This window comes from Paenibacillus anaericanus, assembly GCF_003994475.1.
Classification (GTDB): domain Bacteria; phylum Bacillota; class Bacilli; order Paenibacillales; family Paenibacillaceae; genus Fontibacillus; species Fontibacillus anaericanus.
This window is the reverse complement of sequence record NZ_RZNY01000023.1, coordinates 1-57,671: the sequence shown is the minus strand read 5'-3', so window position 1 is coordinate 57,671 and position 57,671 is coordinate 1. Positions and strand designations below refer to the sequence as shown.

Below are 57,671 nucleotides of genomic sequence, written 5' to 3'. Positions count from 1 at the left end.
TCCTCCAAAACTCCACTGGCACGCTGGTTCTTGTCAAGCACTGATTTCAGGTATGAGCCGATTTTAATAAATAGAACATATAGCGTAAGTAAACAAAAACACTATGGGAATTTCATTTCCCATAGTGTTTTTGTATCTAACGGAACCAGTGGCCCTTATTTTGAGTTTCGAGGATCGCATAACATTCTAACGGAACTGAAAGACCTTATTTCTCCAAATGATGCTCTAATGCATGAATCATGATGAAATAACGTCTGCTGGTTCCGTTAGAATTCAGAACTGTGTAATAAACCGCAAATAAGGTCGCTGAGTTCCGTTACAGCGTTACAGCCATTCGCATTCGTAATCCCCTTCGATTCATGGGTTGATTCATGGGTCGATTCATGGTCAAGCGCTAATCTAGATTTTACGCCTTATTATATACGTACAATCTTGTCCAGAATAAACGTTTCTACTACTTTCGCCACTCCGTCTTCCATATTCGTATCGGTTACGTAGTTAGCAATTGCTTTAATATCATCAGGCGCGTTGCCCATTGCTACACCAAGTCCAGCAAACTCTATCATCGCAAGGTCATTGTAGCTGTCGCCAATCGCAATAACCTCTTCTTGCTGAATATTTAATTTCTGAATGAGATGATGCAAACTCGTTCCTTTGTCTACACCCACTTCAGTAAACTCTAAGAAAAATGGTTTCGAACGCATAACATTGAGTTTGCCTTCTAGTTGTTGTTGAAGTTTCTTCTCCAAGATGACCAGTCTTTCAGGTGCTTCTACCATCAATACTTTTACAACTGGTTCTTGAATGGCCTGAACAAAATGCTCTTCTTCTATAATCGGCATCCCCGTAATTTCAGCTTCGATATCGGTATACTTATTATTAGCTGGCGTTACGATATCGTCCCCAACATAGGTGTGAATCCCCACTTCTTCTTGTTTACTAATATGGTATAGCTCATGTACCGTCTCGGGAGATAATGTACTGCTGAACAATTCTTCACCTGTTGCACAGTTAGTAATCTTGGCCCCGTTAAAAGATAGAATGAAGCTACCGTATTTCTCAAGCTCCAGTTCCTTAGCAATATGCGTCATGGCAAATGTAGGCCGACCTGAGGCAAGTACGACTTTAACTCCTGCTTCTTGTGCATCCATTAATGACTGCTTGGTACGTGGTGAGATCGAATGATCATCCATTAGCAACGTATCATCCAAATCAAGTACGATCATTTTATATTTTGTCATATTCATTCCCCTTAGTTTCCTGCTACCATCATTCTCTCTAAATCTAGTGGTTCTATATAGTTACCATCTTTATAAGCTCTCATATTTCCACCGGAAATCTCGTCGATCAGAACAATTTGCTTGTCTTTGTCCACTCGACCGAACTCCAATTTAATATCATACAGTTCAATACCTTTTAGGCTCAGCTCTGTTTTGATAACATCACTAATTTGCTTCGTAAGTTGTTTTAATGTTTCGTATTCGTCTGCCGAGAGTATGCCCAACATATCGAGTGCATCCTTGCTGATTGGCGGATCTAAGCGATCATCATCTTTGAGTGTAACTTCAACAAAACCATCTAAAGGCTGACCCTCTTGTGCATATAAACCATAGCGGCGTAGAAAGCTTCCTACAGCTCGATAGCGACAAATAACTTCAAGTCCCTTGCCAAACACAGTCGCGGGCTTGACCGTCATCGTTGCCTCATCGATATTAGCATCTATATAATGTGTCGGAATTCCTGCTTCTTTTAGTTTTTCAAAAAAGAACTTTGTTAAGCGAAGCCCCGCCTGACCTGCACCTTCCATTACTAACCCAACGGTATTGGCTCCAGGATCGAACACTCCATTTTCCCCAGTGACATCATCTTTAAATTTCAGTAAATAATTGCCGTTATCTAGTGCGAATACATCCTTCGTTTTGCCTGTATACGTTAGTTTCATATTAGATCCTCTCCAAATCAGAATGAATGCCAAGCATACAAAAAAAAGACACAAACCTGCTTAGTATATTAGGAATTGTCGAGATTCCAATAACGCTCAGAAGGGATGCTTCCTATATGATAGAACAAAACTACCTATTTGTTAACCACTCTTAGTAAGCAAACCTGCAATATGACTAGTGATTTGTGCAGGGGTATCTTTAGGTCCGAATCGTTTCACGACCTTACCTTGCTGATCGATCAGAAATTTCGTGAAATTCCATTTGATAGATTTAGTGCCTAGTACTCCAGGAGCCTCATTCGTAAGCCATTGAAATAATGGGTGAGCATCCTTCCCCTTCACATCTACCTTAGAAAAAAGCGGAAAGTTCACTCCGAAATTTAACTCACAGGCAGCAGCAACCTCTTCATTCGTTCCTGGTTCCTGGTTAGCAAACTGTCCACAGGGAAAGCCCAGTACAGCAAAGCCCTCATCTTTATACGTATCGTACAAATCTTGAAGACCCTTAAACTGAGGAGCGAAGCCGCACTTCGTTGCCGTATTCACGATCAACAGTACCTTCCCTCGGTATGACTCCAGCGTTTGAACTTCACCCTTAATGGTCTTCACTTCAATATCGTACAGTGTCATAAACAGCCTCCGCTCGTGGAATTTAATTTCATTTCATTCTCTCATTGTAAACTACATAGCAAGAAAAAGGACCGTCCAACTTCGGAAGGTCCTCAATTTTGATTCAACTAATAATCTATTTCTTGTCGCTCTCCGCAAATACAATCATCGCATCACACATAAACTGCGCCAGTCCCTCGCCGAATTGATCGATGTTCTTCGTGAATCGCTCATCATCGACATACATTTGACCTAGTCCCTTGAATGCCTCCAAGGAGTAGTTACCTATCTGATTCAGGAAATCATACCATTCCTTAATAGCTGCTTGTGCCTCCTCAGATTGAGGTGAGGTACCCCGAAGATGCGCAAGTTTCCTATAGATTTCATTCATCCCTTCGGATAATGCTGCTTGACCGGACTTTGGCATTTTACCGATCTTCTCATTGGACTGGTCAACGGCTGCATCTCCCCAGCGCTCGCGTGCTTCTTGTTCATAAGGATTAGAACCAAAGTCAAAACCAGCAAATTTCTCTTTATCTGTCATTTCAATTTCTCCTTTCGAATGTTGAATCGTTCTATCAATCGTAGCAATAATTCCATCCAATCGACGGCGACGCTCCAGTAGCATATTTTTGTGTAGCAATAACGCCTCCTGGCGGTCGAATGATGGATCGTTGATGATTTCACTAATCTTTTTCAAAGGGAAACCTAACTCCTTGAAGGATAAAATTTGTTGCAACATCTCCAGATTGTCCGGGGAGTATATCCGGTAGCCGGCTTCCGTTGTTTCCTCCGGGGTTAACAATCCGATCTCGTCATAATGATGCAGTGTGCGCACACTGATCCCAACTAAATCAGCAACTTCCTTCACTCTCATTTGGATGATGTCCTCCCTTCGTTATTTACTATAGGGTATCACGTAACGTGAGAGTCAATACCCATTTTGAGTAAAAGCGTCCTATGAACAAGGAAATAAGCGGCAATCGTATCAAGGTGATCAGCACCGGCATTATTTCATATGCAATCGCACGTGTTACAAAGCGGGGAGTCTCTGTCATCGCCAGCACAGAAAAACACCCCTATCCGGCTTAGCGGATAGGGGTGAATAGATCATATTGTTTTAGAATTCCTCATACGTAGCCGGGTCCTGATCCGCGATACGTCCGGAGAGGGAGGTTAGTCCGGAAATGGCCTTCATTTGAACCTCATCCAGCTCAAAATCAAACACATTCAGATTATCGCGCTGATGCTGAACAGATCCGGCTTTGGGAATAGGAACTGCCCCAAGCTGGACATGCCATCGTAAAATAACCTGTGTAGCCGACTTATTGTGAGCTTTGGCGATCTCTACAATCTTGTCATTCTCCAGAATGTTGCTGGCCCGTCCGAGTGGACTCCATGATTCGGTAACGATTCCATGCTCCTTATGCCACTCACGCTGCTTCTCCTGGTTAAACAGCGGATGCAGCTCAATTTGATTCATGCTCGGCGCTACACCAGTTTCCTGAATCAACCGTTCAATATGCTCCGGCAAAAAATTGCACACGCCTATGGAACGGATCAGCCCTTGCTTCCTGGCCTCTATCATTGCCTGCCAGGCCTCAATGTATAAATTCACATTCGGATTCGGCCAATGAATGAGATAGAAATCATAATAGTCTAAGCCGCCTCTATACAAGGATTCCTGAATCGTCGCCAATGCTTTGTCATAAGCGTGATGGCGCCCCGGCAGTTTGGACGTAATGAGTAGTTGGTCCCGCGGCACAGCGCTTTGCCGGACCGCTTCACCAATCGTCCCTTCATTCTCATAATTAAAGGCGCTGTCCAGCAAGCGGTAACCGACTTCGATCGCTGTCTTGATGCTGGAAACTCCATCGGCACCCTTTAAACGGTACGTTCCAAACCCGACCGCAGGAACCTTCATTCCATCGTTCAATTCAATTAACGGGATATTCTCAGTCATCGCAACTCTTCTCCTTTAATTTCGGGCTTTACCGGCAGCGGTAAGCACTTTATTTATGTGAAGACGCAAATGTGCTTGCACCCGGTTCATATTTTACAGATTTATAATTTGATAAGCAAAATATCGGGGATTAAAAATCGCGCTGCCAAGCGCACAAAAGATACCATCCTATAAGGATGGCATCTGATTATACGAGAATTAAATTTGCGAGGCGACTCTTTATAAGTTATACCCGCCACTCTTCGGCTTGGTTGGATTCGAGATAATTCCGAGTGTAGATAGCAACCCAAGCCCCACATCCACAATCGCCAGAACTTCCTGTTTCATCACGTCAGTCACATCAAAGGCTCCCGTTAAATGCCCAATAAGTTGAACCAACAAAATAACTTGAGAAGCTATACTAACCCATAGTGCGTAGTTTTTAAACCGTTGTTTCTGGAACATGGACCTGCCTCCCTCTTTTTCTACTATATATATTCAGAGGTTGTCTAAAAATTGCAGCAGATCGCCTTTTAAAATGTACGCAAATTCATTATTTGTAACTACTTTTTTAGTTTCATAGCTTTCACTATACATCCGCTACACATCGAAAGCCTATATTACCCGTGGAGCTGTCGGGTGTATTGGAGCTGCGGGCTGCGACTCTATAACGGTTGCAGTAAGATTGGTGGCATAGATAAGAACCACCTCTCATAGCTTTATTAGTCCCAGTATGTGGTCCTTGAGGGTTGATCCGTTGCCGAAATCAAGATGATACTCTTGATCTCGGCAACCATACATATACATTGCTTCTATCTGCTGATAAACATCTTTTCACCTTCAATTGACTAAGTATGAAAGTTCTCCCTGTGCGACTTTACAGTCGTCTACAAACATCTCGCAATATACTTTAGCCATATCCCCTAAGTTAATTACTTTTTGGCCTACAGTAATGATCCTATCGCCAGGTTCCACACGTTTCAGAAACTTCGTTTTGTTTACACCAACCAAAAGTCCATCCTTACCTTCTAAATTGTTCTTGTTGTCATCGAAATTATGAAAAATTAATCCCCCGGTTTGTGCCATCGTCTCGATCATAAGTACCCCCGGATAGATCGGCTTATAATCGAAATGTCCGACACTCCAAAATTCGTTGAAGGTGATGTTCTTAATCGTCGTAACCGATTTGTTATATTCATGCTGGATAACCCGATCGACAAGTAAAAATGGATAACGCTGCGGTAATGCTTCCTTTATCTTAGAAATGCCATACATGGAATAGCTCCCTTTCGCAGTAAGTTATAACAATCTGATTAGAGCCGTGTATTTCTGTGTATACAAATACCGGACACCCTAAGCCTGTCATGGACATTCTTCCGGTTTCAACCCGGAGTGTCTTGGATTGTAGAAATACTTGCAGAGGTATCCGAAGCAGCTTGGTTAGCGATTCCTTCATCCCCCATATCACGCTCAAGAGCATATGTTCATCATGTTCCGGCCGCTGGTTACGAATATAATTTAATTCAGCATCATTCGTAAAAAAAGAACTGGTACCCTTAAATCTATCCATATTCTCATAATCACAGCCCACCGCATAGTCATAACTTATGACCTGAAGAACATCATTTCCGCAATAGGATCTTGAATGGAGGAACTCATCCGGGATATCTTGTTGTAGAATGCCCCGGACACTTTGCCTAAGTCGGGATTTCTTAATTCCCTTTCCCTTACTACCGCACGTGAAGGAAAAGGAATATAACAACATTTCCATTCCTTTAGGTAGCTTATCAACAAACATAATAGGCGCTGCTTCCTCCACCTTCATCTAGCTAGTTAATCCTCCGTCAACTACGATCGTCGTTCCCGTCACATAACTAGACATGGAAGAGGCCAAGAACAAGACGACATTTGCCACTTCCTCACGGGAACCAATACGCTTAAGCGGGATACGTCCCATCATTTCCTTCTTATGCTTCTCCGGGATTTCTCCGATCATATCTGTTTCGATATAACCTGGGGAAATCGCATTAACACGGATATTATATCTACCGAGTTCTTTAGAGACGGATCGTGTGAAGCCCAACAACCCAGCCTTTGCTGCGCAATAATTCGCTTGCCCTACACTTCCGATCATACCTGATACAGAAGACATATTAATAATGGAACCCTCTTTGCTATTCAGTAGCATCTTGTAGGATACAGACTTCGTAATGTGGAATACCCCGTTCAGATTAGTATTCATGACTTCGAACCAATCATCCTCACTCATCTGAACGAATAGTTTATCGCGGTTAACACCTGCATTATTTACTAGAATATCGGGTATTCCGTATTGGCTGTATATTATTTCTAATGCAGCAAGGACTTCTTCACGGCTTGTAATGTCTAACTTCAGACAATGCACGTCTCGTTCCTGCGCTCTTAACCGTTCAGTTAATTGCTCTGCTTTATCTCGATTAGAATGATAAGTAAAGATAACAGTAGCCCCTTCAGCTGCCAATTTCTCCACAACAGCACTTCCGATACCACGACTACCACCTGTAACTAGTGCAATTTTGCCCCCTATCATCAAACATCCGCCTCCCTTGCCGGATTACCCTTTAGTAATGCGAGTGATACTTTGGATTCCTCAAAGTCAGCATCGATAACGATCAGATATCCATCTGATATCACTTCTCTAGACAAGAGGGCGAATTGCATAGCATTCTGAAATGCGGAGGAGAAAGACTCCCCGAAAAAGTCCTTAGGCGACAGCGTTTGGAACGGTTCTTTCAGATACGATTGGAAGAAATCTCGCTCAAGTTGCCATTGGTCGCTTCCTTGACGGGAAGATAATATAACCGCAGCGATATCTCCATCCATCATATTAAATTCTTCCTTCCACTCCTCTAATGCGAGCTTTAGACATGCTGTAAAGTCCTGTTCCTTAAACAAACGATCACCGTTCTTCTTCACAGCAAATGTCTGAACTCCATAAATATACCCTAGGATAGGCGCATTTCGATTCACCGCATGTTCTTCGGATTCAATAGCGAGTAAATTGCTTATTTCTGAGAAGCGTTCATTGTGTTCTTGCCCCGTTAAAGCGGTAAGAACTTCCGTAATTTCATCTACAGCCAGAGAATAAGCAACCTCGGCTTTGCCAGATTGAATACATTGGATGGCTGAAACAATACCATCCGCTCCTCTTTCTGTTGTCATCGGCCCATGAAGTCCCAACGCTCTGCATATGTAGCCTACTCCCGCATTCGCCACCGTTGCGGAGAACAACGTTGGACTTCCCATATCGTAGCCTTCCGCCTTAACCGTCTCGATATATTCCTTGCATACTTTATAAGGCCCATACTTAGATGACATCACTATTCCTGTACGCTGCAAATAATCCTTTAACGATGTGTTCTTATCCAGCAACCCCATCACGGTATATAAACAAATGCGGGACAGTCGATCCGTTCTTCTGACTTTAGGTAATACCTTAAAGTCCCGATCTATTCGCAACAATTCAGGTTCTGCCGAGAACTCATAGTCCTCGAAACGATCTCCATACGCCGAACACAATACGTTACCTGTAATACAGATGTTCATCTTATGACACCTCTTGAGTTATTTTCTTCACAACGACACTGACACAATTGCCACCAAATGCAAAAGAATTACTGAGTGCATAATGATAATGAAGGGGAATCGCTTCCTCAGGAAACACAATGTTCTCCATATGCTCCATCGGTTGATGTAATTTATAGTTTGGAATGGCATACTGCTCATGCATAGCAGCGACAGTGGCAGCTAATTCGACAATTCCAGCAGCCGACAACGTATGGCCCGTCAATGATTTAATAGAGGATACATGAACAGGATGGCCGAATACCTCGCTAATCGCTAACACTTCCATAGCATCATTAGTTGGGGTTCCAGTACCATGAGCATTGATATATGTAATATCCTCAGCCGTAATACCCGCTTCCTCGATTGCTCGCTGCATAGCAAGTTTAGCCCCAATCCCCTCAGGATGCGGTGCTGTGATATGGTAGGCATCATTACTTATTCCATACCCAACGATCTCACCCAGGATTGGAGCCTCCCGGTTCAAAGCATATTCGTATTCCTCTACGATAAGAAAAACAGAGGCGTTACCCAGACCAACTCCATCCCGAAGGTTGGAGAATGGCTGTGAACCTTTTGTCCCAAGAGCCCCCAGAATGCTGAACCCGGAATGTTGCATGACGGTAATCGTCTCGATCCCACCCAGCAAAACAATCTTATGATCGCTATATCGAATCAGATCAAGGGCCTTACCTGCTGCGATCCCACCAGCCGAGCAAGAGGAATCGCATACCGTAATCTTCCCATTGATTGGAATAGCATCCTGGACATATTCAGAGAACTTTGTACCAAATGATGACTCCTCTTCTGAATATGTTCTATAAAGAAAAGTGTTCGTGTCTTCCGTTGAAGTTGAATATACCAACCCAACCTTATGTTTGATCTCTTCCAAATCATTCACGGATAGGATTGCATTTTTCATTGCCTCTTTCAGCGAATCCAAGCCATATTCGTTAAAATCAATTAGGCTTTTGGTTTTGATCTTCTGATAGTCTTGCTGGGTTGTTCTTTCCAAGTTCTCTAACGTAATGACTCGCGAATGAGACTTATTTCCCGTCGATCCACGTAGCTCACTTCTAAACTGCTCGTAATTATCTGCAAAGGCACATTGAACGCCAATACCTGTAACAACCGCTCTGCGCTGACCGTTCAGTTTCGAATTAGACACTTTTTATCCCATCCTTCTTGACGACTAAATATATTAAAATGACACCGATACATAGGAATGATGTGAAGTATCCCCCGAATTTCAGAAGTTCAGAAGACGTGAGTCCATACAACACTTCGGATTTGTTAAACATAACAATCCAGCTAGTTGGGAAGACGGAAGACACCTGCTGCAAAAATGTCGGCATGATCTCCCGAGGCCAAAGTTGTCCGCTTAACATCCCCAAAGGGAGAACAAAGATGGGTAGAAGACTTACTCCAACCTTCATATTTTTAGAGAGCGCAACAATCATTTGTCCAATAAGTGCTAAACACGCTACATAGAGAATGGTTCCAGCACTAATCTGGAGAAAATGCGGTAAGATGACCTTCGTTCCGAGCAATTGATTAATAAAACCATGGGCAATAAAAAACTGAATCATGCCATATACGACAAACAAAAAGGTAGATTGTAAATAATAAGAAATAGATGTTGTTGGACTGACTAGAATTCGCTCGTATATTCCCCGTTCCTTATCTTTGAGAAAGACAAGGGACATCGAGATTAACAAGAAGAAAATATCAAAGGCTAACACATTAATTAGCCCAATATAGTTATCCTTTATCTTGTCTCCTTCATATTTCTCGGAGATGTTAAATGTCGTCTGCTCTAGCCTGCTCAACGCAGCGGAGAACTCACTGATATCCTTGAACTCTATGCCCGCTATCGTCTTGGTAGAGGACAGGAAGCTATTCAGCTTCAGCTTCAGTGGAATAGAGTTGTTATCATCGGTCAACGAGAATCCACGGATTTTGGCAAAACTCTTATTGTCCAAAACATCCTGCTCCAACCCTTGATCTATCACGAGTGCATATTGCACTTCATTGCTGATCAACTTATCCTCCAATTCCTTGACTGTATCCTGCTTCACGATAGCTACATTGCTTTTAGACAACTGTTCAATCAGCAACCTTGAAAGTTGATCGTCAGACTGATCGACAACCCCTATACGATATTGAAAATTAGTCTGGTATTGCAGATAGGTCGTATAGATATGAGCTATTGGTAATAGGATAATAAGTAAGAACATAAGCCAGTTGCGGCTGATGCGAAATAAGTAGAAGTTAAATATCTTCATAAGCTTGTACTCCTTTATATTTGCTCAGCATGATCAGTGATATCAGTATGCCTAGGCTAATTAAGAGTAGAATGGAAGAGATATATGGCATTAAAATTTCATTTTGGTAGATATAAGTGAAGTACAGCTTCTGAATATATGTAACTGGGGATACAAAGCTAAAATATCCAAAATCAATGCGATAATAACCCCCTGCTACAAAGATCATAAGAGGTATACCAACGCTAGTAATCATGTTCAAAAGCTTTCGATTGTTAATATACACGCCTAATATCAATCCGATAGCATTAAAGAACATAGAACCTAATAGAGTGATGAAAAAGATGACGTAGAGATGTTGCCCATAGTACACGTCGAACACCAATTTTGAGAACAGAATAACAATCGAGGCTTGAATAAAAGATACCAGTACCCCCGAAGTAAACAGGCTAATGACAACAACAAGCGGAGAAATCGGTGATATTCTTAGCTTAACTCCTAGATTTCCCTTAAAGTCATTTTGAATATTATTAATCGCAAAAGAGAGTCCATAGAACAGAACAAGAACCGTCATCGTTACTCCGTAATAATTCATTGCAGTAGTTTTGGGTTGTCCAGCTATGTCGGAATCCGCAATCAATTGTTCGAACACGTATTGATGGCCGTCTTCCTTCTCCGGCATGATCTCGTAAGCAAGCCGAAGCGAATTCGTGGCATCCGTCAGCGTGGACAAGGTAACCGAAATTACGCTATGCTCGACCGTATCCTTCTGATTGTAAAGTACCGTGATTTCCACTTTTTCTCCATTGGCCATTTGCAGATCTATATTGTCGGGTACGATCATAAGCGCTTTAAATACGCCTGCTCCTAACTGCTCACGGGCAGTCGATAAATCCGCAACTTCCTTAGTTCGTAGCAGTTCCTTGACCTCTTTATCCTCAAAAAAACCGATCAGACTTTGCTTGTAATATTCGCTTCCTGCTCCGTAGACCACTCCAATTGGAATATCTTTAACAGGTTTGGGGTTATAAATGGACGACAGAGAAGATCCCAAGATACCAATCAGTAGAATAGGAAGTACGATCAGGTTAACCAATACTGCTTTCTCCATAAACATCTTGTGGAAAAAATTAAATATCAGAATTCTGAAGCTTCTCATGATATAACTCCTAATCAAGGTATTTTCAGCTATTAACCACTTTGCTGCACACTGGGATGAGTTCCGGTAAGTTCCAAGAACACACTTTCCAAAGAAACGTCGGACAATTGGATTTTCTTGATCTGATCGTTAAAGTTCTCTTTCAGCGAAATGAGATTCTTCACAGATTCACCAGCTTCACCATGAACCTTGATTTCCAACTCTGTTTCCGAAGGAAATGCGGCATTTTCCTTAAATTCATACATCAATTGTCGTTTGTCTGCTTCTTCTAAAGGACGATGAAAGATAACATTAATCATCTCACTACCAGCCTCATGTTTAATCTCATCCATACCGCCGGAATATAGCACTTTGCCATCATTAATAATGACTACTTGATTGCAAATGGACTCGATCTCCTCCATATAGTGCGAGACATAAATAATTGTCTTCCCTTGCTGCTTCAGTTCATTGATCGATTCAAGGATGTAATTACGAGATTGGGGATCAACTCCAACCGTTGGCTCGTCCAGAATAATCAATTGAGGATTATGCACAATTCCGCAAGCAATATTCAATCTTCGCTTCATACCACCAGAGAACTTGGAGGGTCTCTCCTTTGCTCTATCCGTTAGCTGTACGAATGCTAGCGCTCTGTCTACGTGCTCGGCCAACTCTTTGCCTTTCAATCCATAGATAGAACCAAAAAACTTCACATTCTGATAAGCCGTTAGATTCTCAATAATCGCAATATCTTGCGGTACATAACCAAGCATCTTCTTAACCTCTTTGGAATGCTTCTTGATATCGAGATCTCCAATTTCTATACTTCCGTCTGACAACTTAAGCAGACCCATAATCAATTGAATCAGTGTGGACTTGCCTGCACCGTTCAATCCCATAAATCCCATCACGTCGTTTTCTCTCACTGAGAAATTGATGTCCTTTAGCACTTTTTTGGATTTATCATAAGAAAATTGGACATCTTTAACACTTAACATATCCATTACTTATATCTCCTCACACTCATGAATTGACGTTAATAGTTTGCTTTTCCATTACTTTTGCCGCTAACAATCTGATGCTTGCGAAGGCACCAGAGTCCTCCTCCGAAAGTTCAATATTATAATTCCGTTTGACTAGGACTGCCAGCTCCACAGCGTCTACTGAATCTAGCGCATAGTTGTCTGCTTCATCGGTCTCGAATAATGGATCATCTAATCCCAGATGGTTAACATCCTCCAATTCCAACTCATTAATTATTAATTCGCGCAGCTTGTACTCAAATTCGTACATGTTCATCTCTCCCTTTCATAATTAGGTTATGGTTATAAACAGTTAAGTTTGTAAAAACGGTTGTGTGATCAATTGGCTCCCACGTTCTAGAGAAGATACCAATCTCGGTAAAATCCGGCGAAAAACCATTCTCATAAAATAACCGATACTCTATATCCCGGGGATTCTTGTAATAGAGAAGTAGACCTTTCTCTCGATCTTTGCGTATCTTCAATTTGAGAGAAGGCACTAAATTTTTCATTTCCTTTACGCAATAATCCGCTTGTCTCTGAGGAACAAATAAGGATATTCCAATATTCTGTATGCCTCCAAACAATAGCGTCTCATGATCGTAAACGATGATAATACCGGACTGGAAAGGTAATCCAGGATCACTTCGATTCTCAATTTCCACTTCAATTAAGTCGATGTCTCCACTTTCGTAACCTACGTTGCTCTTATCATCTCTCCATAAAATTTGGAAGGCATCATTCTCGGCTATCCAGGTATCTGTCTTAAGCGTAGCGCTGTGATGGATTGTAATTTGCTCCTTCTCCATCTGCAAATTAACCCCGCTGGCATTAAGCATGACCGCCTCCTCAAGTGAAATCTGCTGAACTGTGTTCTCCTGACTTTGAGCAGTATTCAAATACTCCGTGATCAGACCGTGCATATGCAGCAATATATTTCGCTCCAATAACGTATACTGTGCGAACAACTCACTGGATGAACCAGACCCTGCCAAAATTATCGGAATCTTTGATTTCAGCTCATTAAACGAAGCTATAAGTTCGTCAAATGTTGTGGTGTCAATTTCGAGTGTCTTGAATACCGATTTTAAAATTTTAAAGTATGTATTCTTATGGTTGAATTTCATGAAAAATTTCTGGATTTGCTCCGCTTTACTATCTTGATTACTTAGCATCGACTCAAATTGATGATCCTTGTACTGGTTAATATATTTATTCAGAATGTAGAGGTTAGCCTGAAAGACTAGTCTGGAGTTGTTGGTGTGATGTGGTGATAATTCTGAGGTTGACCAAAAGTAGGGTTCTGATGTTGGTTGAAAGTTTTCGAAGAATAATTGACTAGAATCATATAAGACATCCCAAGGAATTAAGAAATCCTCGTATAATGTGCTGGAGCCATTCTTGACATGCAAATTATCTAGAATGTAATAACGCCCTGTTTGCTGATCACAACCCTTGAGGATAAAATAATGCTCACCGTGTTTGGTTCTATAAGCTGCATTATAGTAAATATTAAATACATCTCCAGGTATGATCAGTCGGTGCTTTTGGTTCAAACTTGTACGGATCAGCTCATGGAACTGGTACTGATTCTTGTAAAACACCTTTTCAGCCTGCACATTAAAAAGTGGGGAGAGAACGTTTGCATTACTCTCGAGCATAAAGTCATCATGTTCTGTTTCGGCAATACTTTCCGGAAAAAAAGTCCAATTTAAAAACATCGCCTGAAGAAAGTTGTCGAAATATGACGCATGATATGACTGCAATACGATGGACCATGCCCGAAAGAAACAATTTACTTCATGCCAAGAGTATTCATCCCCATAATTCGGTTTGAGTTCCTTAATCATTCTGTGAAAAACACCCCCTTAAGGTAAATATTACAAATTGTGCAATCGTTTGAATTAAATTTACCATCTAGTAATCTTATTATCAATCCCTAATTTAGCATATTATAGAATATATTAAATAATATAGGTAATATGGATTATGGACGTATTAATGTATGGTTTTATAGAACTAGTCAGCCCTTGTCCATATCTAATGACAAGAGCTGTTTACTAGTTTGGTTAAATATCAGCGCACAAAGAGCCGAAATCAAGATGTTACTCTTGGTCTCGGCTCTCGAGGTTTCCTTTGATTCGGCCCACTCTAGACTTTACTTCAAAGCCTTGTGAACTTTCAGCAATTTTCCCTTAATCGTTGTATCCTTCATTACTTTTAAGACAAGTGGACCCTTGCCATTCAATATTTCCACGTAAGAAACATTATCCTGAATCGTAATAATCCCAATGTCCTCTGCTGTGATCCCCTCAATTTTGGCAATCGTACCTACGAAGTCGACAGCTCTAAGCTTCTTCTTCTTGCCCCCATTGAAATACAGCTTCATAATCTCTTTATTTAATTGCTCATTCTTATCCGGTTTTCTCGTAGGCTGAATCCCCATTTTTCCTTCAAAGGAGGTCTTCTTACTTGCCACTTCCTCTTTGGAAGGTGGGCTCATTCTCGGGATACTGAATCCGATATATCCTTCAATTTCACTCAGGAATTTATCTTCAAATGGAGTGACGAAGCTAATCGCCTTCCCTTTCTTACCCGCTCGTCCTGTTCTTCCCGTCCGATGTACATAACTTTCCTTCTCGAGCGGTAGATCATAGTTGATGACATGCGTGATATTATCAATATCGATTCCTCTTGCAGCTACGTCAGTAGCAACGAGGTAACGGAACTGACCTCTTCTGAAATCGTTCATGACTTCAAAACGTTCCTCTTGCAGCATCCCACCATGGATTTTCGAACAAGTATAATCAGCGTTGGTTAATTGCTCACTTACCTGATTCACATGTTCTTGAGTCCGGCAGAAGATAATGCAGCTATCCGGATTTTCAACGATAGTAATATCTTTAAGTAGCGCAAATTTATCCTTATCTTTCACTTCGTATAAAGTATGCTCTATGGTATCCGTCGTGAGTCCTGTAGCCTGAATCTCAATATGACGGGGATCGTTCATATATTTATGACAAAGCTTTTCTACATCTTGAGGAAGTGTTGCCGAAAATAACATCGTCGTTCTTTCGACCGGCAGCTTCTGTATAATCGCTTCTACTTGCTGAATAAATCCCATGTTAAGCATTTCATCAGCTTCATCAATGACAAGGTATTCTAATTTTTCTAATGAAAATGTTCCTCGTTCTATATGATCCAGAACACGCCCCGGAGTTCCAACTACTACGTGACTCTTCTGCTTCAATTCAGCAGTTTGCTTCGCATAGGGAACCTTACCGTACAGTGCTGTCGCTTTAATCCGTTTGAATCGTCCAATATTCGTAATGTCCTCTTTCACTTGCACCGCTAATTCGCGGGTAGGCGTGAGGATTAGAGCCTGTGGCTTATTCTCCTGCCAATCTACTAGATCACAAATAGGAATACCAAAGGAGGCTGTCTTGCCACTCCCTGTTTGCGATTTCACTACAAGATCCTGCTTCGTTAGCGCGAGCGGTATGACTTCACGTTGCACTTCTGTTGGCTCATGATACCCCAAACTTTGCAGTGCTGAGACGATTTCCTCACTTAGTTTATAGTCCTTAAAATCTTGAATACTCATCCTTTTACCTCTTCTGCTGCGCAGATTTATAATCTACTCATGCTTTCAATTTTTGGTTCGTTATTTAAGTACATATTGTAGCTCTACAAGAGAGTCGTATGAACAAAGAGTATCACATCCATCGCTTATTGTCTGCTGATCCAAGACATCAAAGCGATATGATCCACAAGATGTACTCATTATATGTAACATTTCAAATCACTATCCGCCCTCCACAATGATCTCGGAAACCGAGCAATGCTTGTTTTTAAACACTTCTTCACTTTTGTCTAAAAACTAAACACTCTGCCATCACTGTCTATAGAGATCATCTCCCTGTTGTCCTATTGTAAAGGTACGCAAACAGCATCATCGTTTTTAAAAATTTCTAAAAACATGGAGGCTAATATGATGGAACAAAACAAGGACAACAGACAGGTTTATTTTGTAGGAGGCGGTCTTGCATCACTCGCTGGTGCAGCATATCTGGTTAGAGATTGCGGATTCTCGGGTAAAAATATTCACGTGCTAGAAGGAATGAATATCCTAGGTGGAAGCAACGATGGAGCAGGTAGTCCAGTCCAAGGTTTTGTATGTCGCGGCGGGCGCATGCTAAACGAAGAAACCTATGAGAACTTCTGGGAACTGTTTAATTCTATTCCTTCTATTGAGCAACCTGATATATCAGTAACAGATGAAATTCTCGCCTTTGACCATGAGCACCCCACTCATGCAAATGCGAGATTAATAAATAAGGATGGCGAGGTTCTAGATGTAATGTCTATGGGCTTCAACACCGCCGATCGTTTGGCCATTGGCAAATTGATGATCGCACCTGAAGAGAAACTCGACAATCTGCGTATCTGCGATTGGTTTGCGCACACACCACACTTCTTTGAAACTAACTTCTGGTATATGTGGCAAACTACTTTTGCCTTCCAAAAATGGTCTAGCTTGTTCGAATTTAGACGTTATATGAATCGTATGATGTTCGAGTTCTCACGTATCCAAACGCTTGAAGGTGTGACTCGGACTCGTTATAACCAATATGAATCTGTAATCCTACCATTGAAGGCTTATCTAGATAAGTTCGATGTAGACTTCGGTCTAAAATGTGTAGTTACTGACCTCGACTTTGATGAAAATGAAGGTATTACCGTTACTGCTATCCACTATACACAGGATGGTATAACGGATAACTTGATTCAGTTGCATGAAGGTGACCTTTGTATCGTTACCAACGGCTGCATGACGGACAATGCTACGCTAGGAGATTTGCATACAGCTGCTCCATTGATTGCTGACAAACCTATGTCAGGTGAGCTTTGGGCAAAAATAGCTGCCAAAAAAGAAGGCCTTGGCAATCCTGCACCTTTCTTTGGTCGTCCTGAGGAAACCAACTGGGAATCATTTACCGTCACGATGCAGGGCAACAAACTACTTAAGATGATCGAGAAATATTCACGTAATGTGCCTGGTAGCGGCGCCCTTATGACCTTTAAAGATTCTAGCTGGCTGATGTCCATTGTGGTGGCAGCACAGCCTCACTTCAAGGATCAACCTGCTGATCAGACTATCTTCTGGGGTTATGGACTGTATACAGATAAAGTCGGCGACTATGTAAAAAAACCTATGCGTGATTGCACAGGTGAGGAGATGCTCATTGAATTGCTACACCATCTGCATTTCGAAGATCAACTTGATGAAATTCTAAGTGATGTTATCAATGTCATTCCTTGCATGATGCCTTATATTGATGCTCAGTTCCAGCCACGTAAAATGACGGACCGCCCAGCGGTTGTCCCTGCTGGCTCTACTAACCTTGCGATGATCAGTCAGTTTGTTGAGATCCCTGAGGATATGGTGTTCACAGAGGAATACTCCGTTCGTGCTGCAAGAATCGCCATCTATACCTTGCTGGGTCTAGATAAGAAGATTTGTCCTGTAACGCCTCATCAATACGACGTACGGACGTTATTCAAGGCTTTCAATACCACCTATCGTTAAGAGATGAGAAAAACGCTGAGGTTGCCCGAAAGTTCCCGGCAGCCTCAGCGTTTTTAAAATAGCGTTATTATTTGATTAAATCAATCGCTTCTTGTGATACCCACGTTCTGCTTGCAATGAACAGGTTAAGCGTATTAAGTTGCACCGTCTTCCCATCCATGATCGCGATGTTCTTATCGATCGGCAATTTTAACAATTGACTGCCTTTCTTCACAACAATGACCGGATTTAATTTATTCGATTTATCAATCGTAACCGTTGCACCTTTTTTGACAAAGGATTCGCCAGATACAAATAAAGTTTTCTCTAAAGCTGAATAGTCAATGCCCAGAACATATTGAATGTATTTTCCGATATCCGAGTTCATAATAATTCCGCTTTGCATAAAGTCTGTAGGTTTAAAGTTCTTAGGGTGATACGCAAATATACCAACCTCATCTGCCGTATGATCCTCCGTCGAGAAGGATACCCCTATTCTCTCCCCGATCATATGTCCAATGACGACTGATAAATTTTCTTCATTCTTTAATGTTTTTTTGACTGCAGCTACTTCTTCCTTCGTTAAATCTGTAAGTCCATACTCTTCTTTCAGCACTTTTACCATATTAGATTCGTTAATTGTACCCTCAATGCCGTAGCTGGTATGTTTTATGCCCTTTAAAGTGGCTCTTAAATCGTCCATAGAGTCATAATTCGTCATATTCAAACCACCTGTAGCGTGATCTGAAGTAGAAATAACAGCCGTATGACCATCCTTCTCTGCAAATTCAACTGCCGTCTGGAACGCTTTATCAAATGCTAGAACTTCGCTTATTATACCCACAGGGTCATTGTCATGGCCGAACCAGTCAATCTGGCTGGCTTCTACCATCATGAAAAATCCCTTTTCATTGGTGGATAGCTTATCAATGGCTACCTTTGTCATTTCAGCCAAACTTGGCTGTTCATTAGGATTTAGATCAAAGTCAGCATCTAAAGCTTCCGGTTGAAAAAGACCCCATACTTTATTCGTTTTCGTGTTTAATAAATCTTTTTTGTTAGTCACATATTCATATCCGTTTGACTTTAGGACCTTCGTCAGATCTTCGCCATCTGTTCGATTCGCTTCTTCTTTCCCAGGCACTAGGTAGTCTGAGCCACCACCAAGCAATACATCAACTCCGTTGTATACCATTTGTTCAGAGATAGATTCTGCAAAGTCACGGCTTGCCGCATGACTCGCAAACACAGCTGGCGTAGCGTCGGTAAGCTCGGATGTAAATACTAATCCTGTTCCTTTTCCGGCTAATTTGGCCGCTTCAAGAATCGTTGGAAGGGGTTTGTTTTCCTCACCCTTATTTGTTGCTTCTATGAAAGGCATGGTGATTGTATCAGGAAGAATTGAAACAGTTTCGCTTTTGATTTTATGCCCCGTAGCTAAAGCTGTAGCACCCGCAGCAGAATCCGTAGTTAATGAATCCGTAGCATAGGTTCTGGATAATCCAGTAAAGTACTTGTCAATAAACAGCGGCTTCCCACCCTGATACCATCTGGCCAGGTTAATTGCGTTTAAACTCGTTCCGTCTGTTACAAATAAAATAACACTTTTCACCTCATTATCCCCAGCTCCGGCGGTAACCGTACCACTAGCGTATGAAGCACTTCCCCCTGCAAAGACGCTACCTAAAAGTAGAAGACTAGAGATACTGCAAATCAACTTCTTTTTCATATTCTTCCCCCCTGTACTCCAAATTAGTGTAGGTTATCTAAATAACCAATCACTCATTCAGTGTAGCTTAGGTTTGTTTGAACAGTTATACGTATTCTGCTACTTATCCATACTTTTTCTACATATCTTACCTTCATATTCCAGTATGTTATCCGCAAATAAAAAGACTCTCACCCATTTAGAGGGTAAGAGTCTTGGGGCTAAATTGAAATATCAATGCTTCCTTCGGTTTCCGCCACGTTAACACCGAGCTTTGCAGCATTAACATCCTTCTTACTATTATTATCTTGTTGTGCACTTGAACTTGATGCATTACTTTGCTTCTGAGCGATTTGAGTCTGAATTTGCTGGATCTGTAGCTGTAATTGCTGCATCTTCACTTGCTTCGTCTTTGCGTCCTCCTTACTTGCAGCCAGTTCCTTTAACTCCGCAATATATTTGGCTAATTGCTTCTCCAAACTAGCTGTATCGCTTGCTGATGAACTAGCGTAACTGCTACTGCCTGATACGGATGAAATCGTCAATCTTGACTCCTCCTTAAGGGAATATGTACTCTACCAAGTATAGTTTATCGGTCTTGGAGTAGCCTTAATACGAGCTGAACATTTGCTGAAAATGTCGAAGGATAGCCTAAATTTCTTCCAACGCTTCGATATTCAAAACTGTGATTCCTCGCTGTCCGTTCTGCTCGATCAGTCCCCGCCCCTCAAAATCAGCTAGTCTCCGACTGAGGGTCTCCGGAGTTGTTCCAAGATAAGAGGCCAGATCCTTCTTCGTCATGGGCAAGGTGATTCTAAGGTTATCTTCGCTACTTGCTTTAGCTAGTTCTATCAAATAAGTCGCTATCCGCCCTTCCGTATCTTCTGAAGTCAGGCTACTCATTTGTTTCTCCGTTTGCTCGAGGCGACGGCTAAACTCTTCAATGATTTTATAAGAAATCGCTGGATATTTCATTAATAGGGCCTGTAGATCACTACGCTGTATCGTACATAATTCAGTTTTCTCCATCGCTACAGCATAGCAGTCATGAATCGTTTCTGAGAATAAAGCTAATTCTCCCATGAAATCTCCAGGCTCCAAAATGCGAATGACTTGCTCTTTGCCGGATTCCGAAAGCCGGTATATCTTAACCCTGCCACGATGCACGATAAATAAATGAGCCGAATGCTCTCCTGCACCATAAATCTGTTCATTACGTTCATACCTTGCTGACTTTGTTGTTGTAGCGATTTCTCTCATTTCCTCAGGTTGTAAATGATTAAATATCGGCACCAAAGAGATGCAGAGCTTCTGCATCTCTTTGTCATTTGGATTTGGATCAGGATCATGATGTCCACATGAATTAGAATTCAATTTCTACACGACCTCTCGCACTGGTAGTGATGCAGTAGACTTATTGCGATGTCTCTGTTCACTAGTATACCTCACAAGCCTAACAGCGTTGAGAATCACGATAAGCACACTCAATTCATGGATGAACATGCCCGAGGCGAGAAACACCTTTTGTAATATAACTCCTAATAGCAAAAGCACAACCGTACCGACGGCAAAGAACGTATTTTGCTTCATATTTCTGACTGTGGTCTGTGCAAGAGAATAGGCGTGTGCGAACTGATCCAGTTTGTCCGCCATTAATACAACATCAGCGGTATCCATGGCGACATCGCTGCCTGATCCACCCATGGCCAGACCGATGTCAGCTGTTGCTATGGCAGGTGCATCATTAATCCCATCTCCAGCCATAGCAACATGTTTTCCCGCATCTTGTAATTCCTGAATCTTCGACACCTTGTCTTCTGGAAGCATCTCAGCAAAGACATGATCGATACCCAGCTTGGACGCGACTAGTTCAGCCGTATACCGATTATCACCTGTCAGCATGTAGAATTGCTTGATTCCTGCTGCTCTTAATTTGGTGATTGCCTCCGCTGCCTCAGGTCTAATTTGGTCAGCGATCGAAATGATGCCCTCCACTCGCCCCTCTATTGCAGCAAAAATGGCTGTGTTTCCTAGTTTCTCACGTTCTATAGCATAGATGTCTATCTCTGGGGAGATCAGGATCCCGCTCTCCATCATGAGTTTGCGATTCCCAACTGTGAGTTGCTGTCCTGCTATGTGTACCCGAATGCCATTTCCCTTGATGATCTCTGCATTGTCCGGTTTGTTGCGGAGAGATAAACTTCTAGCCTTTGCCTCTTTAACAATAGTTTGACCGAGATGATGCTCCGAGACCATTTCTGCCTCGGCTACAACTCTTAGCAAGTCATTCTCCTCCATAGTAAAGGATTTTACATTCGTTACTTCCGGACGACCTTTCGTCAAGGTTCCGGTTTTATCAAAGACGACGGTGTTGACCTTCGCAAGCTTCTCCATAATTTCTCCGCCCTTAATTAGCACACCATTCTTTGCTCCATTCCCGATTCCTGCAACAATGGAGACCGGTGCAGAAATGACAAGCGCCCCAGGGCAGGCAATGACGAGAAACGTTAATGTGAATTCAATGTTCCAAGTAAATAGATAGACGATCACAGATAGGACGATGATAGCAGGTGTATACAGGTTTGCAAACTTCTCTAAGAACTTTTCTGTTTTCGTCTTTGACTCCTGTGCTTCTTCAACGAGTTCAATTATTTTGGCAAACGTCGTGTCATCTCCAATTTTCTCAGCAATGATCTCAATATAACCGTGATCAAGTATTGTACCGCTATATACAGTGTCATCCGTCCTCTTATTCGCAGGTACAGACTCGCCCGTAATGGCAGCTTCATTGATGAAGGCTTGGCCTGATACAACTTTTCCATCAACCGCCACTTTCTCACCGGATTGAATAACGACAAGGTCACCGACTAGCACATCATCAACTGGGAGTGTCCGTCTTTCTCCATCTCTTAGAACAGTTGCCTCTAATGGCGCCATATCTATTAATTTTCTCAATGAGGATCTTGTTTGTTCCAGCGTTCGTGCTTCGAGATAGGCGCCAAATAAGAACAAGAACGACACGATAGCTGATTCCACATATTCTCCGATATATAGAGCCCCAACAATGGCGATCGACACGAGGAGTTCAATGCTAAAAGCCTTCATCCGCAAGGCTTGAATCGCCTTGATTAGTATTGGATAACCAGCGATTACGGTCGAGATCACAAGTACGATCTTATTGGGCTGTTGTAATCCAACCAGGTACAAGATAAAGGCTACAGCAAGGAGCGATCCCGTGATCGCTGTAATGCTTAATTTCGTTTTCCCTGTCATCCTCCTCATTCCCTTCAACAGATCGTTATGAAACTTTTTTAGATAAAACAGGGTAACCCAGCTTAGTAATTGTTGACTCCAACTGCTCAACGGTCACTTTCGTTCCGTCAAAATCTACCTTTACCTTGCTAGAGTTGAACAACACATTCGTTTCCTTCACACCCTCTTGCTTATGAAGAGCACTCTCAATCTTCTTTACACAGGATGGGCAAGAGAGAGTTTCCAGTTGAAATTTAACAGTCGTCATATAGATCGCCTCCGAAATAGTTTGAGTAGTCACTCTGTTTCTATCTCTAGTCTACCTTCGCACACCTTTTGATTCCTTGATCTAGATCAATTTAGCAAATTTATGGCTTTGCTTTTTTAGCTCTTTACAGATAAGGTTGAAGATACTACTAAATTTGACTCGAAAAAGGATGAACCTGAATTGAATAATCGTAACTCGCTATCTCATTTTATATATACCTATGCCTGTCGTGTGGATGAGCAGTCTTTATGTCAACTAGAGTTGCGCTCGCTGTTTGGTATGGAGCCACCCGCCAGCATCCTTCAAAGTGAAATCTCTATAGATCCTAGTCGCAGCCCGTTTCTTAAAGAAAGAATCGAAGTGCTCTACGAGGGTGACACCCTGCCCGATATACTAGAACAAGTGCAAGAGATTCAGATGAATGATGCCACTTTCAAGGTTATTTTTGTGAAAACAAATGATCTGGACCCCACTGAAAAAGTAGAGTACACCGATCGCCGCGCGATTGAGCGAGAAATGGGCATGCATATTACCGGAGAAGCAGATGTCCATCACCCGGATCATGAGTTTGGTCTCGTAACCCTTGGTGGGCGCTGGTTCTTTGGCCATTACGTGAAAAATAAAGCAACTTGGCTTCATCACATGAAGAAACCACGCAGTTACTCCATTGCTCTTAACACACGGGTAGCAAGGGCTGCGGTCAATATTGCTGTTCCTAATCCGGTAGGTATCAAAGCCATTGATCCTTGCTGCGGAATCGGAACTGTGCTTGTAGAGGCACTCTCGATGGGCATCGACATCGTTGGGGGAGATATCAATCCCTTTATCGCTCGTGGGGCGCGTGAGAATATTGCTCATTTTGGGTTTCAATGTGAAGTCACCTTGGGGGCCATATCAACAATCTCTGAGCACTACGACGTAGCCATTATCGATATGCCTTATAACTTGTTCTCGACAACCACTCCCGAGGAGCAACTTTCTATCCTCCAGCATACGCGCCGCATCGCGACAAAAGCGGTCATTATCACAATTGAACCGATCGACGAGATGATTGCAACCGCTGGATTCACCATCACAGATCGCGGTGTTGCCAAGAAGGGGAATTTCACTAGGCACATTTTAGTTTGTTTATGACTCTATTATGGATGCAAAAAAAGAGGTTAAACCCGGAATGCGGGTTTAACCTCTTTTCGTCATTTAAAGTACTACTTCTGGGGTTTCTTTGATTTGTTTGCTTCGCAATTGTCCACAAGCGGCATCAATATCTGTCCCATGTTCTAAGCGAACGGTACAATTAACTCCCTGCTTCTTCAATGCATCATAGAATAGCAGGATTGATTCGTGCTCGCTTCGTTGATACTGACTATGCTCATCAACCGGGTTATATGGAATCAAGTTTACACTGGCAAGCTGTTGTTTATCACGAATTAGCTCCGCAAGCTCCAGCGCATGCTCTACACGGTCATTTACATCTCTTAGCAAAATATACTCGAACATAATTCTTCGATTCGTTTTGGTCAGATAGTAATCCACCGCATCCATCAATTTTTCAATTGGATTGGCACGGTTTATCTTCATGATTCGTGTTCGAAGCTCATCATTTGGCGCATGTAATGAAATCGCTAAGTTTACCTGCGTATTCGCATCAGCAAACTCCTTAATTTTATCAGCAAGTCCACTGGTCGATACGGTAATACGTCTGCCAGCAATGGCTAATCCCTTACGATCCTTAATTACATCTATGAAATCGATCATGTTTGCAAAATTATCAAACGGCTCGCCAATCCCCATCACCACAACATGAGTCACAAGTTCGTCTTGTTTGGCAGCATCCAGATGATGTTGGACTTTCATGATTTGCTCCACAATTTCACCACTAGATAGATCACGGCTTTTCTTTAACAAGCCACTCGCACAAAAACTACAGCCGATATTACAACCTACCTGCGTTGTTACACAAACAGATAGCCCAAACTTCTGTCTCATTAATACCGTCTCAATCAAATTTCCGTCCTTTAACCGGAACAGAAACTTAATCGTACCGTCTGTTGATTCTTGCTTCACATGTTCTTCTAGCGTTTGGATAACAAAGTGCTGTTCCAATAGTTCGGTACACTCTTTATTGACATCTATCATGTCAGAGAATTGTATTACCCGTTTCTTGTATAGCCAATCCCAGACTTGTGATGCCCGAAATTTTCTATGTCCATGTTCCAACAGCCATGCTGTCAGTTGCTCAAATGTTAATCCATAAATGGATGTTTTGCTCATTCGCTTATCCTCTTTTCAAACATTAAAATTCTGTTCAATGATTCAATTCATATAATTGTCCCAAATTTTTATTATTAAAACAAGAGGAGCCGAAAAAAATTAAAAAAGAAGACATTAAACCAATAAAGTGCCCTTACGTTTCCTTTAAGGTAACGTTGAGGACACTCTAAATTGACGATCTGGGTATGCATTAACTACACAATTCTTATTTCAAGTAGCTCATATCTAATAATGCCCATAGGTGCCTTCACATTAATTTGGCTACCAATACTTTTTCCCATCATTTCCTTACCTAAAGGACTCTCATAGGATATTTTATTATTCAAAACATCTGCTTCAGCTGGCCCTACAATTTGGTATTCAATCTTCTCAGAAAATTCAATATCATTCAATACGACAGTAGTACCAACGCCCACTTTGTCCCTATCCGCATCATCCAATTCAACTACACGTGCTTTAGTTAGCATCTTCTCCAAGATTAGAATTCGAGTCTCCATGAACGCCTGATCATCTTTGGCAGAGTGATATTCACTGTTTTCCTTCAAATCTCCGAAACTTATAGCTAACTTAAGACGAGCGGCTAGCTCCTTACGTTTCGGGCCTTTCAGGTCCCTTAGTTCTTCCTCTAGCTTAGTTAATCCTTCTCTTGTCAATATAACTTCATCATGCTCATTTGCCATTTTTACAGCTCCCATTTGTCTTGCATTACTTAATTCTAATCTATTTCCACTAAAGAAGGCTAATAAACTTGAGAAAAAGATCAGGTAAATTATAGAACTCTGCAAAAAGGGTGCCTCAAAAGTAGGTTTAACTACCTTCGAGACACCCGATTCTAGATACTGCTACACTTCTAAATTGCGGTTAACATCAATCGATACTAACTGGCTGCAAACCCGATTTCTTTTCCTCTGACTTCACATTCGAGAGATATTCCCCCGTTGCCTCGTGAATGCTTTTAATAAAAGTCACTTCAGCATCTTTTACCGATTGCCCAAGTGAGCTTGGCAAAGCCTCGATGAGGAGATGCATCCCTTCAAATTTCCACTTCATAGCTTTAACTAATAACTTTTCATCCATACGAATCAACCCCCAAAACGTATTTTTAACGTTTCTTCCACAAATTCTGCACCCTTTACGGTTAGACTCTGCAATGTACGAGGTAACGTGATGATTCTTTTGACATTTCCAACCTTGATAATTAATTCATCAAACTTTTGATTCAAGGATAGATCCTTCTTCTCCGTAAACGGTAGGTAGATCGAAAAGATATATTCAGCGCCATCCTTCACCACCTGCTGCGTTCGCAGATTCGTCTTAATTTCAATGGGATTGTCATTGTCACTAAACATCTCCTTGCCCATCCGTTTCAACATATCAATCCCAACCACCTCTTGGTCAAAAAGAGGAGCGTAATAAATCGGTAACGGTGAAAAGCTATCATGGATCATTTCTTTGTACCGAGCATGAGCATCTTTCCACGCTTTAAAGTAGGGATCTGTAACAGAATCGGGTATAACCCGATTGACAACAATGCCATCTACGTTGAAATCGTAAATATTGAGATAGGTGAAGCTTCGTTGAGCCTCTTTAATCACCATTTTCTCTGGATTAACAACAATCCGAATGCTTGTCGTCTCACGATCCGCAATTATTTGTCTCATCTCATCTAGTTGATAGTACACATTATCAAGTTCATCCATAACGGAATCGGATGGCATCGGAATACCCGTTAAAGGGCCAATTACCGGTCTTGCTACCTTTAGCATCTTCTTTTTAATCGGAAATAGCTTCTCCATCCACCAACGGAAGATATCAGGAAAACTGAGTAAAGCCAAAGTTTCACCTGTCGGAGCACAGTCAATAATGACAACATCAAAGGTCTTCTCTTTGTAATATTGCAGTATCCTTAATAGGCTCAGCAGATCCTCCATCCCAGGGAAAACAGTTAATTCTTCGGTTGTAATATCTTTTACGGCCTTAGAGGTAAGTAATGTGGTCATATATTGTTGGATCTTACCCCAGCCCTTTTCCACCTCATGAATGGTATCGATCTCTTGTGCCCACAGATTTTTCTCAATTTCAATTGGCTCCGAAGAAAGCTGTCTATCCAATGAATCGCCCAAGCTATGGGCTGGATCTGTACTTACGACTAATGTTTTTAGCCCTTGCGCAGCGCTCTGTACCGCGGTTGACGCAGCAACACTTGTCTTACCTACGCCACCTTTCCCTGTATACAAAATAATTCTCATCTTGAATTCCCTCCTGTTTATTTTCTCGAAGAGTTAAGCATTTAAATTTAATTTCGTGTTCAGTATATTTCGTATGTCGAAGTATTTAATATATATAAAGCCCACATGGTGGGCGAATTATTTCTAATCGATTTTAATTTGGGTTAATACAGATGGTTGTTGTTCTGCTGGTGCGGCATCCGCACTCTTCTCACGAAACAGTTGACCGATTTTGAGAAATATACTGAATAATAAGCTCTTCTCCTCATCGGTTAGTGCTTGGTCGATCAGCGTTACATATTCCGAAATTTGCTTCTTTAGTTCATAAACTACCTTCTCGCCTGTCTCTGAGAGAGCAATGACGACAATCCTACGGTCTTCTTCACTTCTGTTGCGTTTCATGTACTTGAGCTTAACTAGACGATCTACAATTCCTGTGGCTGTACTCATCGGCACATTGGAGTATTCCGCCATTTGGCTCATCGTAATTTCTCCATACCTATCCAGCATGATCATCATAAGAAGCTCTGTCTTTGAGAGAGTAAGATCCAAATTTATGATTTCTTCTGGGAAGAGGATGGTTCTGATATTGCTAAGTATCAGATCTATAAGTTTGTTCAAGTCTGGCATTAGTTCATCCTCCGAATACTTTGGTTTCCGAAATAAATGATTTAAGAGCATCTTACTGCTCTTTTTATTTGTTGTCAATAACCATAGTTAATCCATTCTTTTTGATTGTACAATCTACAACGGCAGGCCATCCTCCAGTTTAGTCAAAGCCGCATCTAATACTGTTGCGAAATTGGCATCCGGATGATCTGCACAATAGAGCATCACCGAAATATTCACTCCAATAATCGCCCCGGCGAATGTACGCACAGCTATGTCATCCGGCTTAGAACCAATACGTTTTGCGACCATCTCTGCGATTAACTGCATCATCTGCGTCAGATTGTTCAGCATCGCTGCACGCAGCTCTGGGACCATCATAATCAGTTGGTTTCGTTCACGCGCCATCTCCAGTTCATCCTCAGGCGTACCGGCTACTTCCGAGATCATTGCACCACGTATAGCCTGAAGTGGACTCAAATGAGGTGGCTGGTTTTCAAATGCAGTGATGAGTAGAGGATCATAGTTGTCAGTAATCACCACGTCCTCCTTGGTCGCAAAGTATCGGAAAAAGGTACTGGGAGAGATCTCCGCAGCATCCGCAATTTGTTCCACTGTAGTCGCTTTATAACCTTGCTCGCGAAATAGTCGCATAGCGTGCATTTGGATCGCTGTCATGGTCTTGGCCTTTTTACGCTCACGCAATCCCATGATCATTTTATTATCTGATGACACTTTATTCTTCACTCCTTAATGCTAGTTTAGTTCGTTCAGACTCCATTTCTCCATTCACTCTACATTATAATGACACTTTATTCCTTTTGATTGTTTATGTCAATTTTGTCAATCCGTCAATAATTAAATTTCCACAAAGAAAAAAACCGCTCCTGGAAAGAACGGTTAGTACGGTACCACTACAAATCCCGGTGGATAAGCTTGAGCCCGCCCGCGACGCTTCCTACTGCGAACAAAGCGAGAGCCCCCATAACAGTACCGATCGGTAGTCCGCCTCCTTGGCTGATAGCGTACACATCGAACAAATGAAAAGACTTCTACCAGATTCCTTAACTACTCGATCACCACTTACTATCCAACGGTAGTCTGCTCAAGCTCCGATTTCACATTACGATCTACCCGCGTCTGCAAGAAGCTCAACGTTATTAGAACACCTAGAGCAGCAACACCCCCACACACCCACAACGTGATCTCCATTCCGTGAATAAAGGATGATCTCACCGAATCGATCAATGTGGTCGAATTGATCTGGCGTGCCACCGCTACACCGGCTGATACATTTCGTCGTACCGACTCCGCGGCTTCCCCAGATAACCCGTGCAAATCCAGTTTATTTCGATACCCAGTACTTAGTAAGGTCCCCAGGATAGCTACTCCCATTGTCCCCCCGACTTGCCGCATGGCCATGATCAGCGCTGAGCCCACACCACTCCGCTCGGCCGAAAGTGCGGAAATGGTTGCATCCATAACCGCAGGTAACGCAAACCCAATGCCAAGTCCGGTAATTGTGATCCATACCGAAGTAAAGCCGTATCCAGTGTCTATACCGGTATTGGTTCCGACAATCAGACCTGTCGCAAGCACCAGAAAACCGAGTGCAATGGGGATCTTAGCCCCAAACCGTGACTGAAGTTGGTCAGATATTTGTGATCCCACTAAGAGGCCACCAACTAGCGGCAGTAATTGCAGACCGGCTCTTTGCACATCCACCCCTCCGACCGCTAGAAAATATTGCGGCATCAGAAATAACACCCCGAACATAGCAAAGGATATAACCGTAGCTAGTATCGTACCCCAAGTGAAGCTAGACGAACGAAATAACGAAAGGTCAATGAGTGGGTGACTAACTCGCCGCTCCCAAAGGACAAAGCCCACAAGAACCAATAAACCCGCTATCAATGTAATCAACGTTACGGGTTCTCCCCAACCTTTCTCTCCTATTTCAATTACACCGTATGTTACACCGACCAGCCCTAGGCTTGAGGCTATCACACCAATGAAATCTACCCGTTGGCTCATCTTACTTCGAGATTCCGGTAGCAATATGAAAACTGCGAATAAAGCGAGAACAACTAACGGGATGTTAATTAGGAAAACGGAACCCCACCAGTAGTTGTTGAGTAACCATCCCCCTACTATAGGTCCAAGCGGAATGCCAAATGCATTAGCCATCATCCAAATCCCAATTGCCTTAGGGCGTTCCTTTTCAGAAAACAACACCGGGATGATGGACATGGACAATGGTACCAACAGTGCTGCACCAAGACCCAGAAATGCGCGCCCAGCGATTAATTCCCATGCGGAACCTGCATAGGCACATCCCACCGAGGCCACTCCAAACAAAGTCAGCCCAATAATTAGCATCTTCTTACGCCCTAAACGATCACCAAGCAATCCTGCAGGAAGTAACGCAGCAGCAAAGACCAAATTATACGCATCAGCAAACCATTGGAGTTCTCCGTTCGTTGCATGCAAGTCTGTAGCTAAGATAGGTAAAGCCAAATTAAGAATTGTCATGTCTAAACCAACCGCTAGTATGCCGATAGCCAGTGCGCCTAACACCCACCATCTGTGATTTCCTTTGAGTTCCACGATAGTTACCACCTTTCAACATTAACTTCATATCGAGATACTATATCATTTGATAGTTACTGTCAAATTATTTAGTTGTAGTTAACGAAGTTCAATCCGTTAAAATAAAATAACAAAAGGCCGGAAGCCCTTAACAGGTACCGACCTTTTGTTATTTCATTTGGGGTCCAAAGTCACTTAAACTTATTAGGGAATTGTTTGATAATTCCATCCGCAAGGATATCAGCGAACATAATCATATGGTCCAAACCCTTATCATAAGCATTAATGCTACCGTTCCAGTCCTTATGAAGCCTTGCTGTTACATCATCCGTTATTAATTTCAGATGCTCATATAACATGTCTTGCAGTTCTTTTTTGGACCAATTGGGATTCGCCTTACTGAGAAAATCAGCAATATCATCTGCATTTCTATGCCACTCTTTATTGTACTTCTCGAGGTCTGCCTGATTGCCAGCCTTTGCTGCATCTAGTACTTTCCCCGCGAGTAGGATATGCTCACGCAATATTTCAGCCAGTTTGTCACCAGCCGCATCGCCATAATATGGTTTGATCGCATTGCCAATATCCTGCTGATTCTTCAAAAGCCTTGCTAGTACTTGTTGTTGGTCCTCCAAACCTGCAATAGCGCTTACGATATATTCTCGCGTCCACCTTACATGATCGATCCAAAGTTTTCTTAAATCCCACTTCAGATCTACCTTCGATTGACTCAGACAATCCTTTTGTGCAAGGACTGGATCGTCCCCTGTGGCCGCCTTAGCGTGTAGGGGTACCAAATTCAGAACTAGAAATATACTCAACAGCGTTAGTTTTAGAAGCCTGCTTTTCATCGTACCTTCTCCTTTTAAGCTTGGATTAAATTCCTGGTATATTATGCACTTTTCAGGACAATCCATTCATAAAAAAACAGCTCCAACAGGTAATATACCTGTTGGAGCTGTGCCGCACCTCGTAATGTAAAACTTAGTAGAACTTAACCAGTTGCTCGATAATTTCGCTGTTGGATCCACCTACGAGTGTCTGGAACTGAGGTTTATCGAATAAAGCTTCAATTTGCGTTGGCGACGTTTGCTCGATGTTAACCAAACGAATCGCTTCGTCAAACTTCGCTGGATGCGCTGTAGACAGGGCAACGGTCACTTCACCCTCGCTTGTGAATTGCTCTGCTGCTGCCACACCGCAAGCGGTGTGCGGGTCAAGCAAGTAATCATTTGATTCATAATACTTGCTGATAGTACGCAGGCATTCTTCGCCTTGTACACCATAAGCGACAAAATCAGCTTGAACCTTAGCCAGCTTATCCGCTGGGATCACAATTTTACCATCGACTTTGTATTGGTCCATGATCGCGGAAATCGCTTGTGCATCTTCGCCATGAAGGAAATAGAGGTACCGTTCGAAGTTGCTCGCAACCTGAATATCCATAGATGGACTGTAAGTGCTATGGAACTCTCCTGGTTGATATACGCCCTCATTCACGAAACGCTCTAAGATATTGTTCTCATTGGTAGCAAGAATCAGCTTGTGAATCGGAAGCCCCATGCGTTTAGCTAAATAACCTGCAAAGATGTCACCAAAGTTACCTGTTGGTACGCTGAAGTTAACCTTCGCGGCCGGATCCTTCTTCGTAAGTTGGAAGTATGCGTAGAAGTAATACACCGTTTGTGCCAAAATACGTGCAATGTTGATAGAGTTAATGGCACGCAAGTGGTAACGGTGTTTAAAGTCTACATCGGCGAATAACTCTTTGATGATGCGTTGGCAATCATCGAAGTTACCCTCCACAGATAGATTCAACACATTGGCATCATCAACCGTCGTCATTTGTAATTCTTGCACCTTACTTACTTTCTGATGTGGATGCAGGATACAGATGCGAATACCTTCCTTACCACGTACACCTTCGATCGCTGAAGCTCCAGTATCGCCGGAAGTCGCACCGAGAATATGAATGATCGAATTGTCTTTACGAGAGATGTACGAATATAGGTTGCCTAAAAATTGTAATGCTATGTCTTTGAATGCAAATGTAGGCCCGTGAAATAACTCAAGAATTTGAAGACTATTATTCATCGAGCGTACAGGAGTGACCTCCGCGTCGCGGAATGTTGCATAACTATCGTCGACAAGCTTCTTCAAGTCTTCACGTGGAATTTCCTCGCCAATATATAGCGAAAAGATTTCCAGCGCTAAATCCTGATAAGAAAGTTGTTGCCATTGCTTCAAAGTCTCTTCAGATACTTGCGGGATGTGTTTCGGAACGAGTAGTCCGCCATCATCGGCGAGTCCCATCATCACGGCATCGATGAAGCCGATCGCTCCTACTTTCCCCCGAGTGCTAATGTAGTCCATAATAATCTCCTTATACGAGTCAGTTTTCAGCTATTGTATCAAAAAAATGCGTCGCTGCGTATGGTCTAGCAAATAATTTACAGCAAATTATGAAAATACCCAAATTTCATTCTTGTATGGGCATCTCCCGGGGATAGCATAAAGAATAAAGCTGGAATAGGTTTGGCCCATTCCAGCTTTAAATATTGCCCTATTTCTTTTCTACTAAAGTCACGTTATCCAATAAAATATTATGAGAAATAAATTGTTCTCCTGGAACATTTTGACTACCAAGCAAGAAAACTAGCTTAGCATTTGGATCACCTGAATCACCAACGGAGAAAACATACGTGAATGTCTGCTTATCAGACGTAAGATCCAGCGTCTCCGCCAAGTGTTTCCCGCTTGAACCGTCAGGAATTGAGTTAACTACGATATCTACCCCAATCCGTTTATCCAGACTTGAACTAGCATCGAAGGAGAGGGTATACGTGGTACCGCTCTTTAAATTCAACTTATTCTGATAGATTTGGGTTGACCAAGAGTTCCATCCGTCATAGTTCTTAAAGTCAACTTTTAACTCGCCATCCGCTGCAGAGATCTCCGCATTTGAACCATCATTTGTATATATATCCCATGATTCGGTACCTTGTGAGAAGTCACCATTCAATAGGTCATGTCCTTCCGTCCCAGGAGATGGATTCGTCACTTCCCTAATCTCAATATCATCTAGATACAATGTGTGAGGTGTGTCAAACTCAGTTACACCCTTACCAATTAAGAAATTAAGCTTGAGCGGCTTGGAGGAATCTACAGTAAATTGTTTCTTATATACTGCTTCCGTTGCAGTAATATCGAACTTCGCAGATCCACCTGATGTGTCTGAGAATTCTACGGTAATATCACGCGCCACTGTAGACCAAGCTTTGAAGCTAAGCTCATAGGTTTTACCCGCCACCATCGGAATGTTGGCCTGATAAAACTGATTGCTCCAGTTATTCGGCCCTTTACCTGTGATATCTAGTTTGGCAGTTCCATCTTCAACCGAGAAGTCAAAAGCCCCTCCATCCCCTGTCCAGGTCACCCATGCGTTTGAAACTTCATCAAAAGAGCCTTGAGTGACCAAATTTCCATTTGCTGAAAGTATCGGCTGGTTCACCATAGCATTTGCATAACCCTCAGCTTTGACAATGATCTCATAACGTTCGGCTGAGGAAAATAGAGACCCATCTAAAGTTAATATTCCTTCTTGAATGTCATATTTCTGCCCATCTACGGCTTTCCCATTAAGAAGTACCGTATTTATCGCTTTCCTCCACGCTTCATTGTCACTGAAGGTGATTGCTATCGTATTACCCGGATTGTTACCCGTACTGTCAGCTTTCAAAACAGGCGGCTTCAGACCAGGTGCATCTTTCACTTTTAACTCCACGTTATCGATCCATACTTCGTGGCTATCGCTGATCACACCGTCTCCGACATTTCCGAGCAAAAACTTCAAACCAACCATTTCTTTGTTTGGCGTCTGGAACTCATAAGTAAAGCGAGTTACATCATTGGTCAAATCAACCGTCTTAGAGATATAAGATGCATAACTTGCATTCTCCACCGAAACCTTCATTTTTCGATTCATTGAGGATTTGGCATCGAACTCCAGAATATAGGTCAATCCTTTAGAGACGGCTAACCCTTCCTGGAAAAACAACACGGAATGTGGTTTAGTTCCACTATTCGTAATGGTTACCTTGGCCATATCATCTTCAAGGGTAGCGTTTGAAGCTCCGCCTCCCTCTGGGTTAACAAGCTGCCACGGTTCCAACCCTTCACTGAAATCGCCATTGATGAGCGGATAGAATACGGTATCTGGATCGAAATATACCGATGTTCGAACCAGTCTAATATTATCCAATTCAATGGTCCCGGTCTTTCCTCCCAGATGGAATATAATCTGTGAAGCTTCATCTGTTTCCGCCAACATTTTGAATTGTGTGGTAACATTCTCCTTGGAAGATCTCAGTGTCAGCGACTGCTTGCCATAAGAAGTTCCATTCTTGCTTGTTAGTTCAACTTCGATCTCCCGATCTGCTGAGGCTTTAGCATCAAAAGATAGTTCGTACTCCAACCCCTTGATCAAAGAAATCCCTTTCTGGACCAACTGAACGCTGGACTTATCGGTTCCTCCCGATGTTATGTTTAAGTTCAATTTGCGTTGGGCTGGATCAACACTTGCCTTTACTTTGGCTCCGTCTTCCTCAAGGATATGCCAATAGCTCAAGCGATTTACCTCACCTTGGTCAAACGTTCCGTTGTAAATATGGTTTCCATCAGCGAGTGGTACCTTCGGTACGTCATGATCAAATTCAAGAGAGTCGACCTCAACCAACCGCACGTTGCCTAACCATACTGGATGAGTATTCAGTCCCATGTTAAACTCGATCCGCGCCGCGATGTCACCATCTTGCTTCATTTGGAACGGTAACTCATAGTGGTTGAATTCGTTGTTCAAGTCTGCTTGTAGAGCTTGCGAATAAGCCGCAAAACCTCTTGAGCTACCGCCCGTTAATTTGACGCTCATATTGCGGGAGTCGTCCGACTTGGCGTCAAAGCTTAGTTTGTAATACCTTCCCTTGGCCAAAGAGACGATACCAAGCGGTTGAATGGAATACGGCTGATTGCCCGCAGTTGTTATCGACACCTTGGCATAGTTCTTCCCATCTATATTCTCAATCGTTAGGTCGCCTGCTCCTCCTTCTCCTATAAATAAATTCCAATAATCAGTGTTTACCACACCTTCAATGTTAGGAATTCCTGATGTTTCGTTATGCTTAGTGAAATCTCCGTTACGCATCAAGTTACCGTCTTCTAACGCCGCAATGGAACCTGCAGGGTAATCCTCTTTAGGTGTAGACGGTACCACTGGTTCCCGGTATTCACGGCCTGTCAATTCATATACACGAACATAGTCCACCAGCATCTTTGCCGGGAATTCCGTATCTGCTGTAGGGTCTCCGTCAAAATGACCACCCACTGCCAAGTTCAAAAGGAGATGAAATGGCTTATCAAACGGTGCCGGGTAGGCATTGTTTGCCGGTTGGCCTACACTCTTGCTAAACCAATCATTCTGCGTCGCATAGAGCTTACCATCTACATACCAGCGAATTTCACCGGGCTCCCACTCAAGGCCGTATACATGGTAGTCTTCGGTAGTACCCCCGTTCTCAAAACGATACTCCTTGCCGGTATAGGTATTATTAGGCCACTGCCCCCCATAGTGAAGGGTGCCGCCAACTTTCCCTGTGTCACTTCCCCAACCTTCCATAATATCAATTTCCCCAGAAGCTGCCCACACACCGTATGCATCATGCTCAGGTAACATCCAGATAGCTGGCCATAATCCCTTGCCACTGGGAGCTTTAGCGCGAATATCAAATTTTCCATACTTCTTACTGAACAATCCCTTTGTCTTGATTCTCGAGGATGTGTAATCAAAACCATTGAATTTTTGTGATTCTTTTACTGCGGTAATGACCAGATTTCCATCTTCGACACTCACATTCTCAGGACGATCCGTATAATATTCCAACTCATTGTTGCCCCATCCCGGATTACCTACCGATTCGCCATTACCGAGGTCGAAGGTCCATTTGGAGCGATTGAGTTCATTTCCACTAAACTCGTCACTCCACACTAACGTCCATGGGCTAGATGGAACCTCCCCGCCCGGTCCTCCCCCAGAGTTATTACCACCATCTGAAGTTTGAGTCCCCCCAGTTGGAGCAGACTCAGAGGATTTAACATTAAAATAATTGCCTTGTGATTGAATCCTTCCGTTAACAGTTGACGCTACAGCTTGCGCAGAGACGACCAGCTTAACAATCTCAGCTCCACCTACAAGACGGATCGTGGCTGGGCCATTTAGAACTAGCTCTTTCACCGTGCCTGAGATCGTAATGATTGGCATTTGACCATCTGTACCTTGTCTCAAAGGAACAACAACCTCATCGTAATGTCCCGTTAGACTTATATTGGCCGCATTTGGAGCTAGCGCCACTCGACCAAAATTAGCTTTCGGTGCTCCACTGTTGTCTAGATTCGCATCCGCACCAACCCGTGTTTCCTCCACTTGAGTGGATCCGATAAGATGGACCCGAACCCTGCCGTCCGGTCTGTTCACATCCAATCGTTTAACGATGGAATTGTTGACTTCAATCGATTCTTCTCCTCCACCACGGACGAAGAAAGTATCCTCAACCGTGATATTCTCAAGCGAGGCATCTCCATTTCCAAGCCCCTGACTGAAATATAGATTCCCCGTAATCTTTCCATCCTTCAGGATTACATCTGCCTGATTCGCCAGCATATTACCTTGGATTCCACCTACATTTCTTACCCCACTATCATGAACATAGGACACTAACAGACGATCTAAGATGGAAGCAATCTCTCCACGTGTAATGGTCCGATCTGGCCTAAATGTTCCGTCTGGGTAACCCTTGATGTATCCCGCTGAAGCCAAAGTTTGAATGGCTTGAATGGATTCTTCATCAAGAGAACCCGTATCCGAGAATGATACAGCCTCAACTGGCACACTAAGAGCAAATAATTTATTCAAGCTCCATGCGGCTTGCGCTCGGGTCAAATAACCCGTTGCTAAATCTGCAATGTTGATAGTGGGTAAATAACCCGCTTCAAGTGCTTTTGACAAATCCTTAGCATACCAAGCATCTGCAGGAATCTCTGCTGGTACCTGTGCCACTGTCTCTTGGAAGCCAAAAATTCGGTTCATCATGACAACATATTCTACGGTAGTAATTTGACCGTCTGGCCGGAGAGAACCATCCTGATAACCTTGGATAACTCCAGCCGACTTCCAAACTTCAAGCGCTTTTGTAGCCCAATGTTCTTGTTTCGAAACCGGTTTCGATTTTTCGATAGCAAGAACAGCTGAGCCTGAAGAAAAACTGGATACTAGCAACAAAATGGACAACCATAATGCAATCCTCTTCTTCACACTTTCCCTCCTCGATTTTCGTGATAATTTTAGAATCATCACTCCGTTTACTATAAATTACGAAAGTTTCGCAAACGGTTAAAAGCGCTTTCAACACTATAATAGATTCACTTTATTAAAAGGTCAATTGTTTTTTAATCTGCTTTGATTGTTTGTACTTTGCGAAAGTTTCGTGAATTTGTCCCATTTTGTCGTCGAAAATTCCATGTTGAATTTCTCTGCTTTAAACACAAAAAAAGGCTGCCGATATTTTCGACAACCTTTTTTTATCAATCCCCGCTATCTACCTTAAATACCACTCCCCAGCGGCCTCCAGGATTGACTCTGTCTTGTAATTACAGCCGTGACCTTCATCTAAATATTGAATCAGTCGTTTCTCCCTAGGGAGTTGGTTATATAGCTCGTATATATTCCCATCATTAATAAACTTATCCTTCTTGCCGTGAACCAAGAGAACAGGGCTTACATGATCAATATTATCCAACCTTAACAATTCTCCACTCTGTGGGTCGTCGATTATATAGGACAATCGTTCCATGAAGTAATCAGGCATTCTTACATCTTCACTAAGTATAGGACTCACCGATACGACTCTACACACTTTAGGATGTTTACTTCCTTGGATAGCCCAGGTCGCACCTAAAATGGTTCCAAACAAAAAGAGCGGGAGTCCTTCGTATTGTGATGTAGCGAACTCAATCACTTGGTCCACAAATAGATCCCATCTTTGACGAGTTGCTTTATATTCATTGCGGACATAAGTCTCGCCCTGCCCCGGTCCATCAAAGCTCACCGTAACAAAACCCATTTTCGCAAAATGACCTTCCGTTTTAATTGATTCTTCCTTTGAAGAATCAATGGGGTTTAGAATAATCACGCAACCCTTAGGGCGCTTTGGGACGCGTATTCTTCCATAACAATCGTTGCCTTCAACTTGAATAGTAACGTTAATAATCTCATCGGCCACAAGCGTATCTGCTTGCTTATGCATATCCTTGCATCGCTGATACCATTCTTGCTTCTGCGTTCCCGTCTCCGGGAACATCCACTGAATCAAGTTATAGTGCATTCCCACAATTCGATATAATTTTTCTGCTTCACTGGCGGAATTTTGATTAAGTGCACGAACTGCTCTTTGCTCATAATCATCGGCATGCTTGTACAGAATTCGAGTCCATTCCTCAAGACTATTAAAACGCTGGCGTAACTCACGCATCGTCTGTTTGGGAATATCATTTGTAATCCATCTATCCCAAAATCCTCTGAAAAGGAAACTCATCATCATCGTTTTTTCTATGGTACTACTGCAAAAAACCAAGTATATGCCCTCCCTGCCATTTAATGCATAGATCCATATCGATCTAAAACTATCGTTTCGAGGCACCTGTCACTTCTAATATTCTAGATGTTATAAGATGCAAAGGAACTGTGTAGTCTACACAGCCCAGTTCTATTGCCGATCTTGGCATTCCGTATACAATACAGGATTCTTTAGACTCTGCAATGGTTGATTGTGCACCTGCTTGTTTCGCAGACATCATTCCTCTTGCCCCATCGCTTCCCATTCCAGTCATTAAGATGAAGTGCTGCTTGGTATTCTTAATTTGAGCTATGGAATCAAACAGTACATCCACCGATGGACGGTGACCACTAACTTGCGGCTCCTGGTGAAGCTTAATTCTGACTTCTCTATTCTTCTGGATCGCGGTCATATGATAATCACCAGGTGCAATATATACCGTTCCACCTAATACGAGCTCATTATCCTTCGCCTCAACAACTCGGACCGAGGACAAGCGATCTAATCGATCTGCCAATGACTTCGTGAACTTAGGCGGCATATGCTGGACCACTAACAAAGGGTAGGGAAAACTCGCAGGTAAGGCTGTAATTACGGTTTCCAACGCCTTGGGACCTCCTGTTGAGGTGCCTAAGGCCAAAATCTGATCAAACTCCTTCATTAATTCGGTCTCAGCATTGTTCTTTTGAACTAATCCGGCTCTTGGAACTGTTATGTTGTTAACTATTAGATTTCTTAAAGGTATTTGTGCAGCTTGCTTGATTTTGGATACCAACTCTAGCTTCTTATTCACCAAGTCGAAGGAAACTGAACCTGATGGTTTGGAGATGAAATCTACTGCCCCATTCTGCAGCGCAGTAATCGTTGCCGAAGCTCCATCCTGTGTAAGTGAGCTAAGCATCAATACTGGCGTTGGTCGTTGGTCCATGATTTTTATCAAGGCTTCCAACCCGTTCATTTCCGGCATTTCAATATCCAGTGTTACGACATCAGGGCGTAGTTCCTTCACCATACTAACTGCTTCTATGCCATTTCGGGCTGTTCCAATCACCTCTAGTGCAGTATCCTCTGCAATCAGGCGTGAGATGATCTGACGCATAAACACCGAATCATCCACTACGAGTACTTTTATCTTGTACATAACATCTCTACCCCTATTATTGATTAATAATCCCCGATACCTCTATGATTAAAGCTACTTTACCATTGCCTAGTATCGTGGAACCGGCAATACCATCCACTTTACCAACATAAGAACCCAGTGACTTTATAACAATCTCCTGATTTCCAATCAATTCATCTACAGCTAGTGCCAATCTCTTCTCGGCCGATCCGACAATAACTAACTGGATATGGTCTTTCTTCTGTTCTCCTCTGGGTAGGTTAAATTGATCATGCAACCAGACCATCGGAATGATCTCATCACGTAATAAAATAACCGACTGCCCTCGAATGGTTTGGATATCCCCTTGCGTTATTCTTACAATCTCAGCGATATTACTCATCGGGATAATAAAGGTTTGATCATTCAATTTCACAAGTAAACCAATAATGATAGCTAGCGTTAGGGGAAGCTTGATCTTAAAACAAGTCCCATGTCCCCATCTAGTCTCAATATCGATCAAACCGTTGAGATTCTCGATATTACTCCTTACGATATCCATTCCCACGCCACGCCCAGATATGTCGCTTACGCTGCTAGCTGTTGAAAAACCAGGCCGAAAGATCAGATGAACGGCTTCTCTGTCACTTAACAGCATCGCTTCCTCAGCAGAAATGATCCCTTTGCTTAGTGCCGACTGTCTCATTCTCTCTGGGTTAATCCCTGCCCCATCATCTTCCACGTAGATAACAACTTGATTATCTTCATGCGCTGCTCTGATTTGTAGGGTACCTTTGCGCTGCTTGCCGGACAGCTCCCTTTGCTGAGGTAGTTCGATTCCATGATCAATCGCATTCCGAATTAAGTGAATAAGTGGATCAGCGATTTCCTCAATTAGTGTCCGATCTAATTCGGTATCTTTCCCCCCGATAACCAGTTCAATATCCTTGCCTAAATCACGACTTAGATCTCGAATCATTCGCGGAAAACGGTTGAACAACTGCTCAATCGGAAGCATCCTTGCCTTCATCACACTTTCCTGCAAATCACTGATAATTCGAGCAAGATGATCCGATATTTGACTAAGTTCCTCCAAAGAGTCCCCTGTAAACTGTCTCCTTTGGGTACGCTCCACTTGATCAATTCGTGTATGATCAATTACGAGTTCTCCTACTAGATTCATGAGATGATCTAGCCTTTCCACGCTTACACGAATCGTTTGCGTTTTAGACTTATCCCTATTGGATGGATCTTCGTTTATACTTTCGCTCTGCTTCCGGGTCCCTATTTCGGCAAGGACAGCTCTTTCAACTGGTAGAGCTTCCACCTTAACATGCTCAACTTCCGTTAACGCTGCTACCAGGTCCTGTAGTTCCTGACTGCTTTGCTTACCTGCATAGAGGAATTGAACCTCAAGAAGGGTATCCCCTTGTTCTTCGACTTCGATCTTATCGATATCAGGCACGGAGTAGAGCACTTCACCCAAATGGCACAAGTTAGAATGAATCACATAGAAACGTGCTCCTTTTATGACGCAATCCGCAGCAATTTGGACAGTAACCCAATACACCTCAAGCCCCTGGTCCTCAGCCTCTTTTACTTTTAGCGTTGTATCCAAGCTTAATGCTGGTTTAGGCAAATCTTCAGCGTCGTTGTAAGCCTGCTCATCTGGAAGCTTACCAAAGTCTTGCAAGTCACGAACGCATTTCGATATATCCGTTATCGTCTCATTGTTACGCATAATATCTTGTTGTAATTCTTTTAGACAGTCTAGTGATTGGAAGAAAAGATCGATTAACGGTCCTGTCACTCTAAGCACTCTACTCCTTACTAAGTCCAATAGATGCTCCATCTCATGCGTCAATTGCTTCATTTCTTCATAACCCATAGCGGCTGATGAACCCTTTAACGTGTGGGCGGCCCGAAACAGGTCTTGTACGACCCGTTCGGTTTCCCCCTCTTGCTCTAGTTGCAAAATAACATCGTCCATAAGTTGCAGCTGTTCCTCCAGCTCCTCCAGAAAGACCTCTCTATACTCTGATAACATGGGTCATTCACTCCTGTTCATGAAGCAGGATTTCATTCAGCTTCAATATGGCAACCAGACCGCTGTCTATCAAGCCAATTCCTACGAAATAATTGCCATCGATACCACCTATGCGCTCAGGCGGGGCTTGAATATCTGCAAAGGTAGTAACTTTATTTACACGATCTACAATAATTCCTACGGTATCGTTTTGATGATGAACTACGATAATCCGTGTCGTTCTCGAATATTCTCTTACTACAAGATTGAAAAACTTCCGCAAACTTATGACAGGTACGATCTTCCCCCTGAGATTAATTACCCCTTCTACATAGGGTGTAACATTAGGAATTTGCGTGATATCCTGCATCTTAATGATTTCGTGAATATCCTCTATATGAATGGCATATTGTTCTTCGTCGATAGCAAATTCAATATATTGTTCTTGGCCCATAGTCTGCACCATCCCTCCTTTGTTCTCCTCTCCCCATCATTATTTAATTTTGAAAATCGTTACCAAACCATTTAATTCTTCTGCTAGTTGTGCCAAGGATTGGGCAGTAGCAGCCGTTTCTCCACTACTTGCTGCTACTTCTTCCGTGGCTGCAGATATACTCTCAATAGAGTCCAGCACCTCCGATGATTGGGCGGCCTGCTCCTCGCTGGCAGCAGCAATTTCCGTTACTTTATAAGCTGTTTCGTTCACCATAGATAAAATATGTTCAAATGCTTCACCGGTTTTTTGTGAGGAAGCAACTCCTTCTTCTACCGCTTTTACGCTTTGTTGTGTATTTTCTTGCATCCCTTTGATGATTTTCGTAATTTGTTTGGTGGCTTCACTGCTACGTTCAGCTAATTTCCGTACTTCATCAGCTACAACCGCAAATCCCCGTCCTTGATCTCCAGCACGAGCAGCCTCAATAGCTGCGTTTAATGCAAGGAGATTCGTCTGTTCAGCAATATCATCAATCACTTCAATAATCTCACCGATTTTGTTCGAATCTTCCTCAAGTCTGGACATCTGTTCATTCACACGCGTCATTCCGTCAATGGAGACTTGAATCACTTTGCCCCCGTCCTGTGCGATGCTCATCGTTTTGTCAGACAGTTCAGACGCCTGTTCAGCACCATGGGCAACAGAGTTAATCGCTAAGGATAATTCCCGGAATAACTCGTTCATCGTTTGAGCTGCTCCGGCTTGACTCATGCTCCCGCTAGCGATCTCTTCCGTACTAGCTGAAATCTGCTGAGAAGCCGCCGAGACCGTTTCTGCTGAAACTAGTATCCCGCCTACCGTTTGTCTTAAATTCAGAATCATATCATTGACTGAACCCGCCAATAATCCGATTTCATCTTTAGAATCCATATCCGAAGTTTCACTTAAGTCTCCCTTTGCTACCTTAGCTAGTAACAAGACCACACGATTTAATGGTCTTGCTATAACTTGAGAGATGATATATCCCAAGCTAACGCTAACGATAAGAGCAATAACAATAACTGCTATCGTAATTGTTCGTGAAGATAAATAGAGTTTATTTGCGTACTCGCTTGCTTGATTCGCTTGATCCGTATTGACGCTTATCAATTGTTTAAGTATGGCTCCCATTTCGTCAACTGCTGTATTAACATCACTTGTAGTCAAGTATGTTGTGTAGTCCTCGTTACTTATGTTGGTTTCGTTCAATGCAATCGTTTCATCGATGCTGAGGGTATAACTTTCCCAGACAGCGGTTAACTTGTTCAAGATCGCTATTTCCTCTGATCTCAAATCTGTCTTGCCGTATTTTTCAAGTTTAGTTCCGATTTCTTTAATATTATTTTGAATTTGGTCCTTAAACTCTGTTCTCTCATCCGGAGTCTTAGCCATCGTATTGATATCTCGAATATTTATTCTGTTTAGTTGAAGTAATTCATTTACTGCACTAAGATCGGAAATCGGAGTTAATCGATTAGCATACATATCACTAATAGAATCGTCCATTTTGTTTAAGTTACTTATTCCATATAACCCCACAACACCTAAAATGATAGAAACTATAACAAACGCAGATACCAACTTGACCGTTGTCTTCAAATTATAAAACCATTTCATGTTTTAACACCCTATCCTCTATTATTGTTGTATTTAAGCTCCTAGCACTTTATTTATAGATATAAGAATTCGCTCACTATGAAAAGGCTTGATGACGAACTCCTGGGCACCAGCTTGAATAGCTTGTATCACCATATTTTGTTGCCCCATTGCGGAGCACATAATGATTTTGGCTTTCGGATCAGCCGCCTTTATGTGTTTGACCGCTTCTATACCTTCCATTACTGGCATGGTAATATCCATCGTTGTTACATCGGGACTTAAGCTCTTATGTTTCTCTATCGCTACTTTGCCGTTCTCTGCTTCCCCTACGATGGTATGCCCACCCTTTTCGAGGATGTCCCTTAACATCATGCGCATGAATGCCGCATCATCTACGATCAAGATCTTAGCCAGTTAAAGCACCCCTTCTCTCAAACCTATGTCCTTGCTTGGTAACACTCACTTGTATCTTCCTTCCTATACTATGAATTCAAATGCACTTCTTAAGAACTAGGACAATCATAACAACGAGGTATATATTGGTAACCGAAAAAAGTTGGCGCGCCCCCGCAAAATTGTTGCGGTACCTCGCAATGGAGATCAACGCAACCGCACAATAGCCCCCGCCCTACTAGGCTTGTCACTTCATCACATAAATAAAAAAAGACCTCGCATCACATGTATGTGAACGAGATCCTCTTATTAATTTATTATTAAACTAAACCGACCTCACGACGGAATAAAATCCGAGTCGTTCAATATACCCATTTGCTTTGCCCTTATAGCCGCTTCAATTCTCGATTTTACTTTTAGTTTCTGAAATAGACTAGTTAAGCTATATTCTAGCGATCGCTGGCTCATAAGTACAAGCTCGGCAATTTCCTTGTTGCTTTTCCCGCGGGCTATCTCTTTCAGGATCTCATACTCCTTATTACTTACAGAGAAAGCTGCCTGATCGTCGTCCATTCCTGAACCCGTAACCGTCGTCCTTCTCAACTGTCTAACTAAGGAAAGAGGCAGAATAACCTCTCCTCTCAAGGCACAACGAACGGAAGTAACGAGTTGCTCCCTATTTGTTGTTTTAGAGATAAATCCAAATATGCCCGTCTCTATCATCATGTTAAAATGGTTATTAAACTCAAATCCTGTATAGATTAGTATAATGGCGCCTGGGTTCAAACTTAATACTTGCTTAGCCAGATCAATCCCGTTAACATCGGCGATATGGAGATCGAATAACATCACATCAAAAGATTGTGAACCTACCATTTCCAAAACTTCCTCAGCAGAATTCGCTAGGTGAACCTTCATATCTCCTTCCTGCTCGAGTATCATCTTGGTTCCTTCCATAACGGATGGATGATCGTCAACCAACAGAATATGAATCATGATTCTACACCTCAATTTAATATTCTACTTTCTATTCGCGTGCGGGTATAGATATGTAGATAGATAACCCTTGATTCTCAGGCGAGAGCAATTGTATGGTTCCATCCATACTGCGAACCCGTTCCTTCATGCCATTCATCCCCATGCTCGTAAGTGAATCTGATTCTTCCATCCTCGTTAAATCCATGCCAACTCCATTATCCTCATATTCCAAGCGAATACGATCCCCTTGACTATACAATAGAATATGAACTTTCGTAGCAGAAGAATGTTTCGTAGCGTTAGCTAAGAGTTCCTGCACAATGCGATATAGACCAATGATTATGTCATCATGTAACCTATGATTGAAATGCACAGCATCAAAATGAATACTATAGTTTGCACGCAATTGTGTGAAATCGAATAATGCCTCAAGGGAAGATATAAGTCCATCCCTAATTAACATAGGTGGTCTTAGTTCATTACATGTGATACGTATTTGATAAACGACATTAAGTAGTCCCTCCGTGATTTGTCCTAGTTGCTCCCTGAGCACCCCTGTGATCGCTCCGTCCGTTAGGAGGAAATCCAACTTGCGATACCAAATAATCTGCTCCTGCAGTGCGGAGTCATGTAAATCCTGTGCGAGACGTTTTCGCTCGTTCTCAGATAAATTGAATATAAATCGCAAAAGCCATGTTGGAGCCACTTGACCCGAGGCAGCTTGTTCAAGCTCCTTAGTTAAGTCTTCGATTAGCAGGAAGTTATCAAATAGAACACTGACATAACGGCCGATGGTCTTCAGCCATACTCTTATCGACGTAATCTGTAAGCTTGGTGGCTTTTCATCAATACAAAGCAAGTAGCTCTTCCCTTTATTCTCATCTAGCTTAAGATAATATCCCCTGTCCGATTCGATAATTTCGCATAACTTGTCCTTGTTGCATTCGACTTCAATTAATCTTACGTTTGAGACGTTTAGTATTTCTCGTACTTCTTGCAACAACCGCTGTTCCATCTGAGGGATCTTCATCACACCGAAGAGATCGTGAGAAAACTCATCCAAACTCGTCTGTAGGCGGAAATACCGTTCCTCACTTTCGCGAATGACTCTCTCTGTAAGCTTTCTATCCCTTTCCGCCCTTTTCCGATCCCTTATATCACGAAACAGAGATATAGCTGCATATTCTCCCTTATATGGAATGGAGTTAGCTACTACTTCAACATCGATAATTTCACCATCTGACCGTATAATCTTCTGCTCCACAGGAGTGGAGGAGGCCCTTTGTTGTCTATAGATTTCTCCCATTCTCTCCTGTATTAAGGTCCAATTATCGGGATGGGCATATTCAAAAATCGATCTTCCAACCAATTCGCTAACACCGGACACGCCAAATAACACAAGCGCAGCAGAATTTACATCGATAAATTTGTAGTCACTATGGAGGACAATCGCTTCAGGTGACAACTCAATAATCTGCTGATTCAACTCCTTACTCTCCAACAAAGCTTGCTCTACTCGTTTCTTCTCCGTGATATCTTCAAACATCAACTGGACAGATGCAGATTGAGAGTCATAGATAGATAACATAGATACAAGGATCACGTGACTATCTGAACGAACTACCTGATATTCAGCAGGGATGGAGTAACCGTTCAACATGGTATTCTCCATTGCCTGACTTACACCATCCCGGTAGTTAGGATGGATCCAATCCATGAGATTTGGTACAAACGTATCCCCTGTGAGATTTATACCTAGCATTCTAGCACCAGCCGGATTAATATAATTAATTTGACCTGCCTTATACACGGCAATCGCTACTGGAGAGAGCTCTACCAATCTGCGATAACGTTCCTCGCTCTCTTGAAGAGCTCTTTCCATCTTTAGACGCTCTGTAACATCCTTTATTAGGATCAGGATCGTCTCCGCTATTTCGTCATATATTCCAATAACCTCTGTCTCAATAACTTGGCCATCCATTCGAATAATCTTATATTCTGTGGATCCTAAGTACTGCTTGTTCATTAATTGCAGCATCCGATTCATGGCTTCTACCCTGTAGTCCAAATGAACATAATCGAATATGGATTGCCCATCTAATTCGTCGGCGTTTGTTGCTCCCAGCATATGAAGTCCCGCAGGATTTATGTAGACCACCTTGCTCTGACGAATGAGAACCATCGGCTGAGGCGAAAGCTCAATCAGTCTCCGGTAACGTTCCTCACTCTCTCTAAGTTCGTTTTCAACCTTCACTCGCTTGGAAATATCCCGTGACACAATGACAATGTTCTCTATCTCCCCTTCGACGCCAAGTACTGGGGTACATAGGGATTCAAGATATATGATGTAACCATCAGCATGGATAAAACGACTACGTAATAGTTTACTCCCTCTCGTCTGCAACATATCCAAGATTTGATCGATTAAATATTGCCTATCATCTGGATGGATATATTCTAAAATTGTAGTGTCCTTAATTAACCCCTCAGGGATCCCTAATATTTTCTCACTGGAGGGTGAGGCAACAACAAAGTTCCCCTTATAATCTAAGACGCCCATCATATCCTTCATATTATCCGTAATTAGCCGATACTCTGCTTCACGATCAGCTAGCTTCTTCTCAATCTCCCTGTTCAGCGTGACATCTTTAGCAATTGCAAAGGCACCCACAATACGGTTATTCACTTGAATGGGTACATTTTTCATATCCCAGTGAGTAACTCCCCCATCCTTATGGTGTGACGTCACCGTATAAGTTGAAGGATATCCTTCTATAGCCCGCTTAAAATAATCGGTTATTTGCTGCGTATGCTCCACATCAAAGATGTTCATAATCGAACGACTTTCTTTAATACTATTTAATCGTTCTCCTGTAATATTCTCGGCAGCTTGATTCATGTCTACGATATTTCCAAGTAAGTCTAATTCACAAACAACATCCGTGTTATATTCAAATAACGATTTATAACGTTGCTCACTTCTCTGTAGAGCCTCTTCCATAACCTTTCTTGCGGTAATATCGATCACAGCGCCATCGTGCCGAACCACCGTTTGGGATTTATCCATACTCGGTATGATACTGATCTGAAGCCATCTGATTTCACCATTAGCATGGATAATCCGATACTCACTAAGATCTGGAATCCCTAGTTTTATGCTGTCCATTATTTTGTGTATGTGAGGTAATTCATCTATATGGGCGATCTCCGAAAAGAACCTAACCCCCGAAGCCTTCTCCATCGGGTAGCCCGTAATTTTAACTATCGCATCCGAAATGAATACTTTCCGTGTCACCAAATCAAAAGACCAAATAGCCACGTCAATCGTATCTAACATCTTCTGATGCGACGAGAATGTTCTCTCCAATTTCTCCTGCGAAGCTTTCTGCTCCGTTATATCTAGAACAACCCCATCAATCCGGCAAATCTTATTATCCTGACCCCGCATAGGAATGCCGACACTTTGAACCCATTTGAATTCACCAGTTTGAATAACGATACGATGCTCCAGACTACTTGTCAGGCCCGAATATAGCCTATCCATATGTTCATCGAACATATGAATGTCTTCCATATAGACCATTTCTATTAAGAGATGGGGGCTATGGTACATTTCCTCGCTCGAGAAACCAATTAAATTCTTAAAATCATTTGATAGTGTTAATACATTGGTATCCTTATCAATAGTCCAAGTGGATATATATTCATTGCTGAGTAATTTCATAGCTGGAGCCACCTTCCTATTCTCTCTCTTCAACCTAAAACTATCAGATTACGGTAACGCGGTAAAGCAGATATATTTGCCGACCAATTAGGCTATAAATAGCAGCGAAAACAGCGAAATAAAGCCACTTCTAAGAAGTGACTTTACTTGGACAATACACTTTTTCGTTCTCTGGTGAATGATTACTTCTTAACAGGATAGCAAACCTCTGTAACCCAATGATCTGGGTTAGGTTCCGTTGCAGGACCTACATGATAGATGGTAAACATCGAACCATCAAATTCATACTCATTGTCCGAAATCCAGTTTGCGATAGATTCATTGATCTCTCTCAGCAAAGCATAACTGCCTGTCAGTATGGCCGAAGCAACGGTGATTGGGGCAACCTTTTTGAAACGTACATGTTCTGTGTCCTCATAATTGCCCGTGACGGAAATCTGAATTTCGACGTCAACATCACTATCTTTGAATCCCTCGTCGTGAAAAACCGCAAGACTGTAGCATGGACTAGACATTTGCAGACGATCTCCTACTTCATTCCCTAATCGAGCCCACAGCTCACCTTCTTGGTCATAAGCAGGAATAACATCTCTAAGACTCGCTACATATCGCTCTGGAATGACTTTCAAAGTAACGTCATAGTTCATAGTTACACGATCCTTCCCTAATCTTTGAATAGTGTTCTGAAGGAGTGCCAGTTTTTTCTGTATCACTTCCTCCTCTTCTTGCATTTGGGCGTATTGAATAATGAGGTGCTTCCGTAAACTCTCCGCATCGTCATATTCGGCGAGGATCTTCTTGATCGCTGGAATACCAAACCCCAGACCCTTTAAGACCTGTATTCTGCCTGCAACCGTTAATTGTGAAGCTTTGTAATAACGATAACCTGTGAAATCATCAATGTGGTCTGGAATGAGTAAACCTAACTCGTTATAGTGTCGCAGCATCCGGATACTGATTCTCGACAGTTTTGAGAAATCGCCTATTCTAAACATAATGATCCTTTCTACCGGTAAATTTTGAGCTCATATATAGAATGAAGTATGACACAGTGGCAGAGTCAAGAGAGCATATAAAAAACACTTTTTTACGCTATGTAGGCACAAGTACACGCATTATCGCAGAGAAAACTTTAGTGTCTGTGGAATTTTTGCAAATATAGTCCGTTTATATAATGAGACTTCTCAAGGTCAGTTCTGATTAAGGGGTAATTCCTTTCTCATTACTGTAGGCCGAGGGATTTGAAAGTGAGGGCTTCTTATCAAACGACGTATATTAATTGCATTATGTCTCATTGGAGTTGCATTGGTATTATTGTTTCCGATGATTAAATTGTCAGTAATAAGCAGTCACTATGAATTATACGGCACTTATTTTTTAAACGAATTACAGGGGGTTCAAAGAGGATCAGCGCTCACTAAACGTGATAAATTAAAAACTCAAAATACCCTATACAATGTAAAAGGCATTCGATTAACCAATATCCTATACTACGAGAACCTGCCCCAGTTGTCTTTCGGATTTATCTCTGATAAAAAACCTAATACTTACTATGATATTAAACTTGTTGATGAATCTGGAAATGAAATTGGACAGTTGGTCACGAGTGGAACTATCGATTTTTATAATAAGACACTTGAAAAATTATATCTTAATCTCCATTCAAAACTGGAAAAACATCAAGTTTATAAAGTTTTGATTCTTAATAAGCAGGGAAAATTTGCAGGAGGTATGGAGTTTAGATATACGTGAAATGAGAAAGACCCGAGGTTTCGCCCCAGGTCTGTCTCATATTCTTCTGTGCTTATTGCGCGATAGCCTTCATCTTACCTTCAATTGCTGTAACTTGCTCCAACTCATGCTGGATCGTTGTTTGCAATAAACTCTTTTGATTCTCAGCTGCCGTGCGAAGTGCTGCAATCTCAGAATCTACTTTAGGTTCAGTCGCATCGTATTTGTCTTGAAGACTATTGATTACATCATATAAATCTTCATGACCTACAACTCGTGCATGACCCCAATTTAAACGGTCGGCAGGTTGTCCTAATACCTGATTCGTAAAGAAATCAAATGTTTCACGATCAAAGCTATAAGCGTACCAGTTGTTATCTACTAGGAACAAATCGTTGTCCAAGGCTGTTTTTACATCGCCTTTTTCAAGTGACTCTAGCGACTTGTTAATGGCATCTAGGTTGTTTTGTGCGTGCTCATGCGGGAAAATTTGTACATCTTCCCAAGTTAACTTCACTAGATGTTCTTGCGCATCGCGATAGATTTCACGCAACTTGTTATTGAACTCTTTGTTATCATCGAACAATTTTTGCGCTTGCTTCTCATCACCTTCAAGAAGTGCGGCCTTATAGTCCGCATTGATCTTATTGACCTTCTCCGTGATTGTCGTTGCCGCGGCAATCGTACGATCAATTGCCTTGAGCAATTCTTGTGAGTCTGCCCCTGCTGCCATATTGGCATCCGCAGTGATGGACTCCTTCATTGCTTCGAAACGTTCCGTGAAGTCCAGTGGCATAACAGCCGTGTTATCATAAGCCGCAACAAGCAAACCGTACATATTGTGATGGAATCGGAATGCCTTCTCATTATAGGTTGATTCATTATCAAACTGTGAGTGGTAGTGTGACTTCATGAAATCTGAATCTTGGAAGTCATTACGTAATGAAGGGATTCCGCCTAAAGAATAGGAGAAATCATCTGACCATGTACGTAGTGGGGAGACAACACTAATCCCGTCCTTATACACACCCTCAACTGTTGGTACCTCTTTAGCAAATTCAGTCAGGAACTGATCTAATTCATACACGGATCTGATTTCATCCGCAGACGTATGCTCATAAGCTGGCAATTCAAAGTTAATGTTCGCTACTACTTTGTCCTGCCATTCTGGACGCGCCTTGAAGATTTGCTCATACGCTCCTGTTGACCAGTCATATCTGGAGTTACTAATGCCCCATTCTTCTGCTGCTTGAGCCACAAAAACAATGGTTTTCTCTGGTTGGTAGCCGCTATCAATCAATCCCTTAGCAATCCCAGCCATCATACCGATCGCTGCGGAGTCATCTTGAAAACCATCAAAATAGGCATCATAATGCGAGCTAAGCAGAATAATAGAATCCTTATCCTTACCAGGAATTTCACCCACGATATTGTATGACTTCGCGTCCTTCTGGACGACCGACTTCGCATCAAACGATACCTTCAGCGTCTGTTGACCGGTCTCCTTTAAGAGTGTGATTATAGCATCTGCATCTTTTCTAGAAATGGAGAATGCCGGAGCATCATCAGGTCCGCATATATCCTGAGCATTTAACGCCTCTGGATCTATCTCTCCATACCCACCTTGTTGCGCAGCTAGGACAGCTTTGGCACCCTTTAATGAAGCTTGATAAGCAGGGTAATTAATCCACCACTCATCTCTCTGATTAATATCAATCAAGACCAGCTTGCCTTTGACATCCAGATCAGCGAGATCCTGCTTCGTTCCTTTCCCCGCATACACAACCTCGAATGTTTCCGGGCCATTGGTTACAAAATTAGCCTGATATCCACCTAACACTAATTCATGGCTCTTATTATCTTTATCTACATAAGTTAGATCTGCCTTTTCAAATTCCCAGGAGTCTACCTTAATTTCATCCTTGGTTACATTCTTCAATCCAATCTTTTTAAACTCCTCAACGAGCATCTCTCCCGCAGCAAGTTCTGCCTTGGAACCACTTGGTCTGTACCCTAACTTTTCGTTAGATTTAAAGGTCGTCAACTTCTTGGTAAGCTCATAAGAATAATTCGTGTCTACCTTTTCTAAATACTTAGAAGTACTCCATTGCTCCTTAGACGAAGTTTCTTCCTTAGATCCAGAACTGAGCTTCGTTACGAGAAAATATCCTGCGATGAGTATGGCGATGATGACCACCACAAATGTAACCTTTTTTTTCAATTACTTGTCTCCTCCAATGTGTTTGTAATTTTGTCACAAATAGAAATATACCAACATTGTGAGTTGATATCAATCTATTTATTCTTATTTTCTGGAGAAAACTCAATACAATAGTATGTATGCTCTTTCATAATCGATATTATTATCATTTGCTCGATAATTCTCATCATGTGATAATTATTTATTAGATTTCCGCAAGCGATGAATGACTCCCCACTCATACATAATGTCGAAAATCGGTGCCAGCGTCTTTCCGTAATCTGTCATCATATATTCCACACGAGGTGGCATTTCGGGGTATACCTTTCGCTCAATTAACCCATCCTGCTCCAATTCCTTAAGTTGCTGCGTCAGCATCTTTTGAGAAACTCCAGGTATTAATCGGCGAAGCTCATTGTATCGTCTTGCTCCTTCTTCAAGATGCCACAGAATCAGCATTTTCCACCTTCCACCGATAGCCTCTATGGTAGCCGCAACATGAATATAACAATCTATATCTTCTTCGTTATATGCCGGATCTGCTCGCAAAATATCCAAAAACATAGCACTCACCCCTTGGAACATTATTTTTTAACCCCATATTACTATCCTGTCCTAGATATCCTATCACATGAAACGTTGATACATAAATTTCTTACCTAAAGGTAACTATCTAATGTAAAAGTGCCTTCTTGTGGGGTGCCACAGACATGTTCTACACTTACAGTGCCAGCAAGATCACAGTAAATATCGATGAGGAGTGAACAATGAACATGGAGAATAGTTTAAAAGATAAAGTGGTGCTCATTACCGGGGCATCCAGAGGAATCGGACAGTCTATGGCGGAGCGATTTGCTGATAAAGGGGCCAAAGTCGTCGTAAATTGTCGTAGCAACGTTCATCAAGCGGAAGAAGTCGTAAGCCAAATCAGACAACAGGCTGGAGAAGCTATTGCCATTCAAGCTGATATTGGGCGCGTTGCAGAAGTGAAAAGGCTGTTTGATATGACCCTTCAAGCCTATAGCAGAGTAGATATTCTCGTGAACAATGCCGGAGTTATGATAACGAAACCTATTGAACACTTTTCCGAAGAAGATTTTGACCAATTATTTGATAGTAATGTCAAAGGTACCTTCTTTACCTGTCAGCAAGCAGCCATTCACATGTCCACGGGTGGACGCATCATCAACTTTTCTACATCTGTCTTAGGCTCCATGTTTCCTGGATACAGCTTATATGCGGGGACGAAAGGGGCTGTTGAACAATTTACCCGTCAACTTGCCAAAGAATTGGGCCCGAAGGGAATTACAATTAACGCTGTAGCCCCCGGGCCCATTAATACTGAATTGTTTATGCAAGGGAAAACCGAGGCTCAAATTGAAGCCTTGGCTGGAATGAACTCTTTCCATCGCTTGGGTGAGACAGAAGATATCACCGGAACCGTCCTTTTCTTAGCGAGTGAAGAGGCGCGGTGGATTAGCGGCCAAACCCTTCGGGTAAATGGTGGATTCGTGTAAAGCATCTTTCCCTGCTAACACAACAGCTACCGGTAAGATGGCAATGACGATGATAATCATATCTGCAAAGAATAGGTTAGATAACAGCCCAATAAATAAAATATACAGGATCGGTGTATAAAGGATGGCTGCCACTAGTCCAAATACGGTTCCAAACACATAGGTGAAAAGTTTACGGTTCCTCTTTCTTTTATCCAAGTAAAACACAGCCATAGAGTAAATCATCAGCAAGAACAGAGGGATCGTAAATATATACGCCATACTATTTAAAATAACTAGGCATGCCCAATTTAATATGTTCAAAATCACTAAACTACTTAACAGGAATGCCTGCTTGTTCGCTATTCTTGTCGCTCCCCAGTAGGTTAAGAGCAACATTCCAATGATTACAATGACACACATGGTATAAAAGAAGATATCCAATATAGACAAAGCTTCTGTTGCACTCGTGCCCTTGATCATTCTTTTGGCGAGGTAAGTTCCAGCCTTTCCGACAGCTCCCGCTCCCAGGGCAGATAATAGGATCAGCAACAAAGTTCCTCCGAAGTCTTTCAGTCTACATTCTTTTCTAAGCAGAAGTGTACATCCCCATGTCAGAGATAAGATTCCGACCAAAATGGAACTGATAAGCATCAGTTTATTTGAAAATATCAGGGTATTTCCTTTTAAAAACGGAAAATATACCGCATCTTCATTACTTTGTAGTACCCCGAGGTCCACGGTACTTAAATGATGTGCTAAATCAACCATGGTCTTAAAGTACATATATGCGCTGTTACGATTCAGGTTGTCGTAATTATCGATGGGTTCATGATAAGCTTCTACCCCATCTGCCATAGCAAAATTCATTCCAGAGTAACCTGCACGCAAAAATACCGATAGATCCGTATCATTTGGCATCATTTTATAGAATGAGGCTAGAAACGAAAATGCCGAAACATGATCCACGCCCTTGCTTAAAGCCTGAACCATTCCTTTATTATCATTTGAGGTTTCAAACATTAGTAAAGTGCCCGCGTTCCCTCTTGCCTCTAAATTAACGACCTGCGCAATTTTCTCCTTCATATCTGGATTAGCCGCTACAAAAGCCTCTGCCCCAAGTAATCCTAGCTCTTCCCCGTCCGTAAATAGGAAGTACATATCATTTGTTAGTTGGTTCTGCTGTTGAACTACACGTAATGCCTCTAACATGGAGGCCACACTTATCAAATCATCTCCAGCCCCCGGTCCACCAGTCGTACTATCATAATGACTTACAAACATAACTCCTTGTTCCGTGTTTGGTGCATCTATCTTCACCAGGATGTTCTGTAATATTGAAGATTGTTGAATCTCGTATGTACTTCCGACCTTATCTAATTGTTCTATTATGTAAGCTCGTACTGATTCAATTTCCTGGCTACCCGACGGATGTGGCTCCTTCGCCATTTCATATACATGACTCATCGTCATCGTAAAATCGGCATTCTTCTCTTCTACATCATCTAAAGTAATAATTTTGTTCGTATAATCCTTCGGTGCCTCCGTTGGCGTAATTTGATGATAACCAAGGGTAATTCCAACGGCTAAAACAACGAGCATCATCCCCATATACACTAATAATCTCTTCGAGTTCCGCTTCGGTTGTGTTATCTTAACATCCATCTTATTATTCACCTTACTGTTCATCTCACTGTTCATCTCCTTAGTACGTATTCTGGTTTTATACTCAGTAGGCTTACTTATTTTATTAATCATTCCAATAATATTCCAATTCATTTTCTTTCGACGGAATGTAATATTTACCCTTTAATTTGGATGCCAGGTTGCCTACCGCTTTCTATTCCGATGCCGATTTGCGCATACCTTCTATTTGGCTGCCTTACTCCTTACTCCTTACTCCTTACTCCTTTCTACTTTCTACTTTCTACTTTCTACTTTCTACTTTCTACTTTCTACTTTCTACTTGCTACTCGCTACTTGCTACTTGCTACTTGCTACTTGCTCCTTGCTACTTTCTACTTGCTCCTTGCTACTTTTTTGCCTTCCTGCCATCCTGCTTTGCCTTCTTTGACCATACTTTGTTGCCGTATCTGATACTTAACAGGAAAACCTCCTGTTAAATCGTTGATTTTTCTAAGATTCCTATACTTACCTGGAAATCCTCCAGTTAATTCAACTGATTTTCTGCAACCTTTGCTCAAATATCGAAATTAGATGGAGAAATGGACCTCTGTCAAAAAAGTGGACACTACCTTAAGGGAATT

The 57,671-nt window shown here is 42.2% G+C and carries 49 protein-coding genes and 1 pseudogene; 4 read left to right on the top strand and 46 right to left on the bottom strand.

The features are described 5' to 3' along the window. Nucleotides 1-416 precede the first annotated feature (416 nt). The 18 genes and pseudogenes from EJP82_RS21540 to EJP82_RS21455 all read right to left on the bottom strand — a co-directional run bounded on the left by EJP82_RS21540 (nucleotide 417) and on the right by EJP82_RS21455 (nucleotide 16,127). Nucleotides 417-1,241 (bottom strand): Cof-type HAD-IIB family hydrolase, encoded by an 825-nt coding sequence (locus EJP82_RS21540; protein ID WP_127194130.1) that lies wholly within the window; start codon nucleotides 1,239-1,241, stop codon nucleotides 417-419. Nucleotides 1,242-1,252: 11 nt separating this feature from the next. Continuing rightward, entirely contained in the window at nucleotides 1,253-1,942 is a 690-nt protein-coding gene (locus tag EJP82_RS21535) for a phosphoribosylaminoimidazolesuccinocarboxamide synthase (RefSeq protein ID WP_127194129.1), read from the bottom strand. Nucleotides 1,943-2,083: 141 nt separating this feature from the next. Next, nucleotides 2,084-2,572: a glutathione peroxidase gene (locus EJP82_RS21530; protein ID WP_127194128.1), complete on the bottom strand. Its 489-nt coding sequence runs from the start codon at nucleotides 2,570-2,572 to the stop codon at nucleotides 2,084-2,086. 115 nt (nucleotides 2,573-2,687) lie between these two features. Further along, nucleotides 2,688-3,434: a MerR family transcriptional regulator gene (locus tag EJP82_RS21525; protein WP_127194127.1), complete on the bottom strand. Its 747-nt coding sequence runs from the start codon at nucleotides 3,432-3,434 to the stop codon at nucleotides 2,688-2,690. A 237-nt stretch (nucleotides 3,435-3,671) separates the two neighbouring features. Further along, nucleotides 3,672-4,514, bottom strand: a complete 843-nt coding sequence (locus EJP82_RS21520) for an aldo/keto reductase (RefSeq protein ID WP_127194126.1) — start codon at nucleotides 4,512-4,514, stop codon at nucleotides 3,672-3,674. 219 nt (nucleotides 4,515-4,733) lie between these two features. After that, nucleotides 4,734-4,958, bottom strand: a complete 225-nt coding sequence (locus EJP82_RS21515; RefSeq protein WP_127194125.1) for a phage holin — start codon at nucleotides 4,956-4,958, stop codon at nucleotides 4,734-4,736. A 124-nt stretch (nucleotides 4,959-5,082) separates the two neighbouring features. Then, nucleotides 5,083-5,244 (bottom strand): annotated as a pseudogene (locus tag EJP82_RS21510) (formylglycine-generating enzyme family protein); the annotation flags it as partial. Nucleotides 5,245-5,333: 89 nt separating this feature from the next. Beyond that, complete coding sequence (gene fabZ, locus EJP82_RS21505) at nucleotides 5,334-5,768, bottom strand: 3-hydroxyacyl-ACP dehydratase FabZ (protein ID WP_127194124.1); 435 nt, start codon at nucleotides 5,766-5,768, stop codon at nucleotides 5,334-5,336. Further along, nucleotides 5,752-6,318, bottom strand: a complete 567-nt coding sequence (locus EJP82_RS21500) for a 4'-phosphopantetheinyl transferase superfamily protein (protein WP_127194123.1) — start codon at nucleotides 6,316-6,318, stop codon at nucleotides 5,752-5,754. Before EJP82_RS21500 ends, fabZ begins: the two co-directional genes overlap by 17 nt. After that, the gene (gene fabG / locus EJP82_RS21495) at nucleotides 6,319-7,062 is read right to left on the bottom strand and encodes a 3-oxoacyl-[acyl-carrier-protein] reductase (protein ID WP_127194122.1); all 744 of its coding nucleotides are present in this window, start codon (nucleotides 7,060-7,062) and stop codon (nucleotides 6,319-6,321) included. Then, nucleotides 7,062-8,078, bottom strand: coding sequence for a beta-ketoacyl-[acyl-carrier-protein] synthase family protein (locus EJP82_RS21490; RefSeq protein ID WP_127194121.1), 1,017 nt, complete (start codon nucleotides 8,076-8,078; stop codon nucleotides 7,062-7,064). Before EJP82_RS21490 ends, fabG begins: the two co-directional genes overlap by 1 nt. 1 nt (nucleotide 8,079) lies before the next feature. Next, on the bottom strand, nucleotides 8,080-9,264 hold the full coding sequence (locus EJP82_RS21485) for a beta-ketoacyl-[acyl-carrier-protein] synthase family protein (RefSeq protein ID WP_127194120.1): 1,185 nt from the start codon (nucleotides 9,262-9,264) through the stop codon (nucleotides 8,080-8,082). Then, nucleotides 9,257-10,381 carry an ABC transporter permease gene (locus EJP82_RS21480; RefSeq protein WP_127194119.1) on the bottom strand — a complete coding sequence of 375 codons (1,125 nt, stop codon included), beginning with the start codon at nucleotides 10,379-10,381 and terminating at the stop codon, nucleotides 9,257-9,259. The genes EJP82_RS21485 and EJP82_RS21480 overlap by 8 nt, the downstream gene beginning before the upstream one ends. Further along, nucleotides 10,368-11,519: an ABC transporter permease gene (locus EJP82_RS21475; RefSeq protein WP_127194118.1), complete on the bottom strand. Its 1,152-nt coding sequence runs from the start codon at nucleotides 11,517-11,519 to the stop codon at nucleotides 10,368-10,370. Before EJP82_RS21475 ends, EJP82_RS21480 begins: the two co-directional genes overlap by 14 nt. A gap of 32 nt (nucleotides 11,520-11,551) precedes the next feature. Then, on the bottom strand, nucleotides 11,552-12,505 hold the full coding sequence (locus EJP82_RS21470) for an ABC transporter ATP-binding protein (RefSeq protein WP_127194117.1): 954 nt from the start codon (nucleotides 12,503-12,505) through the stop codon (nucleotides 11,552-11,554). A gap of 19 nt (nucleotides 12,506-12,524) precedes the next feature. Next, nucleotides 12,525-12,794: an acyl carrier protein gene (locus tag EJP82_RS21465; protein ID WP_170220267.1), complete on the bottom strand. Its 270-nt coding sequence runs from the start codon at nucleotides 12,792-12,794 to the stop codon at nucleotides 12,525-12,527. Next, the gene (locus EJP82_RS21460; RefSeq protein ID WP_127194115.1) at nucleotides 12,781-14,373 is read right to left on the bottom strand and encodes a hypothetical protein; all 1,593 of its coding nucleotides are present in this window, start codon (nucleotides 14,371-14,373) and stop codon (nucleotides 12,781-12,783) included. The genes EJP82_RS21465 and EJP82_RS21460 overlap by 14 nt, the downstream gene beginning before the upstream one ends. A 308-nt stretch (nucleotides 14,374-14,681) precedes the next feature. Next, nucleotides 14,682-16,127, bottom strand: a complete 1,446-nt coding sequence (locus EJP82_RS21455; RefSeq protein ID WP_127194114.1) for a DEAD/DEAH box helicase — start codon at nucleotides 16,125-16,127, stop codon at nucleotides 14,682-14,684. Between the two features lie 375 nt (nucleotides 16,128-16,502). Here EJP82_RS21455 and EJP82_RS21450 point away from each other — a divergent pair, with 375 nt between their 5' ends. Further along, nucleotides 16,503-18,113, top strand: a complete 1,611-nt coding sequence (locus EJP82_RS21450; RefSeq protein WP_127194146.1) for an oleate hydratase — start codon at nucleotides 16,503-16,505, stop codon at nucleotides 18,111-18,113. A 67-nt stretch (nucleotides 18,114-18,180) separates the two neighbouring features. Here EJP82_RS21450 and EJP82_RS21445 read toward each other — a convergent pair whose 3' ends face one another. The 5 genes from EJP82_RS21445 to EJP82_RS21425 form a co-directional block, all read right to left on the bottom strand. Beyond that, a complete protein-coding gene (locus EJP82_RS21445) occupies nucleotides 18,181-19,821 on the bottom strand; it encodes an alkaline phosphatase (protein WP_127194113.1) in 1,641 nt (546 codons plus the stop codon). Nucleotides 19,822-20,021: 200 nt separating this feature from the next. Beyond that, nucleotides 20,022-20,345 carry a FlxA-like family protein gene (locus EJP82_RS21440; protein ID WP_127194112.1) on the bottom strand — a complete coding sequence of 108 codons (324 nt, stop codon included), beginning with the start codon at nucleotides 20,343-20,345 and terminating at the stop codon, nucleotides 20,022-20,024. 106 nt (nucleotides 20,346-20,451) lie between these two features. Continuing rightward, on the bottom strand, nucleotides 20,452-21,174 hold the full coding sequence (locus EJP82_RS21435) for a Crp/Fnr family transcriptional regulator (RefSeq protein WP_246054373.1): 723 nt from the start codon (nucleotides 21,172-21,174) through the stop codon (nucleotides 20,452-20,454). 3 nt (nucleotides 21,175-21,177) lie between these two features. Continuing rightward, nucleotides 21,178-23,082, bottom strand: coding sequence for a heavy metal translocating P-type ATPase (locus EJP82_RS21430; RefSeq protein ID WP_425464362.1), 1,905 nt, complete (start codon nucleotides 23,080-23,082; stop codon nucleotides 21,178-21,180). A 16-nt stretch (nucleotides 23,083-23,098) separates the two neighbouring features. Then, the gene (locus EJP82_RS21425; RefSeq protein ID WP_127194110.1) at nucleotides 23,099-23,320 is read right to left on the bottom strand and encodes a heavy-metal-associated domain-containing protein; all 222 of its coding nucleotides are present in this window, start codon (nucleotides 23,318-23,320) and stop codon (nucleotides 23,099-23,101) included. A 180-nt stretch (nucleotides 23,321-23,500) separates the two neighbouring features. On the opposite strand from EJP82_RS21425, the gene EJP82_RS21420 reads away from it, so the two are divergent. After that, nucleotides 23,501-24,454 carry a TRM11 family SAM-dependent methyltransferase gene (locus tag EJP82_RS21420; protein WP_170220266.1) on the top strand — a complete coding sequence of 318 codons (954 nt, stop codon included), beginning with the start codon at nucleotides 23,501-23,503 and terminating at the stop codon, nucleotides 24,452-24,454. Between the two features lie 63 nt (nucleotides 24,455-24,517). On the opposite strand, the gene rlmN is transcribed toward EJP82_RS21420, so the two are convergent. The 20 genes from rlmN to EJP82_RS21325 form a co-directional block, all read right to left on the bottom strand. Continuing rightward, nucleotides 24,518-25,591, bottom strand: coding sequence for a dual-specificity RNA methyltransferase RlmN (rlmN, locus tag EJP82_RS21415; RefSeq protein WP_127194108.1), 1,074 nt, complete (start codon nucleotides 25,589-25,591; stop codon nucleotides 24,518-24,520). Between the two features lie 194 nt (nucleotides 25,592-25,785). Then, nucleotides 25,786-26,271: a transcription elongation factor GreA gene (gene greA, locus EJP82_RS21410; RefSeq protein WP_127194107.1), complete on the bottom strand. Its 486-nt coding sequence runs from the start codon at nucleotides 26,269-26,271 to the stop codon at nucleotides 25,786-25,788. A 187-nt stretch (nucleotides 26,272-26,458) separates the two neighbouring features. Beyond that, the gene (locus EJP82_RS21405) at nucleotides 26,459-26,668 is read right to left on the bottom strand and encodes a hypothetical protein (protein ID WP_127194106.1); all 210 of its coding nucleotides are present in this window, start codon (nucleotides 26,666-26,668) and stop codon (nucleotides 26,459-26,461) included. A 5-nt stretch (nucleotides 26,669-26,673) separates the two neighbouring features. Further along, nucleotides 26,674-27,840, bottom strand: a complete 1,167-nt coding sequence (locus tag EJP82_RS21400) for an ArsA family ATPase (protein ID WP_127194105.1) — start codon at nucleotides 27,838-27,840, stop codon at nucleotides 26,674-26,676. 123 nt (nucleotides 27,841-27,963) lie between these two features. Further along, nucleotides 27,964-28,449 carry a MarR family winged helix-turn-helix transcriptional regulator gene (locus tag EJP82_RS21395; RefSeq protein ID WP_170220265.1) on the bottom strand — a complete coding sequence of 162 codons (486 nt, stop codon included), beginning with the start codon at nucleotides 28,447-28,449 and terminating at the stop codon, nucleotides 27,964-27,966. Between the two features lie 114 nt (nucleotides 28,450-28,563). After that, entirely contained in the window at nucleotides 28,564-29,163 is a 600-nt protein-coding gene (locus EJP82_RS21390; protein ID WP_425464361.1) for an acyl-CoA-like ligand-binding transcription factor, read from the bottom strand. A 179-nt stretch (nucleotides 29,164-29,342) separates the two neighbouring features. Beyond that, nucleotides 29,343-29,468 (bottom strand): hypothetical protein, encoded by a 126-nt coding sequence (locus EJP82_RS28680; RefSeq protein WP_281278209.1) that lies wholly within the window; start codon nucleotides 29,466-29,468, stop codon nucleotides 29,343-29,345. Nucleotides 29,469-29,514: 46 nt separating this feature from the next. Continuing rightward, complete coding sequence (locus EJP82_RS21385) at nucleotides 29,515-31,035, bottom strand: MFS transporter (RefSeq protein WP_246054372.1); 1,521 nt, start codon at nucleotides 31,033-31,035, stop codon at nucleotides 29,515-29,517. Between the two features lie 173 nt (nucleotides 31,036-31,208). Further along, on the bottom strand, nucleotides 31,209-31,868 hold the full coding sequence (locus tag EJP82_RS21380; RefSeq protein ID WP_127194103.1) for a glycosyltransferase: 660 nt from the start codon (nucleotides 31,866-31,868) through the stop codon (nucleotides 31,209-31,211). A gap of 133 nt (nucleotides 31,869-32,001) precedes the next feature. Beyond that, nucleotides 32,002-33,390: a threonine synthase gene (gene thrC / locus EJP82_RS21375; protein ID WP_127194102.1), complete on the bottom strand. Its 1,389-nt coding sequence runs from the start codon at nucleotides 33,388-33,390 to the stop codon at nucleotides 32,002-32,004. A 190-nt stretch (nucleotides 33,391-33,580) separates the two neighbouring features. Further along, nucleotides 33,581-38,380 (bottom strand): carbohydrate binding domain-containing protein, encoded by a 4,800-nt coding sequence (locus EJP82_RS21370; RefSeq protein WP_170220264.1) that lies wholly within the window; start codon nucleotides 38,378-38,380, stop codon nucleotides 33,581-33,583. 283 nt (nucleotides 38,381-38,663) lie between these two features. Beyond that, nucleotides 38,664-39,698, bottom strand: a complete 1,035-nt coding sequence (locus EJP82_RS21365; protein WP_127194100.1) for an alpha/beta hydrolase — start codon at nucleotides 39,696-39,698, stop codon at nucleotides 38,664-38,666. 49 nt (nucleotides 39,699-39,747) lie between these two features. After that, the gene (locus EJP82_RS21360; protein WP_127194099.1) at nucleotides 39,748-40,821 is read right to left on the bottom strand and encodes a protein-glutamate methylesterase/protein-glutamine glutaminase; all 1,074 of its coding nucleotides are present in this window, start codon (nucleotides 40,819-40,821) and stop codon (nucleotides 39,748-39,750) included. Nucleotides 40,822-40,837: 16 nt separating this feature from the next. After that, nucleotides 40,838-42,829, bottom strand: a complete 1,992-nt coding sequence (locus EJP82_RS21355) for a chemotaxis protein CheA (RefSeq protein WP_127194098.1) — start codon at nucleotides 42,827-42,829, stop codon at nucleotides 40,838-40,840. A gap of 7 nt (nucleotides 42,830-42,836) precedes the next feature. Beyond that, nucleotides 42,837-43,274, bottom strand: a complete 438-nt coding sequence (locus EJP82_RS21350) for a chemotaxis protein CheW (RefSeq protein WP_246054370.1) — start codon at nucleotides 43,272-43,274, stop codon at nucleotides 42,837-42,839. Nucleotides 43,275-43,301: 27 nt separating this feature from the next. Continuing rightward, nucleotides 43,302-44,900, bottom strand: a complete 1,599-nt coding sequence (locus EJP82_RS21345) for a methyl-accepting chemotaxis protein (protein ID WP_127194097.1) — start codon at nucleotides 44,898-44,900, stop codon at nucleotides 43,302-43,304. 33 nt (nucleotides 44,901-44,933) lie between these two features. After that, complete coding sequence (locus EJP82_RS21340) at nucleotides 44,934-45,296, bottom strand: response regulator (RefSeq protein ID WP_127194096.1); 363 nt, start codon at nucleotides 45,294-45,296, stop codon at nucleotides 44,934-44,936. 315 nt (nucleotides 45,297-45,611) lie between these two features. Then, nucleotides 45,612-46,271, bottom strand: coding sequence for a response regulator transcription factor (locus EJP82_RS21335; protein ID WP_127194095.1), 660 nt, complete (start codon nucleotides 46,269-46,271; stop codon nucleotides 45,612-45,614). A 31-nt stretch (nucleotides 46,272-46,302) separates the two neighbouring features. Further along, a complete protein-coding gene (locus tag EJP82_RS21330; protein WP_127194094.1) occupies nucleotides 46,303-49,977 on the bottom strand; it encodes a PAS domain S-box protein in 3,675 nt (1,224 codons plus the stop codon). 182 nt (nucleotides 49,978-50,159) lie between these two features. Next, nucleotides 50,160-50,972 (bottom strand): MerR family transcriptional regulator, encoded by an 813-nt coding sequence (locus tag EJP82_RS21325; protein WP_127194093.1) that lies wholly within the window; start codon nucleotides 50,970-50,972, stop codon nucleotides 50,160-50,162. Nucleotides 50,973-51,282: 310 nt separating this feature from the next. On the opposite strand from EJP82_RS21325, the gene EJP82_RS21320 reads away from it, so the two are divergent. Next, nucleotides 51,283-51,729, top strand: coding sequence for a hypothetical protein (locus tag EJP82_RS21320; protein ID WP_170220263.1), 447 nt, complete (start codon nucleotides 51,283-51,285; stop codon nucleotides 51,727-51,729). Nucleotides 51,730-51,781: 52 nt separating this feature from the next. Here EJP82_RS21320 and EJP82_RS21315 read toward each other — a convergent pair whose 3' ends face one another. Continuing rightward, nucleotides 51,782-53,929 (bottom strand): M28 family peptidase, encoded by a 2,148-nt coding sequence (locus EJP82_RS21315; protein ID WP_127194091.1) that lies wholly within the window; start codon nucleotides 53,927-53,929, stop codon nucleotides 51,782-51,784. Between the two features lie 177 nt (nucleotides 53,930-54,106). Next, nucleotides 54,107-54,472 carry a winged helix-turn-helix transcriptional regulator gene (locus EJP82_RS21310; RefSeq protein ID WP_127194090.1) on the bottom strand — a complete coding sequence of 122 codons (366 nt, stop codon included), beginning with the start codon at nucleotides 54,470-54,472 and terminating at the stop codon, nucleotides 54,107-54,109. A 209-nt stretch (nucleotides 54,473-54,681) separates the two neighbouring features. Between EJP82_RS21310 and EJP82_RS21305 the strand changes: the two genes are divergently transcribed. Continuing rightward, nucleotides 54,682-55,425: an SDR family oxidoreductase gene (locus EJP82_RS21305; protein WP_127194089.1), complete on the top strand. Its 744-nt coding sequence runs from the start codon at nucleotides 54,682-54,684 to the stop codon at nucleotides 55,423-55,425. Here EJP82_RS21305 and EJP82_RS21300 read toward each other — a convergent pair. Continuing rightward, a complete protein-coding gene (locus tag EJP82_RS21300) occupies nucleotides 55,360-57,093 on the bottom strand; it encodes a M20/M25/M40 family metallo-hydrolase (protein ID WP_170220262.1) in 1,734 nt (577 codons plus the stop codon). The two genes, EJP82_RS21305 and EJP82_RS21300, sit on opposite strands and share 66 nt — an antisense overlap. Nucleotides 57,094-57,671: the final 578 nt, after the last annotated feature.

What these genes read in the sequence shown, in the direction of transcription:
- EJP82_RS21540 (WP_127194130.1), bottom strand. Translation starts at nt 1,241, where the DNA reads ATGACAAAATATAAAATGATCGTACTTGATTTGGATGATACGTTGCTA.
- EJP82_RS21535 (WP_127194129.1), bottom strand. Translation starts at nt 1,942, where the DNA reads ATGAAACTAACGTATACAGGCAAAACGAAGGATGTATTCGCACTAGAT.
- EJP82_RS21530 (WP_127194128.1), bottom strand. Translation starts at nt 2,572, where the DNA reads ATGACACTGTACGATATTGAAGTGAAGACCATTAAGGGTGAAGTTCAA.
- EJP82_RS21520 (WP_127194126.1), bottom strand. Translation starts at nt 4,514, where the DNA reads ATGACTGAGAATATCCCGTTAATTGAATTGAACGATGGAATGAAGGTT.
- EJP82_RS21515 (WP_127194125.1), bottom strand. Translation starts at nt 4,958, where the DNA reads ATGTTCCAGAAACAACGGTTTAAAAACTACGCACTATGGGTTAGTATA.
- fabZ (WP_127194124.1), bottom strand. Translation starts at nt 5,768, where the DNA reads ATGTATGGCATTTCTAAGATAAAGGAAGCATTACCGCAGCGTTATCCA.
- EJP82_RS21500 (WP_127194123.1), bottom strand. Translation starts at nt 6,318, where the DNA reads ATGAAGGTGGAGGAAGCAGCGCCTATTATGTTTGTTGATAAGCTACCT.
- fabG (WP_127194122.1), bottom strand. Translation starts at nt 7,062, where the DNA reads ATGATAGGGGGCAAAATTGCACTAGTTACAGGTGGTAGTCGTGGTATC.
- EJP82_RS21490 (WP_127194121.1), bottom strand. Translation starts at nt 8,078, where the DNA reads ATGAACATCTGTATTACAGGTAACGTATTGTGTTCGGCGTATGGAGAT.
- EJP82_RS21480 (WP_127194119.1), bottom strand. Translation starts at nt 10,381, where the DNA reads ATGAAGATATTTAACTTCTACTTATTTCGCATCAGCCGCAACTGGCTT.
- EJP82_RS21475 (WP_127194118.1), bottom strand. Translation starts at nt 11,519, where the DNA reads ATGAGAAGCTTCAGAATTCTGATATTTAATTTTTTCCACAAGATGTTT.
- EJP82_RS21470 (WP_127194117.1), bottom strand. Translation starts at nt 12,505, where the DNA reads ATGGATATGTTAAGTGTTAAAGATGTCCAATTTTCTTATGATAAATCC.
- EJP82_RS21465 (WP_170220267.1), bottom strand. Translation starts at nt 12,794, where the DNA reads ATGTACGAATTTGAGTACAAGCTGCGCGAATTAATAATTAATGAGTTG.
- EJP82_RS21460 (WP_127194115.1), bottom strand. Translation starts at nt 14,373, where the DNA reads ATGATTAAGGAACTCAAACCGAATTATGGGGATGAATACTCTTGGCAT.
- EJP82_RS21455 (WP_127194114.1), bottom strand. Translation starts at nt 16,127, where the DNA reads ATGAGTATTCAAGATTTTAAGGACTATAAACTAAGTGAGGAAATCGTC.
- EJP82_RS21450 (WP_127194146.1), top strand. Translation starts at nt 16,503, where the DNA reads ATGGAGGCTAATATGATGGAACAAAACAAGGACAACAGACAGGTTTAT.
- EJP82_RS21445 (WP_127194113.1), bottom strand. Translation starts at nt 19,821, where the DNA reads ATGAAAAAGAAGTTGATTTGCAGTATCTCTAGTCTTCTACTTTTAGGT.
- EJP82_RS21430 (WP_425464362.1), bottom strand. Translation starts at nt 23,082, where the DNA reads ATGAGGAGGATGACAGGGAAAACGAAATTAAGCATTACAGCGATCACG.
- EJP82_RS21425 (WP_127194110.1), bottom strand. Translation starts at nt 23,320, where the DNA reads ATGACGACTGTTAAATTTCAACTGGAAACTCTCTCTTGCCCATCCTGT.
- rlmN (WP_127194108.1), bottom strand. Translation starts at nt 25,591, where the DNA reads ATGAGCAAAACATCCATTTATGGATTAACATTTGAGCAACTGACAGCA.
- greA (WP_127194107.1), bottom strand. Translation starts at nt 26,271, where the DNA reads ATGGCAAATGAGCATGATGAAGTTATATTGACAAGAGAAGGATTAACT.
- EJP82_RS21405 (WP_127194106.1), bottom strand. Translation starts at nt 26,668, where the DNA reads ATGGATGAAAAGTTATTAGTTAAAGCTATGAAGTGGAAATTTGAAGGG.
- EJP82_RS21400 (WP_127194105.1), bottom strand. Translation starts at nt 27,840, where the DNA reads ATGAGAATTATTTTGTATACAGGGAAAGGTGGCGTAGGTAAGACAAGT.
- EJP82_RS21395 (WP_170220265.1), bottom strand. Translation starts at nt 28,449, where the DNA reads ATGCCAGACTTGAACAAACTTATAGATCTGATACTTAGCAATATCAGA.
- EJP82_RS21380 (WP_127194103.1), bottom strand. Translation starts at nt 31,868, where the DNA reads ATGAAAAGCAGGCTTCTAAAACTAACGCTGTTGAGTATATTTCTAGTT.
- thrC (WP_127194102.1), bottom strand. Translation starts at nt 33,390, where the DNA reads ATGGACTACATTAGCACTCGGGGGAAAGTAGGAGCGATCGGCTTCATC.
- EJP82_RS21360 (WP_127194099.1), bottom strand. Translation starts at nt 40,821, where the DNA reads ATGTACAAGATAAAAGTACTCGTAGTGGATGATTCGGTGTTTATGCGT.
- EJP82_RS21355 (WP_127194098.1), bottom strand. Translation starts at nt 42,829, where the DNA reads ATGTTATCAGAGTATAGAGAGGTCTTTCTGGAGGAGCTGGAGGAACAG.
- EJP82_RS21350 (WP_246054370.1), bottom strand. Translation starts at nt 43,274, where the DNA reads ATGGTGCAGACTATGGGCCAAGAACAATATATTGAATTTGCTATCGAC.
- EJP82_RS21345 (WP_127194097.1), bottom strand. Translation starts at nt 44,900, where the DNA reads ATGAAATGGTTTTATAATTTGAAGACAACGGTCAAGTTGGTATCTGCG.
- EJP82_RS21335 (WP_127194095.1), bottom strand. Translation starts at nt 46,271, where the DNA reads ATGATTCATATTCTGTTGGTTGACGATCATCCATCCGTTATGGAAGGA.
- EJP82_RS21330 (WP_127194094.1), bottom strand. Translation starts at nt 49,977, where the DNA reads ATGAAATTACTCAGCAATGAATATATATCCACTTGGACTATTGATAAG.
- EJP82_RS21325 (WP_127194093.1), bottom strand. Translation starts at nt 50,972, where the DNA reads ATGTTTAGAATAGGCGATTTCTCAAAACTGTCGAGAATCAGTATCCGG.
- EJP82_RS21310 (WP_127194090.1), bottom strand. Translation starts at nt 54,472, where the DNA reads ATGTTTTTGGATATTTTGCGAGCAGATCCGGCATATAACGAAGAAGAT.
- EJP82_RS21305 (WP_127194089.1), top strand. Translation starts at nt 54,682, where the DNA reads ATGGAGAATAGTTTAAAAGATAAAGTGGTGCTCATTACCGGGGCATCC.
- EJP82_RS21300 (WP_170220262.1), bottom strand. Translation starts at nt 57,093, where the DNA reads ATGAACAGTAAGGTGAATAATAAGATGGATGTTAAGATAACACAACCG.